Here is a 56035-nt window from a genome sequence, read left to right on the forward strand (position 1 = left end):
TTCCAGCGCAGGCGATTGGGCATGACCGGGCCAAGCGCGGTGCCGGTGATCTGTCGCTCCAGGCGCTCGAAGCGCGGGTGTGCGGCGGATGGACGAATGCGGTAGAGCCAGGTGCGCCGGGCCTCGCTGCGCGGGACGGTGAAGGCGGTGCCGGAGAACTGCTCGGCGTAGAGGCCGAACGGCACCTGCTGCGGCGAGTTCATGCCCACGGGCAGGGCGCCCGGCAGGGCCTCGCTGGCGAATTCGTTGCCGAACCCGGTTTGGTAGGCAGGGGAGGCGTTCATGGTGGTTTACTCTTGTTATCGTAATCGAATTACGATTAACGTAATTTCATGCTGTCGGGCCGTCAAGCCCACAGGGGAGCTCCTTTAAGTTGAAGACCATGAACGAAGCCGAAGAGTCCGCCCCGACGAAGGGCGCAAAGGTGCAGTCCGCCGAAGTCGGCACGCAGATCCTCAAGGCCCTGGCGGACCTGGCACCGAGCACCTCGCTCAAGCACCTGGGTGAGTACCTCGACATGCCCGCGGCCAAGGTCCACCGCTACCTGCAGGCGCTGATCGCCAGCGGCTTCGCCGAGCAGGACCCGCTGACCAACCATTACGGCCTGGGGCGCGAGGCGCTCTATGTCGGCCTCGCGGCAATCCGCCGGCTGGATGTGGTGAAGGTAGCCAGCCCGGCGCTGGCCGCGTTGCGCGACCAACTGGGACAGACCTGTTTCCTCGCCATCTGGGGCAGCCATGGGCCCACCGTGGTGCAGGTCGAACCGGCCCAGGGCATGGTCACGCTGGTGACCCAGGTGGGTTCGGTGCTGCCGCTGCACGGCTCATCCACCGGGCTGGTATTCGCGGCGTTCAAGGCCGGGCTGGAGGAGGGCGCTGACCAGGCTGTGCTGGAGAGCATTCGCCGCGAAGGCCTGCATGCGATCCATGGCCTGCTGATGCCGGGGGTGAACGCGCTGTCGGTGCCGCTGTTCAAGACCGGCCGGGAGCTGGCCGGGGTGATCACCGTGGTCGGCTCGCAGGCGAGCTTTGCCGCCGAAGCGCACGGCGAGGCGGCGCGGGCGCTGCTGGACATCGCGCGGGAAGTGAGCTTGCGGATGGGCGGAGAGCTCTGATATCCCGCAGCCAGGGATTTCCCTCACCCTAACCCTCTCCCAGAGGGAGAGGGGACCGTCAGGTGTCTGCGGACGTAGCGGTGTTAGCCGGCAGGCATCTTTGCAGGAGAAGCGGCAGAGCAGGTCGCCGCAGAGGACAGCTCCCTCTCCCTCTGGGAGAGGGCTGGGGTGAGGGGCTCTTCCCGAATGAGGTGGCCTATCTCACTCGCGTTCCATCCCCGCCCAATCCGTTCCCTGCACCAGCACATCACTGAGCGCCTGCGCGGCGCTGGAGAGTTGGTGCTGCGCCAGGCAGAACAGCCCGACGCGACGCTCGATGCAGGGTTCTTCGAGCGCCACGCAGCGTGCCCCCAGTTCCTCCATCTGCTGCCGGCACAGGCGTGGCACCGCACTGACACCCAGCCCTTCGGCGACCATCCTGCCCACCGTCACCAACTGGTGGCTTTCGAACGCCACCGGCAGCCGGCCGTGCCGCGAAGCCAACTGGTCTTCCAGCAGCAAACGCACGGCAGACGGGCGCTGCAGGGTGATGAAATGGTCCTCCAGAAGCTGCTCCCAGGTGATCGTCGACTCGCCAGCCAGCGGCGAATCCGCCGGCAGCACGGCGACGAAACGGTCGGTGTAGAAGGGCGTGAAGGTCAACCCGTCGAGGCTGTCCGGCTCCAGCGCGATGCCCAGTTCCACACGGCGGTTGCGCACCATCTCCAGCACCTGCTCGTTGATCACGTCGTGCACCGCCACGTTCACCTTCGGGTGGCGATCGCGGAAGGTGCGCAGCACGGCCGGGAGCAGGTTGCCGGCGAAGGAGGGCATGGCAGCGATGGAGACCTTGCCCAGCTGCAGGGTGAAGTGCTGGTGCATCACCTCCTCGGCATTGTCCCAGTCCGCCAGCAGGCGCCGCGCCAGCGGCAGCAGCGTTTCACCTTCTGGCGTGAGTGCCACGCTGCGCGTGGTGCGCACCAGCAACTGGCCACCCAGGGATTCCTCCAGGCTCTTGATCGCCAGGCTCAGCGCCGGTTGCGACAGGTGCAGGCGCTCGCAGGCCTGGGCGAAGCTCAGGCTCTGGGCGACGGCGAGGAAGGCGCGCAGTTGCTTCACGGTCATTGATAAGAATACCAAATCAATCGATTGGAAAAACAAACTTAACAAATCAGTCCTTGCCGGTGAAGCTGCATTCGCTCTCTGACCGATGGGTCGGACATTCCAAATAAGAAAGAGGCAGCAACATGGCAGGACTCGACAAGCGTGTAGGCAGTTACGAAGAGGCCCTCGCCGGGCTCAGCGACGATATGACAGTGCTGGCGGGCGGCTTCGGTATCTGCGGCATCCCGGAAAACCTCATCGCGCAGATCCGCAAGCTGGGCGTGAAGGGCCTGACCGTGGTTTCCAACAACTGCGGCATCGACGGCTTCGGCCTCGGCGTGCTGCTGGAGGACCGGCAGATCCGCAAGATGATCGCCTCCTACGTTGGCGAGAACGCGCTGTTCGAGCAGCAACTGCTGTCCGGTGAGCTGGAGGTCGAACTCACTCCGCAAGGCACCCTGGCGGAAAAACTCCGCGCAGGCGGCGCCGGCATCCCGGCCTTCTTCACCGCCACCGGCTACGGCACTCCGGTCGCCGAAGGCAAGGAAGTGCGCGAGTTCGACGGCCGCCATTACGTGATGGAACGCGCCATCACCGGCGACTTCGCCATCGTCAAGGGCTGGAAGGCCGACCACTATGGCAACGTTATCTACCGCCACACCGCGCAGAACTTCAATCCCATCGTCGCCACCGCGGGCCGTATTACCGTCGTCGAAGTGGAAGAGATCGTCGAACCGGGCGAGCTGGACCCGACGCAGATCCACACCCCCGGCATCTACGTCGACCGCATCATCCAGGGCTCCTTCGAAAAGCGCATCGAAAAGCGCACGACTCGCTAAGGATCGGCTGCGCGTCGGCCTGGCGGCGGGAAACAAGGCCTGCTCATTTAGGGCATCTAAACTCCGCGTCCTCGTTTCAAATCCGCCTAGCCAGTCGCTAGCTCGCTCGATCTTCAACCGCATTGAACAAGAGAAGAGATTCAGCCATGGCACTTACCCGCGAACAGATGGCTCAGCGCGTGGCGCGCGAGCTGCAGGACGGTTTCTACGTGAACCTGGGCATCGGCATCCCGACCCTGGTCGCCAACTACGTGCCCGAGGGCATGGAAGTGATGCTGCAATCGGAGAACGGCCTGCTCGGCATGGGTGCATTTCCCACCGAGGACAGCGTTGACGCCGACATGATCAACGCCGGCAAGCAGACCGTGACCGCCGTGAAGGGCGCTTCGATCTTCGACTCCGCGCAATCCTTCGCGATGATCCGTGGCGGCCACGTCGACCTCACCGTGCTCGGCGCCTTCGAGGTGGACGTCCAGGGCAACATCGCCTCCTGGATGATCCCCGGCAAGCTGGTGAAAGGCATGGGCGGCGCCATGGACCTGGTGGCCGGCGCGGACAACATCATCGTCACCATGACCCACGCTTCGAAGGACGGTGAATCCAAGCTGCTGGACAAGTGCTCGCTGCCGCTGACCGGCGCCGGCTGCATCCGCAAGGTGCTCACCGACCTGGCCTACCTGGAGATCGAGGACGGCGCCTTCATCCTGCGCGAGACCGCGCCGGGCGTGAGCGTTGCCGAGATCGCCGAGAAGACTGCCGGCCGCCTGATCGTGCCGGACGATGTGAAGGAAATGACCTTCTGATCTGCTTTTCGTAGGAGCGAGCTTGCTCGCGAACCAGCCCGCAGCCCAATGCAAGAGCGTTCGCGAGCAAGCTCCCTCCTACCAGCACATTCCGCTCTGGAGTGACTCCCATGCAAGACGTAGTAATCGTTGCCGCCACCCGCACCGCCATCGGCGCCTTCCAGGGCAGCCTGGCGAACATTCCCGCCCATGAACTGGGCAGCCTGGTCATCCGTTCGCTGCTCGAACGCAGCGGCGTGAAGGCCGACCAGGTCGACGAAGTCATCCTCGGCCAGGTGCTCACCGCCGGTGCCGGGCAGAACCCCGCGCGCCAGGCGTCCATCGGAGCCGGCCTGCCGGTGGAAGTACCGGCCATGACCATCAACAAGCTCTGCGGCTCGGGCCTGAAATCGCTGTTCCTCGGCGTCCAGGCGATCCGCTGCGGCGACGCCGATGTGGTGATCGCCGGTGGCCAGGAAAGCATGAGCCTGGCGCCCTATGTGCTGCCCAAGGCGCGTACCGGCCTGCGCATGGGCCACGCCGAGCTGCAGGACACCCTGCTGCGCGACGGCCTGATCGACGCCTTCAACGACTACCACATGGGCATCACCGCCGAGAACCTGGCGGAGAAGTTCGGCATCAGCCGTGAAGCCCAGGACGCCTTCGCCGCGCAGTCGCAGCTCAAGGCCGCCTCGGCCATCGAAGCCGGGCGCTTCAAGGACGAGATCACCCCGGTACTGATCCCGCAGCGCAAGGGTGAGCCGCTGTCCTTCGACACCGATGAGCAGCCGCGCGCCGGCACCACGGCCGAGTCCCTGGCCAAGCTCAAGCCGGCCTTCAAGAAGGACGGCAGCGTCACCGCAGGCAATGCCTCGACCCTCAACGATGGCGCCGCCGCCGTGCTGCTGATGAGCGCCGAGCGCGCACGCAGTCTGAACCTGCCGGTTCTGGCGCGCATCCAAGCCTATGCCAGCAGCGGCGTCGACCCGTCGATCATGGGTATCGCCCCGGTGACTGCTACCCGTCGCTGCCTGGAGAAGGCCGGCTGGAGCCTGGACGAGGTCGAGCTGATCGAGGCCAACGAGGCCTTTGCGGCGCAGGCGCTGTCGGTCGGCAAAGAACTGGGCTGGAGCGCGGAGAAGGTCAACGTCAACGGCGGCGCCGTTGCGCTCGGCCACCCCATTGGCGCGTCGGGTGCGCGCGTGCTGGTGACGTTGCTCCACGAGATGCTTCGCCGTGATGCGAAGAAGGGCCTGGCGACCCTCTGCATCGGTGGCGGCCAGGGCGTGGCAATGGCCCTGGTCCGGGATTGAAGGGGCGCGACTGAGAACCACGCGACCAACGACCAATTGGCGAGCGCCGGCCGGCATGTAGCAATGCCGGACCGGCAGGCAGGATGGTAGGTGGGCACACCGACAGACGACATCCGCCGCGGTTTCCGACGTCCCCCGGCGTCGACAAACCTTGCGTCACCGTCCGGCCCCACGCAGGCCGGGCGGTTTTTATGTTTTGCCGTTACAGACGAGCTCATCACAAATGAGCCATTACAAGAACAATGAGGTAGATCGTTATGAATTCCCACGTGCACACCCCCGGCACCGCCTTGCAGGACAGCCGCTCCGCGCGCTTCGCCATGGCCTGTTCGAACTGGGCCGAGCGCTGGTTCCCCGACTCCTGGGTCTTCGCCGCTCTCGCGGTGCTGATCGTCACCGTCGCCGCCCTGGCCATCGGCGCGCCGGCCACCGAAACCGCCAAGGCCTTCGGTGACGGTTTCTGGAGCCTGATTCCCTTCACCATGCAGATGGCCTTCGTGGTGATTGGCGGCTACGTCGTCGCCAGCTCCGGCCCGGCGTCCCGACTCATCGACCTGTTCGCCCGCGTACCGAAGAATGGCCGCTCGGCGGTGGCCTGGGTGGCGCTGATCTCCATGCTCGCCTCGCTGCTCAACTGGGGGCTGTCCCTGGTATTCGGCGGTCTGCTGGTGCGCGCACTGGCTCGCCGTGAAGACCTGAAGATGGATTACCGCGCTGCCGGCGCCGCTGCCTACCTGGGCCTGGGCGCCGTGTGGGCGCTGGGCCTGTCGTCGTCCGCCGCGCAGTTGCAGGCCAACCCGGCCAGCCTGCCGCCGTCGATCCTGGCGATCACGGGCGTCATCCCGTTCACCGAGACCATCTTCCTCTGGCAATCCGGCGTGATGCTGCTGGCCCTGGTGCTGGTGTCGCTGGTGATCGCCTACATGACCGCACCCGGTGCCGGCAGCGCCCGCGATGCCAAGGCCTGTGGCGTGGACGTCAGCTTCACTCCGCCGAGTGCGCCGAAGGCGACTCGTCCGGGCGAATGGCTGGAGCACAGCCCGCTGCTGATCCTGATGCTGGTGGCGCTGGCCGGTGGCTGGCTGGTCCACGAATTCAGCACCAAGCCGGCGATCACCGCGATCTCCGGGCTGAACACCTACAACCTGCTGTTCATCATGGTGGGCGCGCTGCTGCACTGGCGCCCGCGCAACTTCCTCGACGCCGTGGCCCGCGCCGTGCCGACCACCACCGGGGTGCTGATCCAGTTCCCGCTGTACGGTTCCATCGCCGCGATCCTGACCACGGTGAAGGGCGGTGACGGCTCGACCATCGCCCACCACATCTCCACCTTCTTCGTACAGATCGCCTCCCACGACACCTACGCGCTGCTGATGGGCGTGTACTCGGCGGTGCTGGGCTTCTTCATCCCGTCCGGCGGCGGCAAGTGGATCATCGAGGCGCCCTATGTGATGCAGGTGGCCAATGAGCTGCAGTACCACTTGGGCTGGGCAGTGCAGATCTACAACGCCGCCGAGGCGCTGCCGAACCTGATCAACCCGTTCTACATGCTGCCGCTGCTGGGCGTGCTGGGCCTGAAGGCGCGCGACCTGATCGGCTTCAGTTTCGTCCAGTTGCTGGTACACATCCCGCTGGTGCTGTTCCTGCTCTGGGCACTGGGCACTACCCTGCAGTACCTGCCGCCGGTCCAGCCGTAACCACGCATTCGCTCCCGGCAGCAGCAAGCCCGGATGTCGCAAGACCTCCGGGCTTTTTCATGGTCAGGAATCAGCCGCGGCTGATTTCCACCGGGCCCAGCACGCGGGCATCGAGGTGCTCGCCGCTGAGCTGTGCGGCATCCTGGTCGAAGACTTCGCGCAGCCAGTCGCTGACGGCCTGGAAGCGGCCGATGCGGCCGGCATCGCGGTGGCTGAGCAGCCAGATTTCCCGCACCACTACCGGCCCGGAAAGACGCACCAGGCCCTCGCGATCGCCGAGGATGCACGGCAGCAAGGCCATGCCCAGGCCGCTCTGGCAGGCATGGATCAGCGTGGTCACGCTGCTGGCGCGCAGGGCGAGGTTGGCGCCGGGGGCGAAGCGGCGCACCCAGGCCATCTCCGGCGTATCGTCGAGTTCCTCGCCATAGCCCAGCCAGGCCTGCTGTGGCCACAGCTCTACCGGCACGCGGGAAAAGGAGGTAGCGGCGTACACGGCGAAACCGATGTCGGCGACCTTGCGCATCACCAGTGCCGCGTCTTCCGCCGGGCGTGCCAGGCGCAGGGCGAAATCCGCCTCGCGGCGGGTGAAGGACAACGAACGGTTCGCCGGGATCAGTTGCAGTTGCAGTGCCGGGTAGGTGCGCGCCAGGTGGGGCATGTGCTGCACCAGCCAGTGGCTGAAGAGGAAGTCCACCGCCGTGATGCGCACGCTGCCGCTGATGGCGCTGGCCTCGTCGCGGGTTTCCAGCAGCATGCTCTGCACATCGCCGAGGATGCGCTCGGCATGGCTGAGGAATGCTTCGCCGGCGTCGGTGGCCTTGTAGCCGGAGTTGTCGCGAATGAACAGCCGCGTCTGCAGCGCGGCTTCCGCCGCCACCAGGCGCCGGCTCATGGTCGAGGGGTCGACGCCCAGTGCGCGGCCGGCGGCGCTCATGCTGCCGTGGCGGGCGAGGGCGAGGAGGATTGGAATGTCGTTCCAGTCGAAGTTCATGGCGATCTCCTCACGGCGCTCAGAAATGTACCTCGGCGGCCGGGACCACCCGTGCGCGCTTGCCGAAGCTGCTGATGCTGCCCAGCAGCGCATTGTGGTGCGCGGTGATCTGCGCGGCGCTGAGCACGGCGTTGTCGACGGTGGAGTGGGCATCGCCCACCAGCGTCACGCTGTAACCCTGAGCCAGGGCGCGGCGGGTAGTGGTGTCGACGCAGTAGTCGCTTTGCAGGCCGCAGATCACCAGGTGATCGATGCCGCGCGATTGCAGCAGCTCGGCCAGCCCGGTACGCAGGAAGGAATCCGGGGTGGTCTTGCGCACCTTCAGGTCGAAATCATCGATGAGCAGACGCGTTTCCAGCTGCCAGCCGGCGCTGCCATACTGCAGGTCATCGTCTTCGTGCTGCACCAGCAGCACCGGCACGCCGGCCTCCCGCGCTGCACGGCTGATGTTGTTGATGCGCTGCAGGACGTTGTCGATGTCGAAACAGGCGGAGTCGCCGGTACACAGGTCGGACTGGACATCGATGATCAGCAGGGCGGTGCTCATGGCAGACAATTCCGTGGCTGGAGTGGAGGCGGAAATGGTAGCGGGCAAGCTGCCCCAGGCCAATGCCGGCACGTATTTGCTGCCAAAGCCGTATTCCTCTTTGCCGCGCCTTGGGCGATGGTGAGCGCCATGAACCGGACCGGATGCCGATGAACAGCCACCCCGCCAAGACCCTGACTCTCGCCAACGGCCTGCGCGCCACCGTCGTCCACAGCCCTGGCGCCAGCCGCGCCGCCGCGCTGTTGCGCATCGCCCGTGGCAGCCATGATGAGCCGCAAGCCTTCCCCGGCCTTGCGCATTTCGTCGAGCACCTGCTGTTCCTCTGTGGCGAGACCTTCGTCGAGTCCGAGCGGCTGATGCCCTGGGTGCAGGCGCGCGGTGGGCGGGTCAATGCCAGCACCCGCGCGCGGCATACCGACTACTTCTTCGAAGTGCCGGCAGATGAGCTCAGCGGCGGGCTGGCCCGACTGCTGGACATGCTTGCGCGGCCGCGCCTGGATGAAGCCGTACAGGTCGCCGAACGCGATGTGCTGGAAGCCGAATTCCTCGCGCGTGGTCGCGACCCCGACACCCTGATCGACGCTGCACTGGCGCTGGCCGTGGCACCGGGGCACCCATTGGGGCGTTTCGTCGCCGGCCGGCGCGACACCCTGAAGGTGGAAAGCGCCGAGTTCCAGCAGGCCCTGCGCGACTTCATTCGTGCCAGCCAGGTAGGCGCTGCGCTGGAACTCTGGTTGCAGGGCCCGCAAGAGCTGGACGAACTGGCGGCACTGGTGCAGCGCGAAGCAGCCGTGTTCGCGCCGGGTACGGTTGCCGAAGGCAGCAGTGAGGAATCGCTGCTGCCGCTGGCCGGCCATGAGTTGCGGCTGCGTTTGCCCGGCGCTCCGCGACTGATCCTGGCCTTCGCCCTGGACGGCATGGCGGGCGAGGGTGGTGCGCTGCTGCAGCAACTGCAGGGTTGGCTGGCCGACGAGGCGCCCGGTTCGCTGCTCGCCTGCCTGGGGCAGAACGGCCTGGCCGACAGTGCCCGTGCGCGCCTGAGCCGCTTCGCCAACGGCCAGGCATTGCTGCGCTTCGATTTTGAATTGGCCGAGGCTGCCAGCGCCGACCTCGTCGAGTCGGCCTTCCTTGCCTGGCTGGAGGCACTGCGCAAGTTGCCGCCGGAGGCTCTCGCCGCTGCGCCGGTCGATGCGCCAAGCGCGGTGCTGGAGCAACTGCAGCGCCGCGCGCGCGGCGAGCAATCGTCGAACTGGCTCGGCCAGCTGCAGGTATCGCGGATGATCCGCCTGCTTGCCTCGGAGTCGCTGCCAGGCGAGTCGATCACCTCGGCGGGCTTCACGCTCGATGTCACGCGTAGTCCGCAGCGCAGCGTCGAACCCCGGCGTGGTGAGGCCTGGTCCTTTGCTCCGATACAGTCCTCCGGCGAGGCGGAGCCCGCAGCGCTGTACCTGCGCTGGCGCTTCGCGCAGGCGCCGGGGCGGCAGGCTTTCCTCGCTGCCCGCCAGGCCCTGCGGCCGTTGGCTGGCGCCGCGCGCCACGACGGCGCGGTGCTGCGTCTGGATGCCCTGGAGAGTGATTGGGCGCTGATGCTCTGCGGTGCGAAGAAGCCGCTCGCCGAGCTGGCCGAGAGCGCGATCCAGGCCCTCCAGCATCCCCCCGCTGCGGTGCTGGCGCAGGGTGAACGCCTGCTCGCCGCCGAGCGCCGGCGCCTCGAAGGGGAAATGCCGATCCGCCAGTTGCTCGACCTGTTGCCGCAGATGCTCGGCGGAGACAGTGCCGTGCTGCCGGACTGGTCGGCCGCCCACTGGGATGCCCTGACCCTGGGCATCGAGCTGCCCGACACCCTGGCGGGTTATTCCAGCACCAGTCCGCTGCCACCGCGCAGCGGACCACCCGGCCGTCACCGCCAGGTGCTGGAGCTGCCGGGCGAAGCGGCGCTGTTGCTGTTCTGCCCACTGGCGTCGCGCTCGGCGGCGGACGAAGCCGCGTGGCGCCTGCTGGCCCGCGTGCTGGAGCCGGCGTTCTTCCACTGGCTGCGTGGCGAGCGGCAACTGGCCTATGCGCTGTACTGCGGTTTCCGCCAGGTAGGCATGCGCCGCGGCATTCTCTTCGCCGTGCAGTCGCCGCTGCTGTCGGCGGTGGAGTTGCAGGCCGAGGTGGACAGCTTCCTCTTCCGCCAGGGCGAGGCCCTGCTGCGCATCGACCCGCAGCGCGTCGACAGCCTGCGTGTGCCACTGGCTGCGGAGCTGGCTCGCGCGCCTGGCGACTTCTCCGAGCGCCTGCAGCAGGTCTGGAACGATCAGCTGGCGGGTGTCGGGCCAGCGCACCAGGCGACCATGGCCCGGGCCCTCGGAAGCCTTGGCGCCACCGAGTTGCGCGCCGCGCATTCGAGCCTGACCTGCGCCCAGGGCGGCCACTGGCTGCTGCTCAGCCACGCCTGATCCTCGTACTTCGGCACGAAGGTAGCGTCCGCCAGGCGCTGCCCGGGCGACTTTTGCCTTACGCCTCCGGTGCTGTCCCAAGGTACTGCTCCTCGGTAGGGGGCCGGCGGTAGCGAGTGCCCGCGACCTTCGCCGCGAACCCGAGGTCGGAGCAGTCGCAGAGCCTTGCGCAGCGCTCCCGCGAGACCTTCGCAAGGCCTGTGCAAGCAGCGCCAAGGCAGCGTATGGCGAAGCCATGGGCGTTTCGATAATCGCCTCCGACACGACTGACCCACAGTCGATCCATCCACCCGGAGAGCGCCATGAACAAGAACAACATCGCCGTCCGCCGCCAGCTCCTGCCGCTGGCATTGGCCACCCTGGCCCTGTCTTCAGCGTCGAGCGGGGCTCGCGCCGACATCCTTTTGTACGACAAGGACGACACCACTTTCTCCACCGACGGCTACTTCAATGCCTTCTACGTCAACAGCGACGTCGACCGTAACGGTGAAACCTACGACCGTCGCCAGTCACGAGTGAAGATGGGCTTCCTGCCGAACTACATCGGCTTCAACTTCGGCAAGAAGATCGATGGCCTGACCCTCACCGGGCGCTCCTCGTTCTGGGTCACCATCAACGACAGCGAGCAGGACGGCACCGACACCGCCATCGACGTCCGTCAGTTCTACGGCAATGTCGCCGGCGACTGGGGCGAGGTGCTGATCGGCAAGGACTTCGGCCTGTTCTCGCGCTCCAACATCTTCCTCGATGAACTGCTCGCCGGCTTCGGCAACGCCAGCGATACCCTCGGCCTGGTGGACGGCAAGGGCGTGTCGTTCGGCAACATCGGCACCGGCTACCCGTACCCGTTCCCGACCTCGCAGATCACCTACCGCAACAACAGCCTGGTGGAAGGGCTGCACGTTGCTGTCGGCATCATGGACCCGATCGATACCAACCAGATCGACAAGGACGCCAGCGACGGCCTCGACGACAAGGCCTACCAGGACAACCCACGCTACGAAAGCGAGATCAGCTACCAGTTCGACGTCGGCGGGGCGAAGATCTACAGCTGGGTCAACGGCGCCTACCAGACCTCGAAGAACACCAACGACGAAGTCGACAGCGTGACCTCCAAGGGCCTGGGCTATGGCCTCCAGGCAAAGATCGGCGGCTTCTCGCTGACCGGTTCGGGCTTCACCGCCAAGGGCATCAACCCGTTCTTCACCAACAACGCCGGCGAAGCCGCGCTGCGTGAAGTCGACAGCCGCGGCGTGCTGCTGCAGGGCTCCTACAGCTGGGGCAAGAACCGCGTGGCGCTGTCCACCGGCGAGACCCGCGACGACGGCAACGGCCTGGGCAGCGCGGCGGACTACTCCACCAAGGGCATCGCCTACTTCCGCAGCATCAACGACAACCTCAAGCTGGTGGCCGAGTACAACGTCTACGAGATCGATGGCCGAAAGGGCTCCACCGTCAGCGAGGACACCGACACCTTCGCGGTGGGCGCCGTCCTCAACTGGTAACTGCGCAAACTCCTTTGGCTCGATTTCGGCGGGTTGGCACAGCGTGCCGCCCGCCTTTTTTCTTCACTTCAAGGAAGGCTCGTCATGATCGGATTGTGGAGCGCGCACGCGCAGACTTACCTGCTGGTCCTGTCCATCGCTACCACCCTGGTGTTCGCCTTGCCCATCTTCCTGGTGCCGTTGCTGTGGGCGCGGGTGATGCAGTGGCAGTTGCCGGAGCACACCGATCTTGCGGTGTATTTCGGGCGCTGCCTGGGGGCGTTCATCCTCATCGTCGAAGCCCTGATGCTGCGTGCGGCGCTGACTGGCGAGGCGCTGGCGACCACTTTCGAGGTGCTGGCGGCGGTGGCGGGGTTCATGGTGGTGGTGCACATCTACGGCGCGCTGCGCAGGATTCAGCCGTGGACGGAGACGGTGGAAACGGGGTTCTACGCCGTGATGCTGGTACTGACGTTGCTGTTCTGGCCGATGGGCTAACGCTGGCAGGGCCCGCTCCTGGGGGCCTGACAAGCAGCGTCATTGCTCTGGCTCATGAAGTCTTCCAGAGAAACATCCGCGCGCTCCGGAGTGCCCCTTTCAGGAGGCCGAAGGTGATCGGAGTTTCAGGGGTTGAGCGACATGGATGTCGCGAGAGCCACGATGGGCCAGGGATGGCCCTTCGTGGCGGGCCCCTGAAACTCCGAGGAACCGAGGGTATTTTTCGCGAAGCGAAAAACCGGATGTAGGGGCGAGCCCTTTGGTTACTTTCTGGCGTTTGAGAAAGTAACTCGCCCGAGGGGGCGAAACACTGAGCCCGCGCGTACGCAAAAGCGGCGCCGAAATACCCAAGCTCCAGGCATCGCAATTGGAAAGCCCGACGCTGACTCGAGGGAGCGCCTCAAGCGCGTGATCGCGGGTGCGGCCCGCTCCTACAGACATCCCGCTACTTTCGGATAGACCCGCCGCGACCCAAGTAGCATGGGGCCTGCTCCAGCCGCTTCGTAGAATGCCAGCGTCGATATCCTGACTGGGCGTACGCCATGCACGAAACACAAGGAGTCGTTCGCGGCATGTCCGATGCCCGCGACGTCGAGGCGGTTGCCCAGGACCTGGCGCGCCAGTTGATCCACCCCAATCTCGGTTTCGTGCTGTTCTTCTGTTCCGCCGAATACGACCTGCCGGCGCTGGCCGCCGCGCTGGAACAGTATTTCGGTGGCATCGACCTGGCCGGTTGCACCACTGCCGGCGAGATCACCCCGCAGGGCTATGGGCGTGGCTGCGTCAGCGCCGTGGGCTTCGACCTGCGCAGCTTTGCCATCTCCTGCGCGCTGGTGGACGAGATGGAGCGCTTCAGCCTGATCGACGCCCAGCAGATGGTCGAATCCCTGGTGGCCGACTGCCGCAGTGCAGGACTCGCGCCGATCAAGGACCACAGTTTCGCCCTGACCCTGCTCGACGGCCTCTCCAGTCGCGAGGAAGTGGTGCTCGCCGCGCTCAGTGCCGCCCTTGGCGCCATTCCGCATTTCGGTGGCTCGGCCGGTGACGACAACCACCTGACCCACACCCACGTCTACTACCAGGGCCAGTTCCACACCGGAGCGGCAGTGGTGGTGCTGTTCAACACCTGGCTGGACTTCGAGGTGTTCACCACCCACCACGTGCTGCCCAGCGAAGAGAAACTGGTGGTCACCCGCGCCGACAGCGACAGCCGTCGGGTGCTGGAACTCAACGCCGAACCGGCCGCCCTGGAGTTCGCCCGGCTGGTCGGTGTACCGCTGGAGCAGCTGGACTTCTCGCTGTTCCCGGCGCACCCGCTGGCGGTGCGGGTGCGCGACCAGTACTACGTGCGCTCGATCCAGCAGGTCAACGATGACCTCAGCCTGACCTTCTACTGCGCGGTGGAGAACGGCATCGTTCTGACCGCCATGAGCACCGGCCCGCTTCTGCCGGGGCTGCAGGCGCAATTCCAGCGCCTGCATGAGCGCCTCGGCCCGCCATTGCTGACCATCGGCTGCGACTGCTTCCTGCGTCGCCTGGAACTGGAAGTGGCCGGCGATACCGAACCCACCGCCGAGTTTCTCCGCAGCCAGCAGGTGATCGGCTTCAACACCTACGGGGAGCAATTCAATGGCATGCATATCAACCAGACCTTCACCGGTGTCGCCATTGGCCGTCCTCGGGGCAACGCCGGAAGCTGAACTGCGCGCGCGGATCGACGAGCTGCAGCGCGACAACCACAAGCTGCAGCGGATCAACGCGGCGCTGATCGAGCGCGTCGAGTCGGCCACCTCGCGGGGCGACAACGCCTACGGCGCCTTCCAGCATTCGGTGGTGCTCGCCGAGCAGGTGCGTGAGCGCACCGATGCGCTGAGCGAAGCCATGGTCGAACTGAAGTCCAGCAACCAGTTGCTCAGCGACGCGCGCCTGCGCGCCGAGACCGCGCACCAGCACCTGCTGGATGCCATCGAAAGCATCTCCGACGCCTTTGTGCTGTTCGACCCACAGCAGCGCATCGTGCTCTACAACGAGCGTTTCCGTGCGTTCTGGGCGCAGACGCGAGCCCGCGTCGGCGCCGGCACGCGCCTGAGCGAAGTGCGGCGGCTGGCGCAGAGCAGCGGGCTGATCGTCGAGGAACAGCGCAGCAACGATGACGAGCACACCCTTTACCGCCTGCGCAACGAGCGTTGGGTGCGCGTGACCGAGCGGCCGACCCGCGACGGCGGGCTGGTGGTGCTTTACAGCGACATCACCGAGATCAAGCAGAACGAGATGGCCCGCCGTGAGCAGGCAGTGGCGCAGAAGTCGCACCTGTTGCAGCGCGCCGTGGACAACCTGTCCCAGGGCGTGGCCATGGTCGGTGCCGATGGCGCGCTGGAGCTGTGGAACCGGCGCTTCCTCGAACTCTGTGGGCTGGCGCCGATCGAGGCCCACCGGCCCTTCGCCGAGGTCATGGCGGAAAGCGAACTGCCGCTTTTGACGCCGCGCAGCCGCGCAGGCAAAGGCGAGGCGGATGGGGTGATCGAGCAGCGCCTGTTCGACAGTCGCATGCTGGAGATTCGCACCCACGCCTTGCCCACCGGCGGTTTCGTCAACACCTTCACCGACATTACCGAGCGCTATCGCCACGCCGAGGCATTGCGTGAAAGTGAACGCTGGATTCGCCTGATCACCGACCAGGTGCCGGCGCTGATCGCCTACCTGACCGCCGACCTCGACTACGACTTCACCAACAAGGTCTACGAGGAGTGGTACCGCTGGCCCAGCGGCTCGATGCTCGGGCGCAATTTGCGTGAGGTGCATGGCGCCGAGCATTGCCAGCGCCTGGAGCCGTACTTCGAGCGCGCGCTGTCGGGCGAGAGCGTTACCTTCGAGATTGCCGAGACCAACCTCGCCGGGCAGGAGCGTTACATGCAGCGCTCCTACGTGCCCAACCGCCAGGCCGACGGCACGGTAAGCGGGCTGTTCGTGCTGATCCGCGATATCACCGAGCGCCGCCGCACCGCCGAGGCGCTGCACCAGGCCTACCAGAACCTGGAGCAACGGGTGCGCGAACGCACCGCCGAGCTGACCAGCCTCAACGACCAGCTCAAGCGCGAGATCGACGAGCGCAGCCAGGTCGAGGGGCGCCTGCGCGAGGCCAAGCGCGAGGCGGAGCAGGCCAACCTGTCGAAGACCAAGTTCCTCGCCGCGGTCAGCCATGACCTGCTGCAGCCGCTGAACGCCGCCCGGTTGTTCACCAGTGCCCTGCAGGAGCGCAGTGGCGAAGCGCTGGTGCGCAACATCAGCCAGTCGCTGGAAGACGTGGAGACGCTGCTCGGCACCCTGGTGGACATCTCCAAGCTGGATGCCGGGGTGATCAAGCCGGACATCGCCTCGTTCGAGGTCAGCGAACTGCTCGGCAACCTCGCCGCCGAATACCGCCAGGTGGCCGCCAGCGAAGGCCTGGCGCTGGACTTCGTACCCTGTGGCGCCCAGGTGCGCAGCGATATCCAGTTGCTGGCGCGGATTCTGCGCAACCTGCTGACCAACGCCATCCGCTACACGCCTGCCGGGCGCGTGCTGCTGGGCTGTCGGCGGCGCCGGCACAGCCTGTGGATCGAGGTCTGGGACACCGGCGTGGGGATCGCCGGCGACAAGCTCGGCGAGATATTCCAGGAGTTCAAGCGCGGCGATGTGCAGCGCTTGCATCAGGATCGCGGGTTGGGCCTGGGCCTGGCCATCGTCGAGAAGATTGCGCGCATGCTCGGCCATCGCATCCAGGTGGACTCGGTGCCGGGCAAGGGGTCGCGCTTCGCCATCGAAGTGCCCCTGGCGCGCCGCGTCGCGCGCAGCGCGCCGGAACCGGAGCGCACCGCCGACGATCTGGTGGAGCGCCTGCGCGGCTCCCGGGTGTGGGTGCTGGATAACGATGCATCGATCTGCGCCGGTATGCGCACGCTGCTGGAAACCTGGGGTTGCCAGGTCGTGACGGCGCTGTCGGAGGAGGACCTGGCGCGGCAGGTGGACAACTTCCATGCCGAGTCGGATTTGCTGATCGTCGATTACCACCTCGACGATGGCCTGAACGGCGTTGACGCCGTGGCCTCGATCAACGCCCGCCGCGGTACACCGCTACCGGCGCTGATGATCACCGCCAACTACAGCAACGAGCTGAAGCAGCAGGTCCGCGAGCTGGGGCACACCTTGATGCACAAGCCGGTGCGGCCGATGAAGCTGAAGACCGCGCTGTGCCATCTGATCGATAGCGCCCACTGAGGCGGCGCGGACGCCTTTTTGTAGGAGCGGACTCTATCCGTGATGTCCTCCGGCGTGATGCGGACCTATCGCGGACGGAGTCCGCTCCTACAAGATCAGAAGCCTGGCGGCGCGCCCGCTCCTACAAGGAGAAAGTCCGGATCGGGCACGCTAAGCCACGGGAGCTGCGTAGGATGGGTGGAGCCTAGGCGATACCCATGCTGTAAGTGCACCAGATCGATGGGTATCGCTGCGCTCCACGCCATCCTACGTAGAGACATGCACCGGAAGCTCGGGTGTTGGACGCCTCTAAGCTTTGGTTGGTGTCAGAGGGGTTGGAGCGCGCACCTTGGCCAGCAGGATCAGCGCGATGCCGCCGAGTACCGCCAGCGACACCAGCGCCAGGCGCAGGCTGATTGCCTCGCCGAGCAGCACGGCGCCGGAAAGGGCGGCGAGGATCGGCACGCTCAACTGCACCGAAGCGCCCTGGATCGCCGACAGGCCCGGTAGCGCGCTGTACCAGATGGCGTAGCCGATCCCCGAGGCCACCGCGCCGGAGAGTACGGCATAGACGGCGCCGATGCTGTCCACCCGCAGATCGGAATGGAAGAACGCCGCCAGCAGCGCGGCGAAGGCGATGGCGCGCACGAAGTTGCCGGTGCTGATCGCCAGCGGATCGCTGCCGGTGCGCCCAAGCAGCGAGTACAGCCCCCAGGCCACGCCGGAGAGCAGCATCAGCAGGGCCCCCGCCAGCGGCGGAGCGCTCGCGCTGGGCAGCAGTTGCACGAGCAAGCCACCCAGCGCCAGGAGGAAACCGAGCAGGGCTTGCCCGCGCAGGCGTTCGCCACGCAGCAGGCCGACCACGATCATGGTCACCTGTACCGCGCCGAACAGCAGCAGCGCGCCAGTGCCTGCGTCCAGTTGCACGTAGGCGTAGGAGAACGCCGCGGCATAGACGAACAGCGCTGCCGCTGCGCGCCAGTTGCCGCCTTCGCGGGCGGCGCGGCGGCGCAGTCTGAGCAGCAGGGCGAGCATCAGCGCGCCCGAGAAGATGCGGATGCCGGTGAAGCTCACCGCATCGATACTGGTGGCTTTCAGGGCCAGGCGACAGAGGATCGAGTTGCCGGCGAAGGCGATCATCGCCAGGCCGGTGAGGCTCAGGGTGCGGGTGGAGGGCATCGAGTGGTTCCCGGTAGCGGTCGCAACGGCACTTTATGAAACGACGGCGCCTCGCTTCAACGACGAAGGTAGGCAGCGAAGTCGATATCGCCCGCGCAGAGAATCGCCTGCACGCGATTGTGCACCTTCAGCTTGCGCAGGATGGCGGAGACGTGGGCTTTCACCGTGGTTTCGGCGATCTCCAGGTTGTAGGCGATCTGCTTGTTCGACTCGCCCTTGGTCATCCGCTCCAGCACCAGCAACTGCTTGCGGGTCAGCGCCTGCAGCAGTTCCGGCGGGATGCTGTGGTCCTCCTGGCCGCTGCGGCGCGGCGAGGACTTCTGCGTGCGGATGATGTCCGATGGCAGGTAGACGTTGCCGTTGAGAATCTGCTCGATGGCCTCGGTCATCTGCACGCGTGGCGAGGATTTGGTGATGAAGCCCACCGCGCCGTAGGTGATGGCCTGCAGGACCACCTGTTTGTCCTGCTCGGCGGAGACGATCACCACCGGGATGGTCGGCGCCTCGTTGCGCAGGCTCATCAGGCCGTTGAGGCCGTGCATGCCGGGCATGTTCAGGTCGAGCAGGATCAGGTCGAGATCGTCGTGTTCCTGGGTCAGGCCCAGGGCGCTGTCGAGGTCGGCGGTTTCCATCACTTCGCTGCCGGGGAAGCCGTCGGCGATGACGTTGTGGATCGCCTCGCGGAACAGCGGGTGATCGTCGGCGATCAGGATCTTGTACATGGCCTGCATCTCGTTGTTGTCGTTATGGGCGGTGATCGCAAAGTTATTTCACAGGTTGCGGCTGGGCGTCCTGCAGGGGCAGTCCCGCCTGTTCCCAGGCATCGATACCGTCACGGTACCAGTAGAGGTTGCTGTAGCCCAGCGCATGTGCGCGGCGAATGGCGTTCCAGCTCATCCAGCAGTCGGAGCGGCAGTAGAACACCAGTGGGCGCCGGGCGTCGCCTTCGGCGAGGCGGGCGAGGTTCTGCTCGAGATAGGCCTGCCACTGCGGTTCCAGGGTGCCGGTGCCGACGTTGGCCAGCCACAGGCTGCCGGGCAGGTTGCGGTGCTTTTCGTCTTCGACGAACTGGCCGTTGAGGAAGGTGCGGCGGTAAACGTCCACCAGCCGGGTTTGTGGCTCGCGCTTGAGCAGGGCTTGCAGGGCGGAAGTATCGAGAGTGGTGGCGTGCTCGGCGGAAGGCGGCGTCGGGCTGCGGTACTGGGCCTGGCGGTAGCCGTCGGCGGAAAACAGCGGCGCATCCTCGGCCTGCGCAGTCGGCAGCGCGAGGGTCAGGCTGAGCAGGCACGCGGCGAGGCAGCCGCTCGCGTGGCCATTCAGGGCAGAAGCAAGGCGAGGCATGGCGGTATCTCTGATAGTTCTTCTTGTAGTGGCCATTAGATGCCGGCGCTGCGGCTTTGGAAATTCGACGTCCGGAGGGGCGAACCAGTACCAAAGTAGGAGATATCAGCCCTTGCGCAGGGCAGCGTGCTGCGGGTTGAAGGTCAGCACGGCAAGGCCGGCGAAGAGCAGCGTCAGGCCCAGGCAGACACCCGTGGCCAGCGGGTTGAAGCGCTCGTAGAGGGCGAAGCGCAGCAGTTCCACGGCGTGGCTGAACGGGTTCAGCGCGCACAGCCAGTACAGCCACTGGCTGGCCTCGCGCATCTTCCACAGCGGGTAGAGCGCGGAGGAGAGGAAGAACAGCGGGAAGATGACGAAATTCATCACCCCGGCAAAGTTCTCCAGCTGGCGGATGCCGTTGGAAAGCAGCAACCCCAGCGCGCCCAGCAGCAGGGCGGCCAGCAGCAATGCCGGCAGCGCGGCGAGCAGCCCCATCGGCGGCGGCTGCACGCCATACAGCCAGGCGATGAGCAGGAAGGCGTAGACCTGCAACAGCGACACCAGCGCGGTGGCCAACAGCTTGCTGGCCAGCAGGAAGGCGCGCGGCAGCGGGCTGGTCAGCAGCACGCGCATGCTGCCCATCTCGCGGTCGTAGACCATCGACAGCGAGCCCTGCATGCCGTTGAACAGCAGGATCATGCAACACAGCCCCGGCACGATGTAGGTCTCGTAGGTGACGTAGGTGTCGTACGGCTCGATGATCGAGATGCCCAGCGCGGCGCGGAAGCCTGCGGCGAACACCAGCAGCCAGAGCAGTGGCCGTACCAGCGCGCTGAGGAAGCGCGAGCGCTGCAGGACGAACCGCAGCCATTCGCGCATGACGATGCCGCACAGGCATTGCCAGTAGGCGGCAGGGCCGAGCCGCGGGTTCTCCAGGGCACTCATGCGCAGGCCTCCAGGCGGGTCAGGCGGTGGAAGGTGCGCTCCAGGTTGCCGGCGTCGGGTGCGCAGATGTCCCGCGCCTCGCCGCGGGCGACCAGATGCCCGCGATCGAGCAGCAGCAGCGCATCCTCGTCGCGCACCTCGTCCAGCAGGTGGGTGGTCCAGAGCACTGCCAGGCCATCCTCGCGGCACAGTCGGCGCACGTGGTTGTTGAGCGCCTGGCGCGCCGCCGGGTCGAGCCCGACGCTGGCTTCGTCGAGCAGCAGCAGGCGTGGCCGATGCAGCAGCGCACGGGCGATCTCCACCCGGCGGCGATGGCCGCCATTGAGCGCGCGGACCTTGTCACGCCGGCGCTCCTGCAGCTGCTGGCGAGCCAGCTCGGCGTCGATCCGTTCGTTCGCCACGCTGCGTGGCAGGCCGTGCAGGGCGGCGTGGTAGCGCAGGTTCTGCTCGACGCTCAGGTCCAGGTCGAGGGTGCTCTGCTGGAACACCACGCCGAGCTGGAGCAGGGCCAGGCGCGGCTGCTGGCGGAGGCTGTAGCCGAGCACGTCGATCTCGCCCTGCTGCAGGTCGTAGAGACGGGTGAGCAGGGCGACCAGGGTGGACTTGCCGGCGCCGTTGGGGCCCAGCAAGGCGGTGAAGCGCCCGGCCGGCAGCTCGAACTCCAGGCCGTCGAGGGCGCGGCGCGGGCCGTAGGAGAAACCGAGGTCGCGGACCGTCAGCGCATTCATGGCGTCACCACCACGCCCCACGGATAGCGGCCCACCTTGATCGACTTGGTGACCTTGCGCGAGGCCACGTCGATCACTGAGACATCGCCGCTGACGCCGTTGGTGGCGAGCAGGGTCTTCTCGTCCGGAGTGAACGCCAGGTGCCAGACACGCCGGCCCACCAGCAGGTAGTCGAGGACTTCGAAGGTCTTCGCATCGACCACCGCGACATGGTTGGCCGGGCCGAGGGCGACGAAGGCGTACTTGCCATCGCGGGTCAGTTGCACGCCTACCGGTTGCACCTTGTCCGGGTGCACGCCCTGGATGGCGAAGCGCAGGGTCTTGAGAATCTTGCGGCTGGCGGTGTCGACCACGCTGACGGTGCCGCCGATTTCCGCCGAGACCCAGACCTGCGAGCCGTCGTGGGTGAACTCGGCGTGGCGCGGGCGCTGGTCGACCAGGGTGCTGTCCACCAGCTTCTGGGTCGCGGTGTCGATCCAGTGCAGCATGTTGGTGGTCTCGCTGGTGTTCACTGCCCACTTGCCGTCCGGGCTCACCGCCATGCCTTCGGGCTCGACGCCGACGTCGATCTGCCCGAGCACCTGGGCGGTCTGCGTGTCGACCACCGTGACCAGCGCATCGTCCTCGTTGGAGACATACAGCCAGCGGTCGTTGGGGTGCAGGGCGAACTGCTCGGGGTCGGCGCCCGAGGGCAGTTGCTTGATGATCTTGCGGCTGGCGAGGTCGATCACCTGCACGGTGTCCGAATCGCTGGCGCAGACGTACAGCAGTTTGTTGTCGTGGGACAGCGCCAGCCCGCGCGGGCGCTTGCCGGTGTCGATGGTACCGGTGACGGCCAGGGTATCCAGGTCGATGACGCTGAGATTGTTGTCCTTCTCGTTGGACACGTAGGCGGTGGCGGCGAAGGCCGTGGGTACCAGGCCGAGCGCGAGGCTCAGGCAGGAGAGGGCAAGCAGGCGGGACATGGGCAGGTTCCTCATGGGGATTCTTGTTATGGCTTGGCTTTTCATGGCTGGCCGTCGGCGAGGTGGCACTGGCTTTCCGGTGCGTCGAGGCCGAGGCTGTCGAGTTCGCTGGCGGGGTGCAGGAAGCCTTCCTGCGGCGAGGTGCTGACCAGAGCGCGCGGCTGCACCAGCGGGATCGGCTGGCGCAGCTGGCCGTCCCACGGGCGGTAGCCGAGCTTGTAGCCTTTGAAGCCATCCAGCGGCAGGTCGGGGGAGAGCGACAGCTTGCGGATCGCCATGGGGGCGGCATCGCGCAGCCGCGTGACTGCGCTGGCGATGCTGCGCACGGCGATCCAGGCGGCGAAATCGCGGTCGTTCATCCAGCGTCCGGCGTGTTCCTCGAAGCGCTTCTGCAACTGCGCGGCGCCGTAGGTTTCCACGGTCTTGTGCCAGCCGGTGGCGACCAGCCCCTGGGTGCCGGCGACGGGGCGTGGCAGCCAGGTGTTGTAGGGCACGTACTCGCCAAAGTCGCCGTGTTCGTCGGCCACCAGCACGGCGTCGTAGTCCTCGCCGGACTGGGTGAACAGCGCCATGTCGGCCTGGGCGCTGCGGCGCTGGTCATTGTCGAAGGTGAAGGGTTTTTCTTCGACGATCTTCGCGCCGAAGCGCTTCGCCGAGCGGCGCAGGGCGTTGGCGTACAGGGCGTCTTCCGGGCGCTGGCCGACGATCAGCAGCCAGCGCGTCCACTTGCGCAGCACCAGGAACTGGGTGAGGGCGTCGGTCAGCATCAGCCGGCTGGGCAGCGTATGCAGCACGTTTGCCGCGCACTGGCTGGCGCGCAGTTCGTCATCGGCGGCTCCGGCGTTGAACAGCAGGCTGTCCGGCAGCGCGGCGGCGAGTTGGCGCAGCGTGTCCGCCGGGGCGTTGACCACGAACAGGCGCAGGCCGGCGGCGTGCAGGCGCCTGGCTTCGGCCAGGAGCTTTTCCGGGGTATCGGTACTGGCGGCTTCCAGGCTGTAGCGGTGCCTGAGGAAGCGCCCGGTGCTGTTGCTGTCGCTGATCGCCAGCTCGGCGCCGCGCAATCCGGCATCGCTGGGTTCGGGGATGACGTTGGACAGCAGCGGGCCCGGATCGGGCGTGTAGCCCAGGTAGCCGATGCGTATCTCCAGCGCGGGGGCTTCCTCGGCACGCACCTCGAAGCTGAAGGCCGCGGCGCAGGCAACCGCGAGCAGATAGGCGACGCCATGAAGGACGAACTGACGCATGGGCGACTCCCTGGGTGGGCCGGCTTGTTGTTGTGCGGCCAGCATAGGAATCGCCCGCGGCGCGGCAAATATGCAGAAAGTACCGGTGGGGCAGTACCAAGGTAGTAGGTTGCGCGCCGCGCCCGCGTCCTAGGATGGCGGCACAAGAACCAGAAGAGGAGCGTCGCCATGCGTATCGCCGTCACTCTCGTCCTGCCGATCCTGCTGATGCTCAGCCTGTTCGGCTTCGATTTCCTCTACACCCGCAACGGCTACCTGCCGGCGGCGGAGCTGCGTGCGCCAACGCCGCCGCTGAACTGCATCAGCACCTGTCGCAGCGCGCCCTAGATGTCCGCACTGTGGCGGATCAACCTGCTGGTCGGGCTGTTCTTCGGCCTGCTCGCCGCGGTGTGCCTGGCGGTGTTGCTGCATCAGGGCAACGATGACGTGCGCCGCGAGATGGAGGCCGCCAAAGGCGTACTCGACTACCTGCGTGAGGCGGCGCAGCGCGACCCGTCCAGCCTCGATCCGGACCTCACCGCCGGCCTGCGCCATGTGCGTGTGCACTGGCTGGACGCTGCCGCTCCGGCGCCGCGCTCCGGGCTGGACGAGTGGCTGGTGGCTCGCCTGTATCCGGATTTGCCGGCGCCAACCCTGCTCACCCTGGCCGATGGCCGCCGCGTGCAGCTGAGCCTCGACCCGCGCGACGAGATCGATGAGGTGCGCGACTCCCTGGTGCAGTTGCTGATGCTGTTCGCCGTGTCGTTGCTGGCCAGTCTGCTGGCGATCCGCTGGGCGGTGCGTGGCGGCTTGCGGGTGGTGGAGCAACTGCACGGCGCGCTGGGCGACGTTTCCCGTGGCCAGTTCCAGGTGCGCCTGCCGGATCACTCCCTGCCCGAGGCACAGCGCCTGGCCAGCGGCTTCAACAGCATGGCGGCGACGCTGGAGCGGGCCTGCGCGGAGAACGCCGAGCTGACCCGTGCGCTGCTCGCCGTGCAGGAGCGCGAACGGCAGCAGTTGGCCCAGGCGCTGCACGACGACATCGGCCAGTATCTCGCCGGCATCCGCGCCCAGGTGTTCCTGCTGCGCAGCCTGGAGCGCCAGGACGGTATCGGCTTCGTCACGCTGGATCGCCTGGAGCAGCATTGCCAGGGCCTCAACGAAAGCTTCCGGGCGCTGGTACGCGACCTTTATCCGGTGGTGCTGGAGCGGGTCAGCCTGGAGGAGGCGCTGCGCCTGCATGTCGAGCAATGGCAGGCCAGCCAGGGCGTCGACTGCCGGTTGCGCCTGGACTCACTGCCTGCGCTACCGACGGCGGCCAAGGCGCACCTGTACCGCCTGCTGCAGGAGGCGCTGACCAATGTCGCGCGGCATGCCGGGGCCCGGCGGGTGCGGGTGGTGCTGCGGCGCCGCGAAGGAATGCTGTTGCTCTGGGTGCGTGACGATGGCCGGGGTTGCAACGGCCTGCCGCGCGCGGGGATCGGCATGCGTTCCATGCGCGAACGTGCCCGCTGCCTGGGTGGCGAACTGAATCTGCGCCGGAGACCGGGCGGCGGCCTGGCATTGCGCTTGTGGATGCCGTTGACGGAAAGCCTGGTGGCCGGAGAAAGGACGTGAAGATTCTGCTGGTGGACGATCACTTCGTGGTTCGCGACGGTATTGCCTCGCTGTTGCGCGGCCTTTTCCCCGACGTGGAAGTGAGCGAGGCTGCCGATGGCGAAGCTGCGTTGGAGGCGGTGCAACGCAGCGTCCCCAGCCTGGTCATCCTGGATATCGGTTTGCCTGGTATCAGCGGCCTGGAAGTCACCCGCCGGCTGCGCCAGCGCCTGCCGCAACTGCGCGTGTTGTTCTTCAGCATGCACGACGAGCTGCCGCTGGTACGCCAGGCGCTGGATACCGGTGCGGCGGGCTACATCACCAAGGGGGCGTCGCCGGCCGTGCTGGTGGAGGCGGTGCGGCGTATCCTCGCCGGCCACGCCTATATCGAGCAGCCCCTGGCAACCCAGCTGGCGCGCCGCCCCCAGGAACCCGGCGGGCAGGACCCGCGCCTGCAGGGCATGACCCAGCGCGAGTTCGAAATCTTCGTGATGCTCGCCCGCGGCCTGCCGGTGCGGCAGGTCGCGGAGCACCTGTGCATCAGCGCCAAGACCGTGTCGAACCACGTCACGCTGCTCAAGCAGAAGCTGCAGGTGGTGTCCCATGCCGAGCTGGTGCACCTGGCCATCGATGCCGGGGTACTGCGGGTCGGCGCCGAGGCGCTGGCCGGCTAACCTCAGCGCTTGTAGAGAATCACCGCGGCGCGCAACTTGCTGCGGCCGAAGCGACTCATCTGTTCGAATTCCGCATGGCTCACCGGGATGTGCTGGCAGTCCAGCGGCTCGCGATGCTGGCTGTGGTCCACGTCGGGGTCGTGGAGGTAGACGAAGTCCTCGTCGCAATCGGTGACCGTCACCCAGTGCGGGGCCTTGGAGCGGGTCAGGCGGTAGCTGCTGATCAGCACCATCGGCTGGCCGCCAGCCTCCAGCGCGCTGTCGATGTCCAGCTGGTTGAGCAGCAGTTGCTCCACGTCGCTGCGGGCCAGTTCGGCGGCGAAGTCCTCGTGGACCAGGCGCATGACCTCGCGCTTCTCCTCACTGCGCACGCCATCGAGGAACAGCGGGCCATCCTCCGACAATTGCAGCTGCACGCGGAAGCCCCGTCGGTGCGCCGCCAGCGCCAGGCCCTGCGGGCTGCAGCCACCGTGGCCGGCAGTCATGTAGATGGTGGTCGCCTCGCGCCACAGGCGCAGCTCCTCGCGGCGCTCCAGGCGCCGACTGGGCTCCAGCGCGCCCATGGCCATCAGCAGGGCCGAGGGCCCGCAGGTGAATTCGGTGGTCTGCCGGTAATAGGGCACGTGACGGTGGGTACGCTCGTTGATCTGACGAATGCGCTTCTCGAAACGCAGGGCTTCGCTATGGTCTTCGTAGTAGTCGCGCACCTTGGCGAACGGACGGTAGCCATTGCGCTCGTAGAGGGCGATGGCTCCGCGATTGTCCGGGCGCACTTCCAGGCGCAGGTAGGCGCAGTCGTTCTGCAGGGCTTCGGCTTCGGCCCGATCCAGCAGCTTCTGACCCAGCCCGATGCCGCGCGCACGCTCGTCCACGGCAATGGAGTAGAGGCGCGCCAGTGACGTGCCCTGATGGAACAGCACCAGCGCGTAACCCAGCAACTGGCCGTCGGACTCGGCGACGGTGAGGCTGGCGTGGGCGCGGGTGATCATCCACTGGAAGTTGCGGCGGGACAGGCGGTCGTGTTCGAAACAGCGGTTTTCCATCTCGACCAGGGCTGGCAGGTCGTCGGCGGAAGCGGCGCGGAACTGGAGTTTCATAGAGTAAGCATTCGTTAATCTGCGGGGCGCACCGTGTCGGTGCTGGCTGCGAACGGGCGCGGTTCGGTGCGGTCGAAGCAGCAACCAGTATTGTCCTGGCCTATCGGCGCGGCAAGCGCGGGGCAACTTCGGAGGTGTCGTGAGCAAGCTGTTCATCATCGTGGAACGCAAGGAAGACTGGGCCTCCTACTATCCCAGCGAAGACGTGGTCAGCGCCCAGGAGTACCTGGAGATGCCCATCGACGACGACAACGGCAAGCGCGTGCAGGTGATCAACCTGTGCCGCAATTATCGCTACCTGGGCCACGGTTACTACTGCTCGCTGCTGGCCGAGGCGCGCGGGCACAAGGTGATCCCGTCGGTGCGCAGCATCAGCGAGCTGGCCAAGAAGTCACTCTACAGCCTGGCGCTGGAGGACCTGGAGAAGACCCTCGACAAGGCGCTGGCCGATCACCCCTACGGCAGCACCGATGGCTTCACCCTGACGCTGTACTTCGGCCGTACCGATATCGAGCCGCTGCAGGACCTGGCGCGCCAGCTGTTCGAGGCGCTGCCATGCCCGATGCTGCTGGTGGAGTTCCGCAAGAATCGTGGCTGGCATATCGAAGGCGTGAAGCCGGGAAACATCCACAAGCTGCGCGAGGACCAGGAAGACCAGTTCGCCGCCGCGCTGGAGGGCTTCAGCCGGCAGATCTGGCGCAAGCCGCGCTCGCGCAAGCAGTACCGTTACGACCTGGCGATCCTGCACGATCCCGAGGAGGCTTTCCCGCCGTCGGACCGCAAGGCGCTGAAGAACTTCATTCGTGTCGGCCGCAGCCTCGGCATCGACGTCGAGCTGATCGAAAAGAAGGACTACTCGCGCCTGGCCGAGTACGACGCGCTGCTGATCCGCGAGACCACCAGCGTCAGCGACCACACCTATCGCTTCGCCAAGAAGGCCGAGAGCGAGGGCATGGTGGTGATGGACGATCCGGTGTCGATCCTGCGCTGCACCAACAAGGTCTACCTGGCCGACCTGCTGCGTAGCCACAAGCTCGGCATGCCGGCCACCGAAATTCTCTACAAGGACAACCCGCAGGAGCTGGAAAAGGTCGGCGAACGCCTGGGCTTCCCACTGGTGCTGAAGATTCCCGACGGCAGCTTCTCCCGCGGGGTGATCAAGGTGGCGGACCAGGAGGAACTGCTCAAGGCCAGCGCCGAACTGTTCGAGCGCTCGGTGCTGCTGCTCGCCCAGGAGTTCTTCTATACCGAATACGACTGGCGGATCGGCGTCTTGAACCAGAAACCCATATTCGCCTGCCAGTACTTCATGTCCAAGGGGCACTGGCAGATCTACGACCACAGCCCGGGTGCCGAGGAATTGAGCGGCGATTTCCGCACCATGGCGGTCCACGAGGCGCCGCGCAAGGTCGTGGAGCTGGCGGTGAAAACCGCCAACCTGATCGGCGACGGGCTCTACGGCGTGGACTTGAAGCAGGCTGGGGAGCGGGTGGTGGTGATCGAGGTGAACGACAACCCGAACATCGACTGCGGGGTGGAGGACGTGTACCTGGGGGACGACCTCTACAAGCTGGTACTCGAGGAGTTTGTGCGGCGCCTGGAAGTCAAGCGGCGCGGGCATGGGTGGTGAGAACGAATCGTCATTGACCTTATAGGAAAACGGTCAATGGGGCGCGTCAATATATTGCTAGCGTTACAAATTGGAGCGCCAACCAACTGTTTTTTAAAGTTTTTCAAAATAATGGCGCCAAGGAAGGGAGCATGCTCGAGGCAGCAACGAATTTTCGTCGCCTGCTGGTTGTCGATCCGTGCGACGACTGCCGCAGGCTTTTACCCGGATTACGGGCAGCAGGATGGGAAGTAGACAGCTGCGAGCTGGATAACGCCGGCAATCGTGGTTGCGACGTAGGCCTGCTGCGCCTTCAGCCCCGGCATCTGGAACGCCGGGAGTCCGTCAAGGAACTCATCAGCCGCAGCGGTACGGAATGGATCGCTGTGCTCAGCCCGGACGTCTTGCCCTTGAATGAGGTGGGCGACTTCGTCAGTGAATGGTTCTTCGATTTCCATACCTTGCCCTTCGATGTGGCGCGGGTTCAGGTCACCCTTGGCCGCGCTTTCGGCATGGCGCGCCTGCGCGGGCGCGGCAGCGTGCACAACGATGAACACGAACACGAACTGTTGGGCGAAAGCCGTGACGTGCGCGAGTTGCGCAAGCTGCTGGCGAAGTTCGCGCCGACCGAATCCCCGGTGCTCATCCGTGGCGAGAGCGGTACCGGCAAGGAACTGGTGGCGCGCACGCTGCACCGCCAGTCGCGCCGGGCCATCCGGCCATTCGTGGCGATCAATTGCGGGGCGATGCCCGAGGCGCTGATCCAGTCGGAGCTGTTCGGCCATGAGAAGGGTGCCTTCACCGGTGCCCACCAGCGCAAGATCGGCCGTTTCGAGCAGGCCAATGGCGGCACGCTGTTCCTCGACGAAGTGGGCGACCTGCCGTTGGAGCTGCAGGCCAACCTGCTGCGGGTTTTGCAGGAGAAGCAGATCGAGCGCGTCGGCGGCAGCCAGCCGATCGATGTCGATGTGCGCGTGCTGGCGGCGACCCACGTCGACCTGGAGCAGGCGATCCGCGCCGGGCAGTTTCGCGAGGACCTCTACTACCGGCTCAATGTCCTGCAGGTTTCCACGTCACCACTGCGCGAGCGCAACGGTGACCTGGCGTTGCTGGCCAATCACTTCGCCCATCTCTACAGCGTCGAGACCGGCCGCCGCCCGCGGCGCTTCTCGGACGATGCGCTGGCGGCGATGGCCGAGCACGGCTGGCCGGGCAACGTGCGCGAACTGGCGAACCGGGTGCGGCGCGGCCTGGTGCTGGCCGAAGGACGACAGATCGAGGCCCGGGACCTGGGCCTGGAGCGGGAGAAGGGTCGCTCGGTGCACCTGCCGCTGGTGACCCTGGAGGAATACAAGCTCGGCGCCGAACGCCAGGCCATGTGCGATGCACTGGCCCGGCACGGCGACAACCTCAGCGTGGCGGCGCGGATGCTGGGCATCTCGCGGCCGACTTTCTATCGCTTGTTGCACAAGCATCAGTTGCGCTAGGGCGGGGATACCGGTCGGGGCGGGAGCGGACGCGGGTCCGTTGCCCGCCGCGATTCGGTGGGTGTCGCAACAATCTCGGATTGGCCAATTTACGGGCAACGGCCTCCAAGCGGCAGATGGCTGAGTTTCGCACGGGCGCAGGAGCGGACTCTGTCCGCGATGCTGTCCGGCGCGATTCCAACCTGTCGCGGACGGAGTCCGCTCCTACGTAAATGTCTGCTTCAGGTGCCGAACACCTCGCCAGCGCTCCCTGTAGGAGCGAGCTTGCTCGCGAACTGCCCGACGCTGGAGCAGCGGTGAAGACATCGCGGACGCAGTCCGCTCCTGCGAGATACCTCTGCGCTTGGGCCATCCCTCACCCTGGCCCTCTCCCAAGGGGAGAGGGGACCGTTAGGTGCAGGATGAAACCTTCGCGTTAGTCGACTCCGACTGCCCCTCTCCCTGAGGGGCGGGGCGCGCAGCCAGGGTTGAGGTGAGGGGGACGACGCAGCGACGGACTATCCAGAGAAGACAGTTGCTGCTGCGTACAGGTGACTATCTCTGGAAAAGACAAAGGCCCCGAAAAGGGGCCTTTGCGTTCGGACTGCCGAACCGTCAGAAGTAATACGGGAATTTCACGCTGAAGCTGAAATCCGGCGCATCCGGCGAGATGCCGATGGACAGGTTCGGCACGATGGTCAGGTTGGGGCTCCACGCATAGGTCAGGCCCCAGTTGAAGTACGCCGCGTTGGCGTCGCTGCCGGTGACGGTAGTCCAGTCGCCGCCGTCGGCCTTGATCTTGCTCTTCTGGGCGATCAGGTCGGAGAAGGAGAACGACATACTGGTCTTCTCGTTGAGGGCGAAGGCCACGCCCGCACCGATCTGGAACCAGTCGCCGAGGTCGACCTTGCCTTTCTGCTTCACGCCCTCGGTGGGGCTGATGTCGTCGAAGGACTCCTCGAGGTTGTAGGTGTACGAGAAACTGCCGAACAGCACAGCCGGGTCGACGGTCTTGACCAGCGAGATGCCGGGGGTAACCGACCATACGCCGTTGCCGGTGGGCAGCGAATCGGGCACGTTGAGGTTGTCGTTGTCCGAGGCGCGCTTGAGCTTGATGCCGTAGGGTTCCTTGCCGGTGGGCGCCTTGATCCGCAGGCTGACCACCGCGTCGGGGCGCGACTCGGTTTCGTCCATGAACTTGTAGGCGATGCCGACGTTGACGTCGCCCAGGGTTGGGTCGCGGGTGACCGTCTTGTCGGTGGACTGCGCCGTGGAGTTGCCGGCGCCGGCCGATTCGAAGGTGCTCTCGCGGTACACCACGGGGGCGTTGACGTCGAACTGCCAGCGGTTGTTCCAGTTGTAGCGGCCGGTGAGGTCCAGGGTCCAGTTGTCGGCCTTGATGTTGTCTACGCCGATATTGCCCAGGAAGATCGTGTCCAGTGCCAGGAAGCCATTGAGAATCAGCTGCTTGGTGTCGTAGTGGGTATAGGTGATGCCGGTTTCGAAGCTGAACGCGCCATTACCGAAGAAGCCGCTCGCCTCGTCGTAGAGGTTCTCCACGCTCTTGGGCGGGCTGGCATCGTCCTTGAGCGACTCGCCGTAGGAGCTGCCGCTGGCGGCAACGGTGTTGCCGGTTCCGGGCGGTGTGGGCTTGCCGGTGGAAGTAACCAGGCGCTTGGGCTGGGCGGGCGCAGCCGGTGCTTCCTCGACCTGCCTGACCCTCTGCTCCAGCACCATCAGTGCCTTCTGCTGTGACTCGTAGCGCTGCTTGAGTTCAAGCAGCTCCTGTTTCAACGCCTCCACCTCGGCTTCCGTCGCTGCTGCGGCGTGAGTCGAGGGGAGTAAAGCGGATACACAGATTGCAGTTCCTAGCGTTAGCGATCGGTGCATGGCGCGCTGTCCTTCTTATTAGGTTGGACTTCACAGTCGCACTGGAGCGTAGATCACATACCCATGGTGCGAAGCCCTTTGAGCTGGTCGAGATTGCAGTCGAGCGCTCCAGACGACGGAAGGTTGTTTTTCAGCACTACGCTGAGCTGCGCCAGGTTGTTCACGGCGTTGTTGCCGCCCACCATCTGCGCCGCCTGGAGCAGGCCGCCGGCAGCCAGTTGCTGCATGCTGGAGCCCTGGCCGTTGGCGTTGATCGCCAGCTGGATGCCTCCGCTGCCGGGTGACACGCTGACGGTGCCGGCGCCGTTGCTGGCGGTAATGGGCGTGGAGTTCAGCGGTGTGCCCTGCTGGGCCACGGCGGGGGCCTGGTCGGCCTCCTTCACATCGATGCTGACGTTGTTCGCGGCGGTGTTGTAGTCGCCTGCCGCACGAACGCTCTGCGTCACGCCCTGGGTCTGGTTCAGGCCGGCGCCGCCGGTGACGGTGCCAGTGCCCGCAGCGGGGGCGGCGGCAGTGCCTTTCTCGTCGATGGTGGTCACGTAGAACTGCGGTTTGATGGTGGATTCCTGGATCTGCATGCTGACCTTGGCGCCGATGTTGTCACCCACGGCGTTCTTCCAGGTGCTGCTCATGACGATGCCGAAGCTGATGACCCGGCCAGGCATCACGTACTTGCCGCGAAGTTGGGCCAGCTCCTGATCTTTCAGCTCGATCGGCTTGAAGACGCTTTCCGCCCGGACCGGCAAGCAGGCCACTATGCAGGTGGCGGCAAGCAGCGGGATCACTTTCATTAGGGTTCTCCCCGGAAGGGTTCCTGCCTTCCATTCTTGTGCGGTCTCAGAGGAAGTCGCTCTGGATGAAGCCGAACTCCATGAGCTCTGCATCCTTGACCGGGCTGAACGCATTGATTCGGTCCCTGGCCGTCAGTGGATCGGGCGGATTCATCAGGGCATTGGCCTGTTCATAGCCCGGACCGATGACGGCGAAGATGATGCCGTTCCAGCCTTTGAGAAAATCTTCCTGGGTGAAGCGCTTGTGGCCCAGTACCGGGTCGCCGATGTAGACGTAGCCCTTGTAGGCACGCTGCATCACGACGAAGTGTTTGTAGCCGCGGATATCCATCAGCACTATCACCGGGATTGTCAGCTTCTCCAGAGAGGCGGCGGGGATTCGGTAGCCGCGGGCGCGCATGCCGATGGCTTCCAGGTAGGTCTTCATGTCGAGCATGGAGAAGCCCTGGGTGCGCACCAGGTCCGGATCGGCCCGGACCAGCATCCCCTTGATCACGAACTCCTCGTCCACGTCCAGCGCATAGGCCTGGCGCAGAATCGTCGCCAGCGCGGCGGCACCGCAGCTGAAGTCGGTCTTCTGCTGGACCAGGTTGCTGAACTTGCGCTCGCGGATGCTCTCGACGTGCTTGTAGGCCATCGACCCGCCGGGAAGGATGGCGAAGGGCAGTTGCGCGGCCTGCGCCGTGAGCGAGAAGAGGGCGAGCAGAAGCAGGGCGGACGTACGCATGATCGTGACGCCTGGGGGCAGCTCAGGAGAAAGGAGGCTCCGTTGCCGGAGCCTCCGGTACTACGCCGTGTCGCTTACAGGCAGGATTTGCAGCCTGCGGCGATGGACAGCGAGTTGCTCTGCTGGTTGCCTACGCCAGCGGCAACGTTCGCGCCGAGGTTGCCCGACACATTGTTGAGCGAGTTGCTGATGGTGGCGTCGTTCCTGACCGGGTCTTTCCAGCCGGTGGGCACCAGTACCTGGTAGGTAGCCTGGCCTTTCAGGTCGACAGTGCCGGCTTCGACGAAGAACAGCGGGTCCTTGTCTTCCTTGCTGCCGCCGCTGCTGTGGCGGTCGTCATTGCCACCGCGGCCGCTTTCGTCCACGACATAGCCAACGCCGGCGCCCTTGTAGGTGCCCTTGGCGCTGAAGGTGGACTTCAGGGTTTCCTTCTCGTAGGTCAGGAAGGCCACGTTGCCCACGGTGTTGCCAGTGGACGTCTGGGTGGCACCACTGTAGGAGTCGGCGCTACGACCACCGGACACGGCGGCTGCCATGTCGTTTTTCTGCTGGTTGTAGTTGCCCGAGGCGATGTTGATGCCGATGTTCCCCGAGGAGTTGCTGCCGGAGTTGTTCAGCGTGGCCTTGTTGGTGGTGGAGAGGTTCAGCGCCTTGTTGGCTTCGTTGGTCTGGGTCACGTCGGTGGACGCATAGGCGGTGCCGAAGATGAACTTCTCGTCGGCAGTCGCCAGGGCGGCGGCGTTGGCCTGTTGGTTCATGTCGCCGGCGGCCACGTTGACGCCCACGTTACCCGATGCGGTGCCCAGCGAGCTGTCGACCGTAGCGGTGTTCTTGGTGCCCATGTTGACCACGGTGTTGTCGCTGCTTTCCTGGGTGTCTTCCACCTGCGCACTGGCGCCTGCGTCGATCCGCGGGTCCTTGTAGGGATCGTACGGCGGCTTGGGTTGTTGTTGATGATGGCCGTCGTTGTGGTGGCCACGACCGCGGTCGTTGTCGCGATTATCAGCGTGCACTGCTACAGCCATGATCGCTGCGACAGCGAATACCAGGGGCTTGAGAGCCATTGTGGGTTTCATGGTGTATCTCCTTTGCTTTGTTTGGCGTGTTTAGTGTTATAGGAGTTGGCTTGGGTCAATCCGCGACCCGGATGCTCAGGGTGTTGGCAATGCGATTGCCGACCCCGGCGCTCTGGCTTACCTGAACCACGCCGCGACTGCCGGCAAAGGCCTGGTCGCTGGTGACGACCTGGCGGTTACCCGTGGCGGAGTTAGCTGGGCCTGAGTTCACTGGCAGCGCGACGTTCTGCTGGGACAGCACGCTGTCATCGACGCTCTGCGGTACGGCGCTGACGCTGATCCGCATGGCGTTCACTTGCTGGTTGGCAGCCCCGGCGGCCTGGTTCACGCCCAGTGCGCCGTTGCCGTTGCTGAAGGCGTTGCCGGTGATGCTGGCGGACGCGGCCTGGCTGGGGTCGACGTAGGCGTTGACCGTCTGCCGGAATTGCGTGGTGGCCTGGGCATTGGTGCCGATGGCGATGGCCCGAGCGTTGGCCTGTTGCTGCTCGTCGCCCGCGGCCTGGTTCACACTGGCCACGCCGTTGTAGTTGCGTACGGCACTGTCGATATTGGCGTTGTTGACCGTCGAAGGATCGGCGGCGAAGGCCGAGGCGGAGCAGAGCAGGATCGGCAGAGCGAGCAGATGAGCTTTCATCTCAGCGATCTCCCGTCAGCATGCGCAAGGGTGAGAGACCCTGCTGTACGGTGCGGTTCACCGAGTTGGAGATGCCGCCGCCAGCGCCCATGCCGCCGCCGAGGCTGCCATTGCTGAGGCTCTGGTTGCTGCCGTTGTCCATCCCTACCAGGGTGCCGCCGGGAAGGATGTGGCGCTCGAGGGTGGAGCCGCTGGTGACGCCAGCGAAGTCACTGTCGCTCAGTTCGGCATTGCCGGTCTGGCGCACGACCTGATCGGAGATATTGGGATTGACGGTGATCGGATTCGGATCGGGAATATCGGTGGGGCGCGTGGCGACGCGTGGCTGCACCTGACGCTGCAGGACGATGGTGCCGTCGCCGGCCTGGACGGTGGGGCACAGCGTAGCGCTGGCCACCCCGCAAGCGAGCGTGACGAATAGACCGACGATCCTTGAGTCGATGTTCCCCATGATGGCGGTTCCTTCTTGGTGCGCTGAGCCCTAACCAGCGGTACCAAGGTGGAGCAGATGCCGTGCCGCTTTTGATCAGCTATTGCGAATCAACGACATAGCGTCAGGCCATGCGAACTGCCATGGAGCGAGTGTTGCCTTGCTGATACAGAACGAACGTACGAAAGCCATGCACCGGCCCTAGAACGGGGCTCGTATCAGGGAAGAAGCGGATTCTGTTGCAGCGCTGATACACAACTTTGGATGGGCAGGGCCAAAGTCCAGCCCGCTTGCGTTTGCGACGATCCGAGTGTTTCGCGGGGCTAACAGAATCGCCTGATTCGTAGGGTTTCTGGTACTGAAGTACTGCAGTAATTTCAACAAATTAGGCATTTTGCATGATGGCGCGAACCCCATCGTGGCGTGGTTGTCTGCATCTTCCCGGCGGCGCAACGCGGGAGCGATTCTTGCCAAAGTGCCAACGCATCCTCCGCTTGCTCCGCCGAAGAGAAATTTTTGTGAATTTCATAGCGATCTGCGGGCAATGCATTAGCATGCCGACGCCGCTGCGGCGCTTGCGCGCCAGGAGCAGGCAGCGGGACAAAACCATTAGAAACGTGCGAGCCAGCGTGCCTCGCGGGGGACAGTAGTATGGATCTGTGGAGCGCCTTTCAGGCCTTCATTCTTGGCGTGGTCGAGGGGCTTACCGAGTTCCTGCCGATCTCCAGCACCGGTCACCAGATCATCGTGGCCGACCTCATCGGCTTCACTGGGGAACGTGCCGAGGCCTTCAACATCATCATCCAGCTGGCGGCCATTCTCGCCGTGGTCTGGGAATTCCGCCGCAAGATCCTCGACATCGTCCTGGGGTTGCCCACACAGCCCAAGGCGCAGCGCTTCACCGTCAACCTGCTGATCGCATTCTTCCCGGCCGTGGTGCTGGGCGTGGCCTTCGCCGACTACATCCACCATTACCTGTTCAACCCGATCACCGTCGCCGTGGCACTGGTGGTGGGCGGTGTGATCATGCTCTGGGCAGAGAAGCGCCTGCATCTGATCCACGCCGAAACCGTGGATGACATGACCTGGAAGCAAGCCCTGAAGGTTGGCTGCTGCCAGTGCCTGGCGCTGATTCCGGGCACCTCGCGTTCCGGCGCGACCATCATCGGCGGCCTGCTGTTCGGCCTGTCGCGCAAGGCGGCCACCGAGTTCTCGTTCTTCCTGGCGATGCCAACCATGGTCGGCGCCGCGGTCTACTCGGGCTACAAGTACCGTGACGTGTTCCAGCCTGCGGACCTGCCGGTGTTCGCCATCGGTTTCGTCACCTCGTTCATCTTCGCGATGATCGCTGTCCGGGGCTTGCTCAAGTTCATCGCCAACCACAGCTATGCGGCATTTGCCTGGTACCGTATCGTGTTCGGACTGCTGATCCTGGCAACCTGGCAGTTCGCCCTGATCGACTGGAGCAGCGCAAAACCCTGATCCGATAGCGAGTGAACGTGGAAAAGAACGGCACCATCAGCCGCTGGGACGATGACAAGGGCTTCGGCTTCATCAGTCCCCAGGCCGGCGGCAAGGAAGTCTTCCTGCATATCTCCGACTTCCGCGGCGACCGTCGCCCGGAGGCGGGCGACCAGGTCTGTTATGTCGAAGGCAGCGGAAAGGACGGCCGCCCTCGCGCCAACCACGCCCGCCTTGCCGGGCTGGCTATCGACACCCCGGCGATTCGCCGCAAGCCCGCAGCGGCAGCCACCCGTGAGCGCGCCCGCAGCGGGCGCGAAGTAGCCTTCCCGAGCGCGCCGAAACGCTCGCTGGGCAAGGCGCTGGCGATCCTGGCAGTGCTGCTGGCGCTGCCCGTCATCGGCTCGCTGCTGTGGTTGAAAGAGGCTTACTTCGTCTGGTTCCTGCTGCTCTATCCGGTGTTCAGCGTCCTGGCCTTCCTCGCCTATTGGCGCGACAAACGCAGTGCCGAGCGCAACGACTGGCGAACTCCCGAGCAGAGCCTGCACCTGCTGGAACTGCTCGGTGGCTGGCCGGGCGCCTTCCTCGCCCAGCAGGTGTTCCGTCACAAGACCCGCAAGCTTTCCTTCCAGCTGGTGTTCTGGGCCATTGTCCTGCTGCATCAGCTGTTCTGGATCGACTGGCTCAGTGGCGGCCGGTTGCTGGGCTGGATCGGCGCGCTGATGGGGCTGGGCACCACCCCGGCGTAATCGCCTGGTTCAGACAGGCCAGTCGTCTTTCGAGAAGCCTTCCTCCAGGTAATCGAGCAACGCCCGCACCGCCGGCAGGATGCCGCGCCGATGCGGGTAGACCGCCTGCAGGTAAGCCTCCGGCTCGCTCCAGGCGGGCAGCACGCGCACCAGGCGACCATCCTCCAGTTCCTCGGTGCAGTAGTGCAGCGGCAGGAGTGTCACGCCCAGCCCCGCCAGGGCGACGTTCTTGCGCAGGTTGAAGTCTTCCACCGCCAGGCGTGCCTCCAGGGCGACTTCCTTCACTTCGCCCTGCGGGCCGGTCAGCTTCATGTGTACCCGACGGTCGTTGTCGATGGCGCCCAGAACGGGCAGGGCGGCCAGGTCCTCCGGTGCGCGCAGCTCGACGCCCCTGAGCAGCGCCGGTGCGGCCACCAGCGCGGTCTTTGCCAGGCGCAGGCGCCGCGAGATCAGCGACAGATCCTCATCGCCCGGCGCGCGTACGCGCAGGGCGACATCGATGCTCTCGTTGAGCAGGTCGACGCGGCGATTGGTCAGCATCAGCTCCAGGTTCACCTGCGGATAAGCGGCGAGAAAGCCCGGCAGCATCTCGTTCAGCGAGGTTTCCGCCAGCGCCACCGGGCACGACAGCCTCACCCGGCCGCGTGGCTCGGCGCTCAGTTGCGCGGCGACCTCGTCGGCCATCTCGGCCTCTACCAGCATCGCCTGGCAGTGCCGGTAATAGCGCTCACCCAGGTCAGTCAGTGCCAGCTTGCGGGTGGTGCGCTGCAGCAGACGCACATCCAGGCGCGCTTCCAGCTCGGCGACACGCCGCGACAGGCGGGATTTCGGCAGGCCCAGCAAACGCCCGGCAGCTGCGAAGCCACCGGCCTCCACCACCTTGGCGAAATAGAAGAGGTCATTGAGGTCCTGCATCGGATTGTCCTGCTGGTGAGACGAATCATTGCATTTTTGCTGACTTATCGAGGATTGGCTACATGCGTAGTCTTGCCTCCAACGACGAATTCCTCCGCCAACCCACTTGGCCCCTTTCCTGGAGAACACACATGAAACTGCTGCACATCGACTCGAGCATCCTCGGCGACAACTCTGCCTCCCGCCAACTGAGCGGCGAACTGGTCGCCGCCTGGGCTGCCGCCGAGCCGGGCGTCGAAGTGACCTACCGTGACCTGGCCGCCGACGCCATCAGCCACCTGTCCTCGGCCAGCCTGGTTGCTGCCGGCACCCCGGCCGAACTGCGCGACGCCGCGCAGAAACACGAAGCCGCACTGGGCGAGAAGAGCATCGAGGAATTCCTCGGCGCCGACGCCATCGTCATCGGCGCGCCGATGTACAACTTCTCCATCCCCAGCCAACTGAAGGCCTGGATCGACCGCATCGCCGTCGCCGGCAAGACTTTCCGCTATACCGAGAGCGGCCCGGAAGGACTGGCGGGTGGCAAGAAAGTCATCATCGTCTCCACCGCCGGCGGCATCCACGCGGGCCAACCCAGCGGTATCGCCCATGAGAACTACCTGGTGCTGGTGCTGAACTTCCTCGGCATCACCGACATCGAGGTTGTCCGTGCCGAAGGCCTGGCCTACGGTGACGAGCCGCGCCGCAACGCCATCGCCGGCGCCCAGGCGAGCATCGCCAGCCAGTTCGCCGCTGCCTGATCGCTGCCCAGTGAAAAGCCCCGCGCATGCGGGGCTTTTTTGTGTCCGCGAGTACCGCCTGTCTGCGAGCACGGAGCTACTCTCGCTGGCGCGTACTATGCAGAGGTTCCCACCAGGCGGCGCCCGGCGGCTTCTGCATTCACCAACAAGCCTCGTGGCGCCTGATCTGGAGACACATCGGAGCGAACTGCACCATGGCGAGGCGCCTGTTCTGGTTCCTGCTGCTCGTTACCTTCAGTACCGCGAGTTGGGCGGCACAGGGCTGGAATGTGGGTTTTCACCGCCTGCAGGTGAGTGACCCGCTGGACCAGCAACCGATGAAGGCCATTGCCTTCTACCCCACGCGCGCAGCCGAACAACCCCTGCACCTGGGCAACTTCATCCTGGACGTTGCCTACGAAGGCAAGACCGCCAACGGGCGATTTCCGCTGCTGGTCATGTCCCACGGCAACTACGGCACCCCGCTGGCCCACCGTGACCTGATCGAGGCACTGGTGCGCAAGGGCTTCGTGGTGGTGACGCTGCTGCACCCCGGCGACAACCTGCATGACCACAGCCGCCTGGGCGCGGTGAGCAATCTCTATGGTCGGCCGCTGCAGGTCTCTGAAACCATCAGTGCCGCTCTGCTCGACCCCGAGGTCGCCGCCATCGTCGACCCGCGAAAGGTCGGTGTGATCGGCTACTCCGCCGGCGGAGAGACTGCGCTGATCCTGGCCGGGGCCCAGCCGCGCCTGGACCGGCTGATCAAGTACTGCCAGCAGCGCCCTGACGATCGCGATGCCTGCAGCGAGAAGGGTGAAGTGCGCGCCGACCGCAACGACCTGGTGCCCATGGCCGACCCGCGCGTCGGCGCCTTGCTCCTGCTGGCGCCGCTGAGCCTGATGTACGGCGTTCATGAACTGGAGGATGTACAGGTGCCGGTGTTGCTCTACACCGGCAATGCAGACCACATCCTCGACTGGAAGATGAATGCCGCAGCGCTGGCGCGCAAGTTGCCGCAACAGGCGGATCTGCGGGTGCTGGACGGGGCAGGGCACTTCGTCTTCATGGCGCCTTGCTCGGAGGAGGAAAAGGACGCCACGCCGGACCTGTGTACCGACAACCAGGGCCTGGACCGGCAGGCTATCCATCGCGACCTGGCCGCTTCGGCGGCAGAGTTCTTCGATGTCAGCCTGGGCAGCGCGACCATGCAGACATCGGGGCGCTGATGTTTCTCTGGGAGTGAGCTTGCTCACGAACCGATCGGGCCGCTGCAGACCTGACGACATCGCGGACAGAGTCCGCTCCTGCGAGAAGCTTCTGCGCTCGGGTCGGCCCTCACGCTAACCCTCTCCCCCTGGGAGAGGGCAGGGGTGAGGGGAAAGCATCGGCACGGGCTTCCCGAGAAAGACAGTTGCTCCTGCGGTGAGCAAGTAGGCGCAGGTGTGCGTAGGAGCGGACTCCGTCCGCGATCGCTATCCGTCCGCACTGAACCCCGGCGGCGGGGTTCACTCCCACAAGCAACCAGAAAAAAGCCCCGCACAGAGCGGGGCTTTTTTATCGCTGCACGGAAGTGATCAGACAATCACGCCCTGGCTGCGCAGGTAGTCATCGTAGGTGCCGCTGAAGTCGGTCACGCCGTTTTCCGACAGCTCGATGATGCGGGTCGCCAGGGAGGACACGAACTCGCGGTCATGGCTGACGAAGATCAGGGTGCCCGGGTAGTTCTCCAGCGCCAGGTTCAGCGACTCGATGGACTCCATGTCCAGGTGGTTGGTCGGCTCGTCCATCACCAGCACGTTCGGGCGCTTGAGGATCAGCTTGCCGAACAGCATGCGACCCTGCTCACCACCGGAAATCACCTTGACCGACTTCTTGATGTCGTCGTTGGAGAACAGCATGCGGCCGAGGGTGCCACGTACCAGCTGCTCGCCGCCCTGGGTCCACTGGGCCATCCAGTCGAACAGGTTGTAGTCGTCCTCGAAGTCCTCGGCGTGGTCCTGGGCGAAGTAGCCCACATCCGCGCTGTCGGTCCACTTCACTTCGCCCGCGGTGGGCGCCATGTCGCCGACCAGGGTGCGCAGCAGGGTGGTCTTGCCGATGCCGTTGGGGCCGATGATGGCGATGCGTTCGCCGGCTTCCACCTGCAGGCTGAGGTTCTTGAACAGCGCGTTGCCGTCGAAGCCCTGGCTGACTTTCTCCAGGGTCACCGCCTGGCGGTGCAGCTTCTTGTGCTGTTCGAAGCGGATGAACGGGCTGACGCGGCTGGACGGCTTGACCTCTTCCAGCTGGATCTTGTCGATCTGACGCGCACGGCTGGTGGCCTGCTTGGCCTTGGAGGCGTTGGCCGAGAAGCGGCTGACGAAGGTCTGCAGCTCGGCGATCTGCGCTTTCTTCTTGGCGTTGTCCGACAGCAGGCGCTCGCGGGCCTGTTCGGCCGCGGTCATGTACTCGTCGTAGTTGCCCGGGAACAGGCGCAGCTCGCCGTAGTCCAGGTCAGCCATGTGGGTGCAGACGCTGTTGAGGAAGTGACGATCGTGGGAAATGATGATCATGGTGCTGTTACGCGCCGTGATGATGTTTTCCAGCCAGCGGATGGTGTTGATGTCCAGGTGGTTGGTCGGCTCGTCGAGCAGCAGCAGGTCCGGATCGGAGAACAGCGCCTGGGCCAGCAGCACGCGCAGCTTCCAGCCCGGGGCGACGGCACTCATCGGGCCGAAATGCTGGTCCAGCGGAATGCCCAGGCCCAGCAGCAGCTCGCCGGCACGGGATTCGGCGGTGTAACCGTCGAACTCGGCGAACTGGACTTCCAGCTCGGCCACGGCCATGCCGTCTTCTTCGCTCATTTCCGGCAGGGAGTAGATGCGGTCGCGCTCGGCCTTGACCTTCCACAGCTCCTCGTGACCCATGATCACGGTATCGATCACGCTGAAGTCTTCATAGGCGAACTGGTCCTGGCGCAGCTTGCCCAGGCGCACACCGTTCTCCAGCATGACCTGGCCGCTGGAAGGCTCCAGCTCACCGCCGAGGATCTTCATGAAGGTGGACTTGCCGCAACCGTTGGCGCCGATCAGGCCGTAGCGGTTGCCGTTGCCGAATTTGACGGAAACGTTTTCGAACAGCGGCTTGGCGCCAAACTGCATGGTGATGTTCGCGGTGGAAATCAACTGGGTAACCCTTGGCTGGAACATGATGCGCGCCGGGCGCGAGCGGCGCGGGCGGGCAGTGACGACGGCGCGCGAAGGCGGCCTGACAAAGCCGCCTATTATGCCACAGGCGGGGCGGATCTTGCATGTCCTGCCGCCACAGCGCCCTGACTGCGGGCAGAAGGTGCGAGCTGGCAGTTGAAACCCCCCATTGTCCTGCATCAGAATTCGGTGTTCAGAATTCTGGTGGGGGCTGTATGAAAATCCTAAACGCTCAACATTCGCTCAAGCAGTACCTGGAGCAGGTCAGCGGCAAGCTGATCACCGTGGTCTCGGCCTCCGCCAGTGAAACCGAGTCACTGATCGAAACCCTGGTGGAGAAGGGCAATCGCCTGGACCTGCTGGTGGGCACCATCAATTCGTTCAGCTCGCCGGACTTCATCGATTTCTGTGTCCGCGACGCGGGCGCCAAGGTCAGCTTGCACGTCGACTTCCGCGCGCAGAACAGCGTGCACTGGAAGCTGATCCTGATCGAGCCGGATGTGGTGATCCTGGGCAGCGCCAACTTCACCGAGATCGGTCTGAGCCTGACCCGCGACACCTGCACCGTGATCCAGGACGCCGCGCTGTACGCCGATTACCTGGCGCGCGTGGCCGAGATCAAGGGCATGGACGACGTGGTGCCGGGCGAGGATTCGCCGGCCTTCGACGCGCGACTGGATGAGTACCGCCAGAGCCATCGCCGCGTGCAGGCCAGCCTGGCGCGCAGCGCCCAGTACCTGGACGGCGAGAGCTGGCTGGGCGACGAGACCAACCAGAGCATCCCGCTGTTCATCTGGTACAGCGATCACTCCGACGAGTCCGAGGAGCAGGCCGAGGCCTTCCTGCACGCCAGCAGCGATGGCGTGGACTGGGACGATGTACGCGAGTTCTTCACCTACGAATGCGCGGAGGGCGTGCTGCCCTACGAAGAGGGTGACATGGTGCTGACCGCGCGCTGCAATGGCACGCACATCGGCTTCTATACCTTCGACCGCATCCTCTACCGCAACGGCACCTACTTCATCTACTCCTACCGCAAGAAGCGCTACACCCAGCCGTTCAAGCTGGAGGATGCCAAGGAACGCCTGAAGGACGTTATCCCCGAGTGGTACGAGGAGATGCGTACCTCGCTCAATCGTCATGACATCAACAGCGTGGTGCGTTAAGCGGCAGCCACTCATCGGCGCGCAGTGCGTGACCCTGCGGTCGCGCACTGTGCACCTTGGCAATTCCCGCATGCATGGCTAGCATCCTGCCAGTATCTCGACGTTGCATGCCGCAGTGGCGTGAACCCGTCAGGAACCTGTCAGGAGGCAAAGGATCATGCCGCAACTTCCCCTCGATGAAGTCCCCGTTCGCCGCCGCATGCGCTGGCATTGGCGGCTGCTCACGCTGAAGATCTACATTCTTTCGATATTTCTGCTGGCCTGCATGCTGGGCGGCAGCGCGATGCTGTTCCTCAATGTGCTCAACGACACGCTGGAGCCCGCCCAGCGCCTCGGTTCCTTCGCGGCCGGCGCGCTGATTCTGCTGCTCTGCCTGCATATCCTGCGCATGGCGTTGCTGCCGATGCCCTGGTTACCCAGGCGGCGCTCGCTGGAGTAATCGGCGCCAGAATGAAAAACGCCCCGTGGCAGCGCTGCCACGGGGCGTTTTCTTTCGAGCTTGATCAGATCATCAGAAGATGTTGACCGGGTACTCGACGAAGACGCGTACTTCGTTGCCGTCGTCGTTGTAGGAGCGGGCGTCGTTCGACACGCGCAGCCAGGAGCCGCGCAGCTTGACCGACAGGTCCTTGGCCGGGCCGCTCGGTACGACGTACTTCAGCTGGTTGAAGATTTCGCGCTCTTTACCGTTGCTGGTCTCGGCGGTCTTGATGTTGTCGCCGTAGACGTAGGCCACGGTGTAGCTCAGGCCGGGAACGCCGTACTCGGAGAAGTCCAGGCTGTAGCTGCCCTGCCAGGAGCGCTCGTCTTCGCCGTTGAAGTCCGACCAGTAGGAGTTGGCCAGCCAGATGGTGGTGCCGCCGTCGCCCAGGCCGCCTTCGTTCTGGTACCAGCCGTAGTTGTAGCCGGAGTCGCCGTTGTTGCGCTGGTGCGCGACCATGAAGGTGTGGGCGCCGATGTTGTAGGCGGCCGACAGGCTCCAGATGGTGTTCTTGGTGCCGTCGATGCCGTGGTCGGCAGCGAAGTCTTCGTTGACGCGGGTACGGTAGCCGTTGAAGTCCAGGGTCAGGGACTGCTTGTCGGCCATCGGGATGACGTAGTTCAGGTTCATGTACTGCTTGCGAGCGACGTCTTCGTTCTCGTAGCCGTACAGCGAGCCGCTGAAGCTGTCGGTGAACTTGTAGCTGCCGCCGAACACGTCGATGCGCTTCAGGCCGCCGCTGTCACGCCCTTCGGCGCTCTTGCGGGTTTCCGAGGTGAAGCGGCCGACGTTCAGCTCCAGGCCTTCGATCTCCTTGGAGGTGATCAGGGTGCCGGTGAAGCTTTCCGGCAGCAGGCGGGAGTTGTCGTAGCTCAGCACCGGCAGGGCCGGCATCTGGTCACCGTACTTGATCACGGTGTTGGAGAAGCGTGCCTTCACCGCGCCACCGGCACGGGCCAGGTCGCTGGCGGCTTCGCCGCTGTCGCCCTGCTTGAAGAAATCGATGCCGGGAGCGCCGCTGCGGCCCTTGCCGCCGTCCAGGCGCACGGCGTACATGCCGAAGGCGTCAACGCCAAAACCGACGGTGCCCTGGGTGAAGCCGGAGTTGAAGGTGGCGGTGGCGGCCTGGCCCCATTCGGCCTGGTCTTCCTTGCCGTGCTTCTTGTCGCGATTCATGTAGGCGTTGCGGAAGAACAGGTCGAGGTGGCTGTCTTCGACGAAGCCCTTGGCGGTGGACTGGTCTTCGGCCATGGCGGCGGTCGACGCGAGGATCCCCAGTGCGAGCAGACTGATCCGGTGGTTCAGCATCTTGATTTCCTTAATGGTGCAGCGCCAGCGAGCAGAAAGAAAAAGCTCTCCGCCCCGTAGTGCGTGAACGGGGTAGGTGGAGTCCTGTGCTGGCATGTTCTTTTGGTTGTATTCGGGGCGTGGTCGCCCCGGCGCCGCGGGATAATAGCAGAGGATCGAACTTTTTCGTCCAGCCTCTGTCACGCTCGTGTCATGTTGACCTGATCAACGGCGATGGTTGCCGGATCATGGTGGCTCGAAGGCAATAGGCGCAGTCGCAGCGTGTTGCTGTGTAGTGCCGGTCAGGCCTGGCGGTACGAGCGCTGATAGAGCCAGAGGCTCAGTATCAACCCGCTGAATGCTGCGAGTGCGGCGCAGAGGAATATCGAGCCGAAGCCGAAGCCACTGGCGACGGCGCCCATCAGCGGCCCGGTGACGCCGAGGGAAACATCGATGAACAGTGAGTAGGCCCCCAGGGCGGCGCCACGGTTGGAGGCGGGCACCAGGCCCACGGCTTCCACGCCCAGCGCGGGGAACACCAGCGAGAAGCCAAAGCCGGTCAGCGCCGCGCCGGCCAGGGCGATCCAGGATGTCGGTGCGCTCCACAGCAGGAGCAGGCCGAGGCTTTCCACCGACAGGCAGGCGATGGCGACGCGGAAGCCGCCGTGGCGATTGATGGCGTTGGCGAACAGCAGGCGCGCACCGATGAAGCAGCCGCCGAAGGCGCTCAGGCAATAGACCGCATCTTTCCAGCCAAGGCTGGCGTAATAGAGCGTGATGAAGGTGGCGATGGTGCCGAAACCGATGCCGCCCAGCGCCAGGCCCATGCCATGGGGAAATACCCGGCCGAGTACGTGGTGGAAGGGCATCCGCTCGCCATGCACCAGGGCTGCCGCACGCTTGGGCCACGCCAGGGCGAAACCGAGCGCCGCCAGCAGAACCACGCTGGCGCCCAGGCTGGCCAGCCCGAGCTGACCGACCATCAGCACTCCCAGCGGCGCGCCGATGGCCAGGGCGCCATAGCTGGCGATGCCGTTCCAGGAAATGACTTTCGCGGTGTTCGCCGCACCGACGCGGTCGATCCCCCAGGCGATCGATGCACTACCCACCAGGCTTTCCGAGGTGCCGAGCACCAGCCGCGCCACCATCAGCAGGCCGAGGCTGACCCACGGCAGGCCCTGCGTGGCCCAGGAGCCGAGCATCAGTGCACCGCTGCCAGCACAGCCGAGCATGCCGTAGAGCACCGCGCGCTTGGGCCCGAGGGTGTCGATGACCTTGCCGGCGTACGGACGGGTCAGCAGGGTGGCCAGGTACTGGATGCTGATGACCAGGCCGGCCATCACCGAGCCGAAACCCAGGTCGCTGTGCACATAGCCGGGCAGCACGGCCAGCGGGATACCGATGGTCAGGTAGGCGATGAAGGTGAACAGGACGACGGACACCACTTGCAGGGTGGTGGACGAGTTCGAGCGGGAGTCGGCGGACATGTGCAGCGGTTCGGTACGGCGAGTGGGCTTACATGATGGACCGCGCCTGGCATGTAGGAAAGCTAGCTAACGAACTACCTTTCAGGTCCGGCGTGAAGCGAGCCGATCACGGACGGAGTCCGCTCCTACGCGCCGGCCCGCGCACTGCCTGTAGGAGCGAGCTTGCTCGCGAACGGATTTCTTCGGTGAGCATCGAGGGAGGTGGTTCGCGAGCAAGCTCGCTCCTACAAGGGCCTGCATCAGGCGCGGCGGAAGAGGGTGGGATAATCGATGACCAGGCCGTCATCATCCACCGTCATCAATGCCTGAAAGTCCGTGCCTTCGAGGTTTTCGTACAGATAGTGGTGGGCATCGATCCGCGTGTAGCCCTGGCGCATGCGCACCGGCTTCAGCTTCGGTGCTTCCAGATACACCACCGTCAACTCTCGGCGCTCCCCGTCGGCCAGTTGCAGGCGGCGAATGGGGAAGGTGTTGGTGAAGGGCGACGGCCAGATGTCGATGTCCAGACAGCCGTCCAGATCCATCAGCGCGTCACCATTGGCGTTACGCCAATGGCCTTCGCCATCGGTCAGCAGGTGAAGCTGATGCGCACCGCGCTCGCTCTCGACGGAGAAACGCGCCTCGCGCAAGCGCCATTGGCTGTCCCAGTCGAGTTGGTAGTCCAGCTGATAGGAAGGCCCGCCCGCTTCGTCGATGGCACGCAGTTGGCTTTCCGCGCGGCCTTCCACCAGTTGCAGGGACTCCCAGCTGGCCGCCGGTGCGTGCCACAGACCTTCCCAGTTCAGGGTGCGCATCAAGGCGCCTCCAGCACGAGGCCCAGGCGCTGCCGTTTGGGCAGGCGGGCGACCACCATCTGGTGCGAGCGGGTCAGGGCTTCGCGCAATTCAGCGTCGCCCATGGGGTAGGGGCGCTGCATGGAAATCCAGAAAGCCCGGGCCAGGTAGGGCGCCGGATGGATGCCAGGGCGGTCGACGTAGCCCAGGAACAGCTCCGGACCGACCTTGAAGGCCAGGCCACCATGGCCACTGTCGAGGAAATCAAGGATGGCGAACATCTTGTTGCCAGCCACCGAGAACACCCGATTGCTGCCCCACTTGATGTCTTCGCGGGCGCCAGGCAGTTCCAGGCAGAAGTGGGCTATCTGTTGCGGCGTCATGGCGTGCGTTCCTTCGTTCCCGGGCGTGCCTTCGATCAGTCACGCCTCTGACTAATCACGGAAATAGACCTCGACCAGATGGTAGCCGAACTGGCTTTTCACCGGCCCGTGAATCACGCCGACTGGCTTCCTGAAGATCACCTGGTCGATGGACTTCACCATCTGCCCGGGGCGCACCTCGCCCAGGTCGCCGCCGCGCTTGCCGGAGGCGCAGGTGGAGTGCTTGCGCGCCAGGGCGGCGAAATCCTCGCCCTTGGCCAGGCGCTGCTTGATCTGCTCGGCTTCGGCGGCGGTCTTGACGAGGATGTGGCGGGCCATGGCGACGGGCATTGTTTCGTGTCCTGTGATGAAAGCGTCTGGGCGGCATTGTACGGCAGCAGTGATGCAGGTCGCATTTCACGATGGGTTGCATTGTCTGGTACAGGAGTGCTCCATAGAGTCAATGAGCAAATTCTTATCTATAGGGCGCTGCTGACAGACGGCGCCTGCCGCCACCTTGCGTACGGATGCAGTTCAATGGATATCCAAGCGATGCTCAAGATCCTGGCCACCCAGGATGGTTCGGATCTTTACCTCTCCACCGGCGCGCCGCCCTGCGCCAAGTTCAATGGGGTGCTCAAGCCCCTGACTAATGAACCGATGAAGGCTGGTGATGTGGCGCGCATCGGCTATGGGCTGATGGATGAGGAGCAGCGCGCCGAGTTCGACCGCGAGCTGGAGATGAACCTGGCGATTTCCGTGCCCGGCGTCGGGCGCTTCCGGATCAACCTGTTCAAGCAGCGCAACGAAGTGTCCATCGTGGCGCGCAACATCAAGCTGGATATCCCGCTGTTCGAGGACCTGAAGCTCCCCGAAGTGCTGCTCAAGGTGGTCATGGAGAAGCGTGGCCTGGTGCTCTTCGTCGGCGGCACCGGCTCGGGCAAGTCCACCTCCCTGGCGGCGCTGATCGACCACCGCAACCGCAACAGCGGCGGGCACATCATCACCATCGAAGACCCCATTGAGTACGTGCACCGGCACCGCAAGTCGATCATCAACCAGCGTGAGGTCGGCGTGGACACCCGCAGCTTCCATGCCGCGCTGAAGAACACCCTGCGCCAGGCGCCGGACGTGATCCTGATCGGCGAGATCCGCGACCGCGAGACCATGGAGCATGCCCTGGCCTTCGCCGACACCGGCCACCTGGCGATCTCCACGCTGCACGCGAACAACGCCAACCAGGCGCTGGACCGGATCATCAACTTCTTCCCCGAGGAGCGCCGGCCGCAGTTGCTCAACGACCTGGGCAACAACCTCAAGGCCTTCGTCTCCCAGCGCCTGGTGCGCACCCAGGACGGCAAGCGCCGCGCGGCGGTGGAGGTGCTGCTGGGCACGGCGACCATCAGCGATATCATCAAGCGCGGCGACTTCAGTTCGATCAAGGAGATCATGGACAAGTCCCGCGCCCTCGGCATGCAGACCTTCGACCAGGCGTTGTTCGACCTGGCGGTGGAAGGGGCGATCAGTGAGGAAGAGGCGGTGAAGAACGCCGACTCGGCGAACAACCTGCGGCTGAAGCTCAAGCTGTACAAGGACAACCCGGGCAGCGTCGGCAGCACTGCCACCCCGGCGGCCGCCAAGCCTGCCGCGCCGGCACCTGCGCCCGCTGCACCTGCGGCAGCGCCCCAGCCGGTGGATGCTTCCAGCTGGGGGCTGGAACTTGCGCTGGAAGAGATCGAGGCGGAAGACGCCGAGAAACCGGCCGGGCAGTAAGCCACCTGCTGGACGAAGAAAAGCCCCGGCATGCCGGGGCTTTTTCATTAAGAAGGGCTCACCTGTAGGAGTGGGCTTGCCGGCGCAACGCCAATTCTCCACTCCAGGGTTCGAGCTGTACGTAGGAGCGGACTCCGTCCGCGATCGATTCCCGACCACTCCAATGGGCAGGGAGTTTGGCCAGCCCGATCGCGGACAGAGTCCGCTCCAACGTAAATGTCTGCTTCAGGTGCCGAACACCTCGCCAGCGCTCACTGTAGGAGCGAGCTTGCTCGCGAACCTCCCAACGCTGGCGCCGCCAGGAAGACATCGCGGACGCATTCCGCTCCTGCGAGATACCTCTGCGCTTGGGCCATCCCTCACCCTGGCCCTCTCCCAAGGGGAGAGGGGACCGTTCGGTGCAGGATGAAACCTTCGCGTCAGTCGGCTCGGAATGCTCCCTCTCCCTGAGGAGCGGGGCGCGCAGTCAGGGTTGGGGTGAGGGGGGACAACACAGCGACGGGCTATCCAGAGAAGACAGTTGCTCCTACGGGCGTCGGTGAGTTCGGCGCAAGGCGAGCATCAGAGCAATGACAGCGGATAACTGATGATCAGCCGGTTCTCGTCGAAACTGTTGGTGCTGCCCCAGTCGCGGCGCAGGGTGGAGTTGCGCCACTTGACGTTCAGCGTCCTGAAGGTGCCGCTTTGCACCGTGTACGCCAGTTCACTCTCGCGGCCCCATTCGCTGCCGTCGGCGGTGCTGGCGTTGTGCACGTTGTCGCCGTGGATGTAACGGTTCATCAGGGTCAGGCCAGGAATGCCGAAGCCGGCAAAGTCGTAGTCATGGCGCAGCTGCCAGGAGCGCTCCTTCGCGCTTTCGTAGCTGGCGTTGTAGCTGTCGTTGGCCAGGGTGCCGCCGCTGGTGCCGTTGACGCGGAACCACTCGTCCTTGCCCATGACCTTCTGCAGGCCGAGATAGAAGGTGCTCGCACCGTACCTGGCCGAGAACATCCCGGAGAAGGTGCGGTTGTCGAGGTCGCCGGCTTTGGCGCTGCCATCCTCCTTGCCCCAGAAATAGCCGATATTCGCACCGAGCACCCAATTGCCCAGTGGCTGGCTGTGCTGCAGTTGCAGGTATTGCTGCTGGTAGATGTCCTTCAGCTGCGCACCCCACAGGCCGACCAGGGTGCGGTCGCCGTTGAAGCGGTATTCGCCACCGGCGAAGTTGAAGCGGTCCGAGGTAAAGGCGGGGCGGTTGAACAGCGACATGTCTTGCATGCTGGCGTCGTTGCGCGGGCTGTTCTGGCGGAACTGGCCGCCGTAGAGGGTCAGGCCGTCGATTTCCTTCGCGGTGACCTGGGCGCCCTGGAAGGTCTGCGGCAGTGAACGGCCGTCGTCCGAGCGCAGGATCGGCAACACCACCATCCATTCGCCGAGCTTGAATTCGCTGTTCGATACCTTGGCCTTGCCGGCCACCGCCAGACGGCCGAAATCGTCGGCGGGGCGGCCGTCGTCGTGGGTCGGCAACAATTGGGTGCCGGCCGTGCCCTTGCCGCCATCGAGCTTCAGGCTGTAAAGCCCGAGCACGTCCAGGCCGAGCCCGACGGTGCCCTGGGTGAAACCGGAGCGGGCGTCGAGGATGAAGCTCTGGGTCCATTCCTCAGCCTTGTCCTGGCGGGCTTCGCCGACGTAATTGCGGTTCATGTAGAAGTTGCGCAGCAACAGGCTGGCCTTGGCATCTTCGAGAAAGCTGCCTTCGTTGGCGCTGGCCAGCACGGGCAGGGCGGGCAACAGGCAGGCACCGATGGCGAGGCGGGGCAGGTGGCGGATCATGGGTGTTCCCTCGGCATTCTTGTCGTTGTTCGGGGCGAACGGAGGCCTGCGCCGGGCTCGTTCGAGCGCGGCGAATGGCGGGCGAAATCGGTCAGAGCTCGCGGGTTGGGCGGTCAGCCAGGCGCGACAGGAATCTGCGGAAGGGCGCGGAGGAGGGCGATGCACGCGCGCAGGCGTGCCAGGGTGGGGGTGAGGGTGAGCATGTGAACGGACCTTTCTTATAGTTGTTGGCGCCGCATCGAGGCGGCGGCTGGGTCCATAGTGGTGTTCCGCGGCGGCCCGCCGCAATTCGCCCGAGGCGTAAGCGTTCGCTGTTCGAACATGAATTAACCAAATGGAACATTCCTCCGCGGGTATTGCGCGTAGGATGCCTGGCACAACGCCGAGCGGGACGCGTATCGCCCGGCCTTTCAGCGGACCCGCGAGGTGCTCGGGCAGCGGCGTGGCGGATTCTTTCTGCAGAGCCTCCTGCTAGGCTGTCCTGCTCTCCGTGTTGGCCCCGTGCCGGCCGCATCTGCCTAGTGAATCCGTGAGTCGATGAGTACCAGCCAATCGCCGTTGTCCGGCGTCCACCAGCCCTTCAAGGGCATCCTGCTCATTGTCCTGGCGACCTTCCTGTTCTCCAGCCACGACGCGCTGTCCAAGTACCTGGCGAGCATCTATCCCATCGTCATGGTGGTGTGGGCGCGCTATGTGGTGCACACGCTGCTGATGGCGGGCATCTTCCTGCCGCGCGCGGGGCTTGCAGTGCTGCGCACCCGCCACCCGTTCCTGCAGACGGCCCGGGCGCTGTGCCTGCTGGGTACCAGCTTCCTGTTCACCACCGGCCTGCAGTACATCCCGCTGGCCGAGGCGACCTCGGTGAACTTCCTCGCGCCGCTGCTGGTAACGGCGCTGTCGGTGCCGCTGCTCGGTGAGCGGGTCAGTTTCGGCCAATGGGCGGCGGTCATCGTCGGCTTCATCGGCGTGCTGATAATCGTCCACCCCGGCGGTGAGCTGTTCACCCCGGCGGTGCTGCTGCCATTCGGTTCGGCGCTGTGCTTCAGCGTCTACCAGCTGCTGACCCGCAAGCTCAGCCAGGTGGACAGCCCGACCACCAGCAACTTCTTCGCCGGGTTGTGCAACACCCTGATCGTCAGCGCGCTGGTGCCGTTCTTCTGGCAGTGGCCGGGGCTGGTCCATGGGCTGATGATGCTGGCCCTGGGCACCTGCGGGATGACCGCGCACCTGTTCCTCACCCAGGCGTTCAAGCATGCCGCGCCGGCACTGCTGGCGCCGTTCAGCTATTGCCAGATCGTCTTCGCCGGGCTGCTGGGATTCGTGATCTTCGGCCATACGCCGGAGCCGTCGGCGCTGCTGGGGATCGCGGTGATCTGCGGCAGCGGGCTGGCCGCGGCCTGGCTGCAGAGCCGCAAGGGGTAGGGCGATACCGTTGCCGTAGGAGCGAGCTTGCTCGCGAACGGCTTCACCGGTTGCTCCGACACTGGGCTGTTCGCGAGCAAGCTCGCTCCTACAGAAAAGCAATAGCGCCGGGCGGGGCTACTCGATCTCGAACAAGCCGTGGCGGATCGGCCCGACCTGCAGGCGCTGGCGCACGTCGTCGTCGATGCGCGGGTCGTCTGGCTGGTAAAGCTTCACCTGGCGGTAGGCGCTGATCCGGTTGATCTCCTGGCCCAGGTATTCCCAGACCACACGGGTGCAGGCCGGGGTGCGCCGGTCGCCGCTGGAGACACCGGTCTTCAGCCCGTTCAGGCGGGTGATACGGCTCTTGAAGCTGGGAATGAGGATGGTCTGGCTCATCTCGTTGACGGTGAGCGACTCGTAGTCCATCAGGAATAGCCGGTCCTGCAGCTGGAAGGCCGCGCCCAGGTAGCGGCAGCGCACCCAGTCCTCGGCCTGCACATCGGTGCTGCTGGAACGCTCCTGGCGTTCCTGGCGCTCGAAGAGGAAATTGCCGTCCTGTTCATACAGGTGCACCAGCGACAGCAGGATCGATCCCGGCACCGACATGCAGTTGGAATACTCGAAGTAGTAGCCGCAATAGCGCGACAGATTGCCCGCGTGGTCGCGCAACGGCTGGAGCATTTCCAGCAGCGGGTCATTGCGCTGCACATTGGCCGGCGAAGTGCCGCGCGCGCCGATCAGCCGGGCGAACTGCTCGGGCGGCAGTTGCAACTCGTAGTCCTCGACGCCGAAGAAATCGCCAATCCGCTTGAGGTTGTATGCGGTGGGCTGGCTCTGTCCGCCGAGGTACTTGTTGAACTGCGCACGGTTGATCGAAAGCTTGCGGCAAACCTCCGAAATAGAGCGGTAATGGGCGCACAGCAGCTTGAGGTTGGGGCCAAGGTTTTCGGACATCAGTGCCAGGTCCAGGTGATGCGACTGACGCCATAATAGCGCCAAGTGGCGTCAATTCGTAGCAAGCCGCGAAATTGTTTCAGGAGGCTTCGGGCGCAACCATGCGCCCCTAGTGAGCGGACCAGCCCCAGGTCCGTGCTCCCACAATAACAATCGAGGCCCCAGCACATGCTCGACGCGATCAACGATTTCCTCTCCGGGAAAGTCCTCATCGTCCTCATCGTAGGACTCGGCGCGTATTTCACCATCCGCTCCCGGTTCGTCCAGTTCCGCCACTTCGGCCACATGTTCGGCGTGTTCAAGGAGTCGATTCGCGGCCAGTCGGGCCAGCTGAGCTCGTTCCAGGCCCTGATGCTGTCCCTCGCCGGTCGCGTGGGCGCCGGTAACATCGCCGGTGTCGGCATCGCCGTGACCCTCGGTGGTCCGGGCGCCGTGTTCTGGATGTGGGTCACCGCGCTGGTGGGCATGTCCAGCAGCTTCTTCGAGTGCACCCTGGCCCAGGTCTACAAGCGCAGCGACGGCAACGGCCTGTACCGTGGCGGCCCGGCCTACTACATCCAGCACGGCCTGAAGCTGCGCTGGATGGCCATGACCTTTGCGGTCCTGCTGCTGGTCACCTACGGCTTCGCCTTCAACGGCCTGCAAGCCTTCACCGTGACCCACTCGCTGCAGAATGCCTTCGACATCCCGGTGCTGTACTCGGGCATCGCCCTGGCCGTGCTGCTGGCCATCGTGTTCTTCGGCGGCATCCAGCGCATCGCCGCGGTCTCCGACCTGCTGGTGCCGGTGAAGACCCTGGCCTACATCGCCGTGACCCTGTACGTGATCGTCACCCAGATCGAACTGGTGCCGGGAATGCTGAGCACCATCGTGAAGAGCGCCTTCGGCCTGGAACCGGCCTTCGCCGGCCTGCTCGGCAGCGCCATCGTGATGGGCGTGAAGCGTGGCGTGTTCGCCAACGAAGCGGGCCTGGGCAGTGCGCCGAACGTCGCCGCCGTCGCCGCCGTGCGTCACCCGGCGTCGCAGGGTGTGGTCCAGGCGTTCAGCGTGTTCCTCGACACCTTCGTCATCTGCACCTGCACCGCGCTGCTGATCCTGCTCTCGGGCTTCTACACCCCGGGCTTCGAAGGCGACGGCATCACCCTGACGCAGAACTCGCTGGCCGCCGTGGTCGGTGACTGGGGGCGAATCTTCGTCAGCGTCGCGCTGTCGCTGTTCGTGTTCACCTGCATCACCTACAACTACTACCTCGGCGAGAACGCCCTGCAGTTCATCGTCGGCCGCAGCCGCTCTGCGCTGATCGCCTTCCGCATCCTGGTGCTGGGCCTGATCCTCTGGGGCTCGATGCAGAACCTGGGTACCGTGTTCGCCTTCGCCGACATCACCATGACCTGCCTGGCCTTCGTCAACCTGGTGGCCCTGGCGATGCTGATCAAGACCGGCCTGCGCGTAATGCGCGATTACGACGAGCAGCGCCGTGCCGGCATCGAGCGCCCGGTGTTCGACGCCAGCAAGTTCGCCGACCTGGACATCGACCACGACGCCTGGCGCGACGCGCACAAGATCAACGCCACCGCTCCGGCCCACGGCAGCCTGCCGGCCCAGGGCTGATCCTGCCTCGGACCAAGGTCTGACAAGCGAGGCCGGGACTTCTCCCGGCCTCGCGGTTTATCCTGTGAACTTTCCTACAAGAGCACTGGCATGCGTCGCGTGAAGAACCTCTTCGTCCTCTATACCGGCGGCACCATCGGCATGCTGCAGACCGCCGAAGGCCTGGCGCCGGCTGGCGGTTTCGAAGCGCGCATGCGCGAGCAACTGCAAGGCCACCAGGAGATATGCCTGGATTGGTCCTTCGCCGAGCTGCGCCCGCTGCTCGATAGCGCCAACATGACCCAGGCCAACTGGCTGGCCATGCGCGACGCCATCGTCAATGCGGTGGAGCAGGGCGGTCATGACGGTGTGCTGGTGCTGCACGGCACCGACACCCTGGCCTACAGCGCCGCCGCGCTGTCGTTCCTGCTGCTGGGTCTGGGCGTCCCCGTGGTGTTCAGCGGCTCCATGCAGCCGATGGGCGCGCCGGGCAGCGATGCGCCGGCGAACCTGCTGGGCGCGCTGAAGGCACTGGAGTC

52 protein-coding genes (2 of these 52 only partly in view) are annotated in these 56035 nt (G+C 65.2%); 25 read left to right on the forward strand and 27 right to left on the reverse strand.

Features of this window, described 5'->3' with window-relative positions; genetic code table 11:
- Positions 1-284 carry the beginning of a homogentisate 1,2-dioxygenase gene (hmgA, locus tag N5C91_RS10105; RefSeq protein WP_279829362.1) on the reverse strand. The gene continues 1009 nt to the left of window position 1, outside the view, so 284 of the gene's 1293 nt are visible here — the first part of the coding sequence; its start codon is at positions 282-284; the stop codon falls past the left edge of the window.
- 98 nt (positions 285-382) lie between these two features.
- On the opposite strand from hmgA, the gene N5C91_RS10110 reads away from it, so the two are divergent.
- Entirely contained in the window at positions 383-1114 is a 732-nt protein-coding gene (locus tag N5C91_RS10110) for an IclR family transcriptional regulator (protein WP_236174898.1), read from the forward strand.
- A 201-nt stretch (positions 1115-1315) separates the two neighbouring features.
- On the opposite strand, the gene N5C91_RS10115 is transcribed toward N5C91_RS10110, so the two are convergent.
- Positions 1316-2218 carry a LysR family transcriptional regulator gene (locus N5C91_RS10115; protein WP_236174899.1) on the reverse strand — a complete coding sequence of 301 codons (903 nt, stop codon included), beginning with the start codon at positions 2216-2218 and terminating at the stop codon, positions 1316-1318.
- A 122-nt stretch (positions 2219-2340) separates the two neighbouring features.
- On the opposite strand from N5C91_RS10115, the gene N5C91_RS10120 reads away from it, so the two are divergent.
- The 4 genes from N5C91_RS10120 (at position 2341) to N5C91_RS10135 (ending at position 6828) form a co-directional block, all read left to right on the forward strand.
- Positions 2341-3036 carry a CoA transferase subunit A gene (locus N5C91_RS10120; protein ID WP_236174900.1) on the forward strand — a complete coding sequence of 232 codons (696 nt, stop codon included), beginning with the start codon at positions 2341-2343 and terminating at the stop codon, positions 3034-3036.
- Between the two features lie 146 nt (positions 3037-3182).
- A complete protein-coding gene (locus tag N5C91_RS10125) occupies positions 3183-3839 on the forward strand; it encodes a CoA transferase subunit B (RefSeq protein WP_205335687.1) in 657 nt (218 codons plus the stop codon).
- A gap of 110 nt (positions 3840-3949) precedes the next feature.
- Positions 3950-5131: an acetyl-CoA C-acetyltransferase gene (locus tag N5C91_RS10130; protein WP_279829368.1), complete on the forward strand. Its 1182-nt coding sequence runs from the start codon at positions 3950-3952 to the stop codon at positions 5129-5131.
- Between the two features lie 257 nt (positions 5132-5388).
- Positions 5389-6828: a TIGR00366 family protein gene (locus N5C91_RS10135; protein ID WP_279829369.1), complete on the forward strand. Its 1440-nt coding sequence runs from the start codon at positions 5389-5391 to the stop codon at positions 6826-6828.
- A 70-nt stretch (positions 6829-6898) separates the two neighbouring features.
- Here N5C91_RS10135 and N5C91_RS10140 read toward each other — a convergent pair whose 3' ends face one another.
- Positions 6899-7819: a LysR family transcriptional regulator gene (locus N5C91_RS10140; protein ID WP_236174903.1), complete on the reverse strand. Its 921-nt coding sequence runs from the start codon at positions 7817-7819 to the stop codon at positions 6899-6901.
- A 19-nt stretch (positions 7820-7838) separates the two neighbouring features.
- Positions 7839-8366, reverse strand: coding sequence for a cysteine hydrolase family protein (locus tag N5C91_RS10145; RefSeq protein ID WP_279829371.1), 528 nt, complete (start codon positions 8364-8366; stop codon positions 7839-7841).
- A 149-nt stretch (positions 8367-8515) separates the two neighbouring features.
- On the opposite strand from N5C91_RS10145, the gene pqqF reads away from it, so the two are divergent.
- The 5 genes from pqqF (at position 8516) to nahK (ending at position 17046) form a co-directional block, all read left to right on the forward strand.
- Positions 8516-10807, forward strand: coding sequence for a pyrroloquinoline quinone biosynthesis protein PqqF (gene pqqF / locus N5C91_RS10150; protein WP_279829372.1), 2292 nt, complete (start codon positions 8516-8518; stop codon positions 10805-10807).
- Between the two features lie 302 nt (positions 10808-11109).
- A complete protein-coding gene (locus N5C91_RS10155) occupies positions 11110-12312 on the forward strand; it encodes a porin (RefSeq protein WP_236174906.1) in 1203 nt (400 codons plus the stop codon).
- Between the two features lie 84 nt (positions 12313-12396).
- Complete coding sequence (locus N5C91_RS10160; RefSeq protein WP_279829373.1) at positions 12397-12789, forward strand: hypothetical protein; 393 nt, start codon at positions 12397-12399, stop codon at positions 12787-12789.
- A gap of 542 nt (positions 12790-13331) precedes the next feature.
- The gene (gene nosP, locus N5C91_RS10165) at positions 13332-14489 is read left to right on the forward strand and encodes a nitric oxide-sensing protein NosP (RefSeq protein ID WP_279829374.1); all 1158 of its coding nucleotides are present in this window, start codon (positions 13332-13334) and stop codon (positions 14487-14489) included.
- A complete protein-coding gene (nahK, locus tag N5C91_RS10170) occupies positions 14419-17046 on the forward strand; it encodes a hybrid sensor histidine kinase/response regulator NahK/ErcS' (protein ID WP_279829375.1) in 2628 nt (875 codons plus the stop codon). The genes nosP and nahK overlap by 71 nt, the downstream gene beginning before the upstream one ends.
- A 288-nt stretch (positions 17047-17334) precedes the next feature.
- Here the strand turns inward: nahK and N5C91_RS10175 are convergent, their stop codons facing one another.
- The 7 genes from N5C91_RS10175 to N5C91_RS10205 all read right to left on the reverse strand — a co-directional run bounded on the left by N5C91_RS10175 (position 17335) and on the right by N5C91_RS10205 (position 23406).
- Positions 17335-18204 carry a DMT family transporter gene (locus N5C91_RS10175; RefSeq protein WP_279829376.1) on the reverse strand — a complete coding sequence of 290 codons (870 nt, stop codon included), beginning with the start codon at positions 18202-18204 and terminating at the stop codon, positions 17335-17337.
- 56 nt (positions 18205-18260) lie between these two features.
- Positions 18261-18926 carry a response regulator AgmR gene (agmR, locus tag N5C91_RS10180; protein ID WP_024764454.1) on the reverse strand — a complete coding sequence of 222 codons (666 nt, stop codon included), beginning with the start codon at positions 18924-18926 and terminating at the stop codon, positions 18261-18263.
- Between the two features lie 43 nt (positions 18927-18969).
- Positions 18970-19545, reverse strand: coding sequence for a PQQ-dependent catabolism-associated CXXCW motif protein (locus N5C91_RS10185; protein ID WP_279829377.1), 576 nt, complete (start codon positions 19543-19545; stop codon positions 18970-18972).
- A 105-nt stretch (positions 19546-19650) separates the two neighbouring features.
- Positions 19651-20469, reverse strand: a complete 819-nt coding sequence (locus N5C91_RS10190) for an ABC transporter permease (protein WP_236174912.1) — start codon at positions 20467-20469, stop codon at positions 19651-19653.
- Positions 20466-21197, reverse strand: a complete 732-nt coding sequence (locus tag N5C91_RS10195) for an ABC transporter ATP-binding protein (RefSeq protein WP_279829378.1) — start codon at positions 21195-21197, stop codon at positions 20466-20468. Before N5C91_RS10195 ends, N5C91_RS10190 begins: the two co-directional genes overlap by 4 nt.
- The gene (locus N5C91_RS10200; RefSeq protein ID WP_279829379.1) at positions 21194-22162 is read right to left on the reverse strand and encodes a YVTN family beta-propeller repeat protein; all 969 of its coding nucleotides are present in this window, start codon (positions 22160-22162) and stop codon (positions 21194-21196) included. Before N5C91_RS10200 ends, N5C91_RS10195 begins: the two co-directional genes overlap by 4 nt.
- A 41-nt stretch (positions 22163-22203) precedes the next feature.
- Positions 22204-23406: an ABC transporter substrate-binding protein gene (locus tag N5C91_RS10205; RefSeq protein ID WP_279829380.1), complete on the reverse strand. Its 1203-nt coding sequence runs from the start codon at positions 23404-23406 to the stop codon at positions 22204-22206.
- 168 nt (positions 23407-23574) lie between these two features.
- On the opposite strand from N5C91_RS10205, the gene N5C91_RS10210 reads away from it, so the two are divergent.
- Genes N5C91_RS10210 through N5C91_RS10220 form a run of 3 tightly spaced genes read left to right on the forward strand, consistent with a single transcriptional unit; the run spans position 23575 to position 25655 of the window.
- Positions 23575-23733 (forward strand): hypothetical protein, encoded by a 159-nt coding sequence (locus N5C91_RS10210; protein ID WP_236174916.1) that lies wholly within the window; start codon positions 23575-23577, stop codon positions 23731-23733.
- Positions 23734-25002, forward strand: coding sequence for a sensor histidine kinase (locus N5C91_RS10215; RefSeq protein ID WP_279829381.1), 1269 nt, complete (start codon positions 23734-23736; stop codon positions 25000-25002). It begins immediately after the preceding gene.
- Complete coding sequence (locus N5C91_RS10220; protein WP_236174918.1) at positions 24999-25655, forward strand: response regulator transcription factor; 657 nt, start codon at positions 24999-25001, stop codon at positions 25653-25655. Before N5C91_RS10215 ends, N5C91_RS10220 begins: the two co-directional genes overlap by 4 nt.
- A gap of 2 nt (positions 25656-25657) precedes the next feature.
- Here the strand turns inward: N5C91_RS10220 and N5C91_RS10225 are convergent, their stop codons facing one another.
- Positions 25658-26911: a GNAT family N-acetyltransferase/peptidase C39 family protein gene (locus tag N5C91_RS10225; RefSeq protein ID WP_347881671.1), complete on the reverse strand. Its 1254-nt coding sequence runs from the start codon at positions 26909-26911 to the stop codon at positions 25658-25660.
- Between N5C91_RS10225 and N5C91_RS10230 the strand changes: the two genes are divergently transcribed.
- Together N5C91_RS10230 and N5C91_RS10235 are read left to right on the forward strand one after the other, a co-directional pair.
- Complete coding sequence (locus tag N5C91_RS10230) at positions 26892-28382, forward strand: RimK family protein (RefSeq protein ID WP_279829383.1); 1491 nt, start codon at positions 26892-26894, stop codon at positions 28380-28382. The genes N5C91_RS10225 and N5C91_RS10230 overlap by 20 nt on opposite strands.
- A gap of 131 nt (positions 28383-28513) precedes the next feature.
- Positions 28514-29848, forward strand: coding sequence for a sigma-54 dependent transcriptional regulator (locus tag N5C91_RS10235; RefSeq protein WP_236174921.1), 1335 nt, complete (start codon positions 28514-28516; stop codon positions 29846-29848).
- Between the two features lie 594 nt (positions 29849-30442).
- Here the strand turns inward: N5C91_RS10235 and N5C91_RS10240 are convergent.
- From N5C91_RS10240 to N5C91_RS10265, 6 genes are all read right to left on the reverse strand, one after another.
- Complete coding sequence (locus N5C91_RS10240) at positions 30443-31717, reverse strand: transporter (protein ID WP_236174922.1); 1275 nt, start codon at positions 31715-31717, stop codon at positions 30443-30445.
- Between the two features lie 53 nt (positions 31718-31770).
- Positions 31771-32508: a hypothetical protein gene (locus tag N5C91_RS10245; protein WP_236174923.1), complete on the reverse strand. Its 738-nt coding sequence runs from the start codon at positions 32506-32508 to the stop codon at positions 31771-31773.
- A gap of 46 nt (positions 32509-32554) precedes the next feature.
- Positions 32555-33235, reverse strand: coding sequence for a C39 family peptidase (locus tag N5C91_RS10250; protein WP_236174924.1), 681 nt, complete (start codon positions 33233-33235; stop codon positions 32555-32557).
- Between the two features lie 74 nt (positions 33236-33309).
- Positions 33310-34311, reverse strand: a complete 1002-nt coding sequence (locus N5C91_RS10255; RefSeq protein WP_236174925.1) for a heme utilization protein — start codon at positions 34309-34311, stop codon at positions 33310-33312.
- Between the two features lie 55 nt (positions 34312-34366).
- The gene (locus tag N5C91_RS10260) at positions 34367-34945 is read right to left on the reverse strand and encodes an adhesin (protein WP_279829384.1); all 579 of its coding nucleotides are present in this window, start codon (positions 34943-34945) and stop codon (positions 34367-34369) included.
- Position 34946: 1 nt separating this feature from the next.
- Positions 34947-35396: a hypothetical protein gene (locus N5C91_RS10265; protein WP_236174927.1), complete on the reverse strand. Its 450-nt coding sequence runs from the start codon at positions 35394-35396 to the stop codon at positions 34947-34949.
- Between the two features lie 630 nt (positions 35397-36026).
- On the opposite strand from N5C91_RS10265, the gene N5C91_RS10270 reads away from it, so the two are divergent.
- Together N5C91_RS10270 and N5C91_RS10275 are read left to right on the forward strand one after the other, a co-directional pair.
- Positions 36027-36857 carry an undecaprenyl-diphosphate phosphatase gene (locus N5C91_RS10270; protein WP_279829385.1) on the forward strand — a complete coding sequence of 277 codons (831 nt, stop codon included), beginning with the start codon at positions 36027-36029 and terminating at the stop codon, positions 36855-36857.
- A gap of 17 nt (positions 36858-36874) precedes the next feature.
- Positions 36875-37585: a DUF1294 domain-containing protein gene (locus tag N5C91_RS10275; RefSeq protein WP_279829386.1), complete on the forward strand. Its 711-nt coding sequence runs from the start codon at positions 36875-36877 to the stop codon at positions 37583-37585.
- 9 nt (positions 37586-37594) lie between these two features.
- On the opposite strand, the gene N5C91_RS10280 is transcribed toward N5C91_RS10275, so the two are convergent.
- Positions 37595-38500: a LysR substrate-binding domain-containing protein gene (locus N5C91_RS10280; protein WP_279829387.1), complete on the reverse strand. Its 906-nt coding sequence runs from the start codon at positions 38498-38500 to the stop codon at positions 37595-37597.
- Between the two features lie 131 nt (positions 38501-38631).
- On the opposite strand from N5C91_RS10280, the gene N5C91_RS10285 reads away from it, so the two are divergent.
- Together N5C91_RS10285 and N5C91_RS10290 are read left to right on the forward strand one after the other, a co-directional pair.
- Positions 38632-39240 (forward strand): FMN-dependent NADH-azoreductase, encoded by a 609-nt coding sequence (locus N5C91_RS10285; protein ID WP_279829388.1) that lies wholly within the window; start codon positions 38632-38634, stop codon positions 39238-39240.
- A gap of 194 nt (positions 39241-39434) precedes the next feature.
- A complete protein-coding gene (locus N5C91_RS10290) occupies positions 39435-40448 on the forward strand; it encodes a dienelactone hydrolase family protein (RefSeq protein ID WP_279829389.1) in 1014 nt (337 codons plus the stop codon).
- 348 nt (positions 40449-40796) lie between these two features.
- On the opposite strand, the gene N5C91_RS10295 is transcribed toward N5C91_RS10290, so the two are convergent.
- Positions 40797-42386, reverse strand: a complete 1590-nt coding sequence (locus N5C91_RS10295; RefSeq protein ID WP_236174948.1) for an ABC-F family ATPase — start codon at positions 42384-42386, stop codon at positions 40797-40799.
- 236 nt (positions 42387-42622) lie between these two features.
- On the opposite strand from N5C91_RS10295, the gene N5C91_RS10300 reads away from it, so the two are divergent.
- Both N5C91_RS10300 and N5C91_RS10305 read left to right on the forward strand, forming a co-directional pair.
- Entirely contained in the window at positions 42623-43573 is a 951-nt protein-coding gene (locus N5C91_RS10300) for a phospholipase D family protein (protein ID WP_236174933.1), read from the forward strand.
- Positions 43574-43730: 157 nt separating this feature from the next.
- A complete protein-coding gene (locus N5C91_RS10305) occupies positions 43731-44012 on the forward strand; it encodes a hypothetical protein (RefSeq protein WP_279829390.1) in 282 nt (93 codons plus the stop codon).
- A gap of 72 nt (positions 44013-44084) precedes the next feature.
- Here the strand turns inward: N5C91_RS10305 and N5C91_RS10310 are convergent, their stop codons facing one another.
- From N5C91_RS10310 to N5C91_RS10330, 5 genes are all read right to left on the reverse strand, one after another.
- The gene (locus N5C91_RS10310) at positions 44085-45362 is read right to left on the reverse strand and encodes an OprD family porin (RefSeq protein WP_279829391.1); all 1278 of its coding nucleotides are present in this window, start codon (positions 45360-45362) and stop codon (positions 44085-44087) included.
- 281 nt (positions 45363-45643) lie between these two features.
- Complete coding sequence (locus N5C91_RS10315; RefSeq protein WP_279829392.1) at positions 45644-46828, reverse strand: MFS transporter; 1185 nt, start codon at positions 46826-46828, stop codon at positions 45644-45646.
- 239 nt (positions 46829-47067) lie between these two features.
- A complete protein-coding gene (locus N5C91_RS10320) occupies positions 47068-47622 on the reverse strand; it encodes a putative glycolipid-binding domain-containing protein (RefSeq protein ID WP_279829393.1) in 555 nt (184 codons plus the stop codon).
- The gene (locus N5C91_RS10325; RefSeq protein ID WP_236202164.1) at positions 47622-47984 is read right to left on the reverse strand and encodes an MmcQ/YjbR family DNA-binding protein; all 363 of its coding nucleotides are present in this window, start codon (positions 47982-47984) and stop codon (positions 47622-47624) included. The genes N5C91_RS10320 and N5C91_RS10325 overlap by 1 nt, the downstream gene beginning before the upstream one ends.
- A gap of 51 nt (positions 47985-48035) precedes the next feature.
- A complete protein-coding gene (locus tag N5C91_RS10330) occupies positions 48036-48314 on the reverse strand; it encodes a peptidylprolyl isomerase (RefSeq protein ID WP_236174939.1) in 279 nt (92 codons plus the stop codon).
- A 186-nt stretch (positions 48315-48500) separates the two neighbouring features.
- Between N5C91_RS10330 and N5C91_RS10335 the strand changes: the two genes are divergently transcribed.
- Complete coding sequence (locus N5C91_RS10335) at positions 48501-49736, forward strand: PilT/PilU family type 4a pilus ATPase (protein WP_279829394.1); 1236 nt, start codon at positions 48501-48503, stop codon at positions 49734-49736.
- A gap of 561 nt (positions 49737-50297) precedes the next feature.
- Here N5C91_RS10335 and N5C91_RS10340 read toward each other — a convergent pair.
- The gene (locus N5C91_RS10340; protein ID WP_279829395.1) at positions 50298-51548 is read right to left on the reverse strand and encodes an OprD family porin; all 1251 of its coding nucleotides are present in this window, start codon (positions 51546-51548) and stop codon (positions 50298-50300) included.
- A 537-nt stretch (positions 51549-52085) separates the two neighbouring features.
- Here N5C91_RS10340 and N5C91_RS10345 point away from each other — a divergent pair.
- Complete coding sequence (locus tag N5C91_RS10345) at positions 52086-52970, forward strand: DMT family transporter (protein WP_236174942.1); 885 nt, start codon at positions 52086-52088, stop codon at positions 52968-52970.
- Between the two features lie 117 nt (positions 52971-53087).
- Here N5C91_RS10345 and N5C91_RS10350 read toward each other — a convergent pair whose 3' ends face one another.
- Positions 53088-53906 (reverse strand): helix-turn-helix transcriptional regulator, encoded by an 819-nt coding sequence (locus N5C91_RS10350; RefSeq protein ID WP_236174943.1) that lies wholly within the window; start codon positions 53904-53906, stop codon positions 53088-53090.
- Between the two features lie 168 nt (positions 53907-54074).
- On the opposite strand from N5C91_RS10350, the gene N5C91_RS10355 reads away from it, so the two are divergent.
- Positions 54075-55517: an alanine/glycine:cation symporter family protein gene (locus N5C91_RS10355; RefSeq protein WP_236174944.1), complete on the forward strand. Its 1443-nt coding sequence runs from the start codon at positions 54075-54077 to the stop codon at positions 55515-55517.
- Positions 55518-55607: 90 nt separating this feature from the next.
- A protein-coding gene (locus N5C91_RS10360; RefSeq protein WP_279829396.1) for an asparaginase crosses the window boundary here: on the forward strand, positions 55608-56035 show its 5' portion. Its footprint extends 568 nt past the window's final position; only the first 428 of its 996 coding nucleotides appear in the window; the start codon lies at positions 55608-55610; the stop codon falls past the right edge of the window.

Source organism: Pseudomonas sp. GD03903 (assembly GCF_029840045.1).
GTDB lineage: Bacteria > Pseudomonadota > Gammaproteobacteria > Pseudomonadales > Pseudomonadaceae > Pseudomonas > Pseudomonas pseudonitroreducens.

What these genes read in the sequence shown, in the direction of transcription:
- N5C91_RS10110 (WP_236174898.1), top strand. Translation starts at nt 383, where the DNA reads ATGAACGAAGCCGAAGAGTCCGCCCCGACGAAGGGCGCAAAGGTGCAG.
- N5C91_RS10115 (WP_236174899.1), bottom strand. Translation starts at nt 2,218, where the DNA reads ATGACCGTGAAGCAACTGCGCGCCTTCCTCGCCGTCGCCCAGAGCCTG.
- N5C91_RS10120 (WP_236174900.1), top strand. Translation starts at nt 2,341, where the DNA reads ATGGCAGGACTCGACAAGCGTGTAGGCAGTTACGAAGAGGCCCTCGCC.
- N5C91_RS10125 (WP_205335687.1), top strand. Translation starts at nt 3,183, where the DNA reads ATGGCACTTACCCGCGAACAGATGGCTCAGCGCGTGGCGCGCGAGCTG.
- N5C91_RS10130 (WP_279829368.1), top strand. Translation starts at nt 3,950, where the DNA reads ATGCAAGACGTAGTAATCGTTGCCGCCACCCGCACCGCCATCGGCGCC.
- N5C91_RS10135 (WP_279829369.1), top strand. Translation starts at nt 5,389, where the DNA reads ATGAATTCCCACGTGCACACCCCCGGCACCGCCTTGCAGGACAGCCGC.
- N5C91_RS10140 (WP_236174903.1), bottom strand. Translation starts at nt 7,819, where the DNA reads ATGAACTTCGACTGGAACGACATTCCAATCCTCCTCGCCCTCGCCCGC.
- N5C91_RS10145 (WP_279829371.1), bottom strand. Translation starts at nt 8,366, where the DNA reads ATGAGCACCGCCCTGCTGATCATCGATGTCCAGTCCGACCTGTGTACC.
- pqqF (WP_279829372.1), top strand. Translation starts at nt 8,516, where the DNA reads ATGAACAGCCACCCCGCCAAGACCCTGACTCTCGCCAACGGCCTGCGC.
- N5C91_RS10155 (WP_236174906.1), top strand. Translation starts at nt 11,110, where the DNA reads ATGAACAAGAACAACATCGCCGTCCGCCGCCAGCTCCTGCCGCTGGCA.
- N5C91_RS10160 (WP_279829373.1), top strand. Translation starts at nt 12,397, where the DNA reads ATGATCGGATTGTGGAGCGCGCACGCGCAGACTTACCTGCTGGTCCTG.
- nosP (WP_279829374.1), top strand. Translation starts at nt 13,332, where the DNA reads ATGCACGAAACACAAGGAGTCGTTCGCGGCATGTCCGATGCCCGCGAC.
- nahK (WP_279829375.1), top strand. Translation starts at nt 14,419, where the DNA reads ATGGCATGCATATCAACCAGACCTTCACCGGTGTCGCCATTGGCCGTC.
- N5C91_RS10175 (WP_279829376.1), bottom strand. Translation starts at nt 18,204, where the DNA reads ATGCCCTCCACCCGCACCCTGAGCCTCACCGGCCTGGCGATGATCGCC.
- agmR (WP_024764454.1), bottom strand. Translation starts at nt 18,926, where the DNA reads ATGTACAAGATCCTGATCGCCGACGATCACCCGCTGTTCCGCGAGGCG.
- N5C91_RS10185 (WP_279829377.1), bottom strand. Translation starts at nt 19,545, where the DNA reads ATGCCTCGCCTTGCTTCTGCCCTGAATGGCCACGCGAGCGGCTGCCTC.
- N5C91_RS10190 (WP_236174912.1), bottom strand. Translation starts at nt 20,469, where the DNA reads ATGAGTGCCCTGGAGAACCCGCGGCTCGGCCCTGCCGCCTACTGGCAA.
- N5C91_RS10195 (WP_279829378.1), bottom strand. Translation starts at nt 21,197, where the DNA reads ATGAATGCGCTGACGGTCCGCGACCTCGGTTTCTCCTACGGCCCGCGC.
- N5C91_RS10200 (WP_279829379.1), bottom strand. Translation starts at nt 22,162, where the DNA reads ATGTCCCGCCTGCTTGCCCTCTCCTGCCTGAGCCTCGCGCTCGGCCTG.
- N5C91_RS10205 (WP_279829380.1), bottom strand. Translation starts at nt 23,406, where the DNA reads ATGCGTCAGTTCGTCCTTCATGGCGTCGCCTATCTGCTCGCGGTTGCC.
- N5C91_RS10210 (WP_236174916.1), top strand. Translation starts at nt 23,575, where the DNA reads ATGCGTATCGCCGTCACTCTCGTCCTGCCGATCCTGCTGATGCTCAGC.
- N5C91_RS10215 (WP_279829381.1), top strand. Translation starts at nt 23,734, where the DNA reads ATGTCCGCACTGTGGCGGATCAACCTGCTGGTCGGGCTGTTCTTCGGC.
- N5C91_RS10225 (WP_347881671.1), bottom strand. Translation starts at nt 26,911, where the DNA reads ATGATGAACAGCTTGCTCACGACACCTCCGAAGTTGCCCCGCGCTTGC.
- N5C91_RS10235 (WP_236174921.1), top strand. Translation starts at nt 28,514, where the DNA reads ATGCTCGAGGCAGCAACGAATTTTCGTCGCCTGCTGGTTGTCGATCCG.
- N5C91_RS10240 (WP_236174922.1), bottom strand. Translation starts at nt 31,717, where the DNA reads ATGCACCGATCGCTAACGCTAGGAACTGCAATCTGTGTATCCGCTTTA.
- N5C91_RS10245 (WP_236174923.1), bottom strand. Translation starts at nt 32,508, where the DNA reads ATGAAAGTGATCCCGCTGCTTGCCGCCACCTGCATAGTGGCCTGCTTG.
- N5C91_RS10250 (WP_236174924.1), bottom strand. Translation starts at nt 33,235, where the DNA reads ATGCGTACGTCCGCCCTGCTTCTGCTCGCCCTCTTCTCGCTCACGGCG.
- N5C91_RS10255 (WP_236174925.1), bottom strand. Translation starts at nt 34,311, where the DNA reads ATGAAACCCACAATGGCTCTCAAGCCCCTGGTATTCGCTGTCGCAGCG.
- N5C91_RS10260 (WP_279829384.1), bottom strand. Translation starts at nt 34,945, where the DNA reads ATGAAAGCTCATCTGCTCGCTCTGCCGATCCTGCTCTGCTCCGCCTCG.
- N5C91_RS10265 (WP_236174927.1), bottom strand. Translation starts at nt 35,396, where the DNA reads ATGGGGAACATCGACTCAAGGATCGTCGGTCTATTCGTCACGCTCGCT.
- N5C91_RS10270 (WP_279829385.1), top strand. Translation starts at nt 36,027, where the DNA reads ATGGATCTGTGGAGCGCCTTTCAGGCCTTCATTCTTGGCGTGGTCGAG.
- N5C91_RS10280 (WP_279829387.1), bottom strand. Translation starts at nt 38,500, where the DNA reads ATGCAGGACCTCAATGACCTCTTCTATTTCGCCAAGGTGGTGGAGGCC.
- N5C91_RS10285 (WP_279829388.1), top strand. Translation starts at nt 38,632, where the DNA reads ATGAAACTGCTGCACATCGACTCGAGCATCCTCGGCGACAACTCTGCC.
- N5C91_RS10290 (WP_279829389.1), top strand. Translation starts at nt 39,435, where the DNA reads ATGGCGAGGCGCCTGTTCTGGTTCCTGCTGCTCGTTACCTTCAGTACC.
- N5C91_RS10300 (WP_236174933.1), top strand. Translation starts at nt 42,623, where the DNA reads ATGAAAATCCTAAACGCTCAACATTCGCTCAAGCAGTACCTGGAGCAG.
- N5C91_RS10305 (WP_279829390.1), top strand. Translation starts at nt 43,731, where the DNA reads ATGCCGCAACTTCCCCTCGATGAAGTCCCCGTTCGCCGCCGCATGCGC.
- N5C91_RS10310 (WP_279829391.1), bottom strand. Translation starts at nt 45,362, where the DNA reads ATGCTGAACCACCGGATCAGTCTGCTCGCACTGGGGATCCTCGCGTCG.
- N5C91_RS10315 (WP_279829392.1), bottom strand. Translation starts at nt 46,828, where the DNA reads ATGTCCGCCGACTCCCGCTCGAACTCGTCCACCACCCTGCAAGTGGTG.
- N5C91_RS10320 (WP_279829393.1), bottom strand. Translation starts at nt 47,622, where the DNA reads ATGCGCACCCTGAACTGGGAAGGTCTGTGGCACGCACCGGCGGCCAGC.
- N5C91_RS10325 (WP_236202164.1), bottom strand. Translation starts at nt 47,984, where the DNA reads ATGACGCCGCAACAGATAGCCCACTTCTGCCTGGAACTGCCTGGCGCC.
- N5C91_RS10330 (WP_236174939.1), bottom strand. Translation starts at nt 48,314, where the DNA reads ATGCCCGTCGCCATGGCCCGCCACATCCTCGTCAAGACCGCCGCCGAA.
- N5C91_RS10335 (WP_279829394.1), top strand. Translation starts at nt 48,501, where the DNA reads ATGGATATCCAAGCGATGCTCAAGATCCTGGCCACCCAGGATGGTTCG.
- N5C91_RS10340 (WP_279829395.1), bottom strand. Translation starts at nt 51,548, where the DNA reads ATGATCCGCCACCTGCCCCGCCTCGCCATCGGTGCCTGCCTGTTGCCC.
- N5C91_RS10345 (WP_236174942.1), top strand. Translation starts at nt 52,086, where the DNA reads ATGAGTACCAGCCAATCGCCGTTGTCCGGCGTCCACCAGCCCTTCAAG.
- N5C91_RS10350 (WP_236174943.1), bottom strand. Translation starts at nt 53,906, where the DNA reads ATGTCCGAAAACCTTGGCCCCAACCTCAAGCTGCTGTGCGCCCATTAC.
- N5C91_RS10355 (WP_236174944.1), top strand. Translation starts at nt 54,075, where the DNA reads ATGCTCGACGCGATCAACGATTTCCTCTCCGGGAAAGTCCTCATCGTC.